Source organism: Zooshikella sp. RANM57 (assembly GCF_050749885.1).
GTDB lineage: Bacteria > Pseudomonadota > Gammaproteobacteria > Pseudomonadales > Zooshikellaceae > Zooshikella.
This window is the reverse complement of the sequence record NZ_JBOIUB010000001.1, coordinates 921,950-979,620: the sequence shown is the minus strand read 5'-3', so window position 1 is coordinate 979,620 and position 57,671 is coordinate 921,950. Positions and strand designations below refer to the sequence as shown.

Sequence of the window (57,671 nt, the reverse complement as noted above, 5' to 3'; positions counted from 1 at the left end):
CCACTCAGCCGCTTCATCAAAGTCAAAATTATCAATAAACCCTTCCAGTTGACTTAGCTCATTAGGCGCAAGCACTGTTGCAAAGTCGTGTTGATTGCGCTGAAACATAGACATTACCTCAATATCACCGGATGCCAGCTGTAACTGCAACTCCTTCAAACAATGCAGAATTTCACTAAAAGATAATAATGACGTTACTGGTTTTTCATCCTGAGGCGATTCTGGCTCCGGTAATGCTGGCAAATCAATGAGTCCCGATTTTAGTCGTTTTACACTCTCTAAAAAATTATCCCAATGAGTATCGGTCAAACTCTCGGGCGCCTCACGCAATGCTTTTTCCAACTCATGAGCAGTTTGCTGTAATTGAATAGCACCAATATTTCCCGCAACACCTTTTAAGGTATGCACCTGATACAGAATTGTTTCCCAATCTCCGTTTTCATACGCACGCTGGACTTCACTTTCTGCTTCACTTAATTGCCGTATAAAATCATGTAATAACTTAAGGTATAAGCGACGATTATTAACCAACCGAGATAGGCCTATTTTAATATCAATTCCTGGTAGTGATTCAGGCAGAATAATTTCTTCAGCCTCTTTACTATCTTCCACTTTACTAGTGCTATGATGACTACCAAGCCAGTAACTCACGACTTGAGCTAATGCATCAGGATCTAGTGGTTTAGGCAGATGGTCATCCATGCCCGCAGTAATACAACGTTCTTTATCACCAGCCATGGCATGGGCTGTCATCGCCACAATGGGTAATTGCTGATATTCTGGGTCATTACGTAAATAGGTTGTAGCCTGGTAGCCATCCATTTCAGGCATTTGAATATCCATAAATACCAAGTCAAAGTCTTGCCGTTTCACTGCATTAATTGCTTCTAAACCATTACCGGCAATGGTTACTGTTAGTCCCATTCCTTCTAATAATTCCTTGGCAACCTGCTGATTAATATCATTATCTTCAACTAATAACACATTGCCCGAACGCTGCAAGGAGACGCTCTCTGGTGTTAATGTTCGCTGCCGAGAGGGAGCCTGTAACTTTCCTTTGCCAAAGGTTCGCAAAATGGTTTCCAGCAAAACAGAAGGGCTAACAGGTTTAATCAAAAATGCATCTACAGTTTCTTGTGCCTGGCGCATCACCTCTTCACGCCCATAGGCCGTCACCATAATAATCGCAGGAGTATGCACTAACTGTTGCATTTGCTTAATATGATGTGATGCATCAATACCATCGGTATCAGGCATCCGCCAATCCATTAATACCAGTTCAAAACAGTCTCCTGATTGACTATTAGCCTCAGCAAGACGTTCGTAGGCTTCTTCAGCATTAGACACGACCTCAGCTCGCATCGAAATGGAGTGAAGCAAATCAGTTAATACCGTCTGTGAGGCTTTATTATCATCAACCACGAGGACGCGCATGTCCTTTAACTCATCACTCATCAACGCTAACTTATTATTAAACTGCTGCTGCCCCAGGCGAACAGTAAAATAAAATTCACTGCCTTTACCCAACTCACTTTTCACCCACACAGAACCCTGCATCATACTGACCAGTTTTTTACAGATTGCCAGTCCCAACCCGGTTCCCCCAAACTTGCGTGTAGTTGAACTATCTACTTGTGAAAAAGAGTCAAATAGGTGAGCAAGATGATCACTGCTTATACCAATTCCTGTATCTTTAACCAAAAATTCTAGCTGAACATGATCCTGTTCCCAATCTACTAATTTGACATAAACGGATACAGATCCTTTATTGGTAAATTTAATGGCATTATGGGTAAGGTTAATCAGAATTTGTCCTAAACGTAACGGATCACCCTCCAAGTGTCGTGGAACGTTATCCGCGATATGATAGTTAACCTCAATATTTTTTTCTTCTGCTTTTACCAGCATGATATTGCTAAGATTTTCAAATACTTCGTCTAAATCAAAGCTGATGGTCTCCATTTCCATTCTTCCAGCTTCAATTTTAGAAAAGTCGAGAATGTCATTGATGATACCTAGCAATGCATGGGAAGCTGACTTAATTTTACTGATATAATCAAACTGTTTTTCTGACAAATCTGTTTGTAATGCCAAGTGACTCATACCAATAATTGCATTCATGGGTGTGCGTATTTCATGGCTCATATTGGCCAGAAAATCACTTTTTGCTCGATTTGCCTGATCGGCTATTTCTTTCGCTTTATGCAAGTCATCTTCAGCCTGTTTGCGATCAGTAATATTACGACCAGACATAAATACATAACCTTCCCCTTCATACTCCATCAAGTTAGCTGTCACTTCGACGGGATAATCAGAGCCATCTTTTCGCTTGCGTAAAGTTTCAAAGGTAATCGCTTTTTCTCGTTTCAATAATTTCCACAACCGCCCCCAGGATTTTTGATCAACATTAGGATCAATTTCAGACAGCGGTTTATTAATAAGCTCTGATAGTGAATACCCTAATGAACGACATATTTCACTGTTTGCATAACTTAAATGCCCCTGTTGATTCACCCACTGAATTTCATCCGCAGAATTATCCAACGAAAAATGAGCAAGAGATAATTCTCGTTGCCGACTTAATTCTTCAGTAATATCGACATGCGTACCCACGGCACGTAACGGATTACCTTCCTCATCCCTAAATACGACCTTACCTTTGGTTCTGACATAACACACACTACCATCTTTACGATAACAGCGATAAACCCGCTCAAATGACTCATTACAGGTCGCCAGCATATTATGCAGGAAGTCAATCATATCGCCTTTATCGTCTGGATGTATAAGGGCTTCCCATGCAGCAGGTGTCCCGGCAATCTCACCTGGCTCATAGCCTAACATGCGTGCGTAACGGGGGCCTAAATAAATGGTTTCTTCTGGAATATTCCAGTCCCATAAACCATCTGTCGCGGCATCCATGGCTAATTGATAACGTTCTTCACTCACCCGTAACGCTTCTTCAGCATCTTTTTTGGCTCGTCCAATAGCAATTAACTCACCCACTCGGCGTAATAAAGCAACCTCATCATGGTTCCAATGTTTATTACTCATGACGGTGGCCTGAGCTAAACAACCAACCACTCGTCCTGAGAGAAGCATAGGCACATGAATGACAGACCGGAGCTTTAGCTCACTTAGAAGCGACTTCATTTCATGATCTTCAGCCCCAAGTGTACGCAAACTGCTTTGTAAGGTACTGCCCTGTTTAGCGCGATCAGCCAGTAAAGGATATTGATCAACTAAGTACCGCCGTTGAGATGCTACAAAACCAGACAAATCAGTAGCATACCACTCATGGGTCATTAATGACTGTTGTCCACGAATAATTAATACATAGCCTCGATCAGCGCCCATAAATTCGCCAACGACACGTAATGTATAATTTACAGCTTCATCTAAATCACGATCCATAAACTGACGGGTAATATTGCTCAACAAGCGGTCCATCTGTGCTCGCATACGTAATGCTTTTTCCGCTTTTTGCCGTTCAGCAATTTCTCGGGACAGCCGCCAGTTCCAATAAATAATTAATAAAATTATAGCCAGCGTTATTACGACACCAATAATAAACTCTTTATTTGGCCGCCAAGGTTGCGTTTGAATGGAAATCCAGTTCCGTTTAATTTCGTCTTTTTCCCGAGAAGTCACACCACTTAGCACTTTATTCAAAATGGTATTAAATTTATCCCAGTGCTTATGAGTCGCCATGCGGAAACGGTAGTTATATCCTGCTTCTGCAGCAATCCGCAAGTTGGTGATTTTAGTACGTTCTATTTCATGACTTGCTGTTGCCATATTAACAATCATGGCATCCAGTGGCCCTAGAGATACCTGCTTAAAACCATCAGCAAAATCTTTGACATTAACAAAGTTGATATCTGGATACTGTTTTTTTATAAAATCTGTAGCAGCAAATTCAGGTAATGTAGCCACTTTTTTTGCTGATAAATCTTTAATACTGTTTATACTGTCATCTGTATTCCGGGCAATAATAACCGTTTGCACTTCCCAATAAGGTTGGGTAAATGCAAAACGCTTCGCACGATCTTCATTCCAAGCAATAACCGGAAGTAAATCCACTTCTCGATTTCGCAGCTTATCTATCGCCTCACTCCAGTTTTTTGAGGGAATATAATTAAATGTAATACCCAAGCGTTTTTCGAGCATTTTGATATAGTCAGCGGCTACGCCTTGGTACTCACCGTTTTCATCTACCGTTTCAAAGGGTGGATACCCAGGGTCCCCCGTAAATGTAATTACTGGATGGTTGTGTAACCATTCTTTTTCGTCCTCCGATAATTCAAGGGGAGATGCCTCATCAGAAAAATACCGTAACTTAGGATCTACTAACCAACGCGCTTCCAACTCAACGCGTTCCTGATGATTAATTAAGCTAAGTCCATTATTAATTAATTTCAGTAAGTCTTTTCGCCCTGTCAGTACTCCCGCATGAAATTTTTCTTTATATAAATTTTTCCCCCACTGCTTAACTTCACCTAATAACCCCAATCGGTTCAATAAAATATTGATGGATATTGGTTCCGCTATAAACGCACGAATTTCTCCATCTAACAGCGCGCGTATCAACTCTTCATTATTGTCATATTCCGTTAAATATGCTTCTTTGATATTTTCCAACACATACAAATATTGAGATGTTCCCTTTACAACGCCAATACGAGACCCTGTCAGATCATCAAAACTTTGTACTGGAATAGAATCTGTTGCATAAAATAATGCCGAACTCATTTCATAGAAAGGTTGCGAAAAGTCCATCCACTCTTTACGCATGGGTGTTTCGGATACACCTGAGTGAATGTCTGCTTCACCATCCTTAATTACTTCCAACGTATCGTGCCACTCACTGGCTCTAAAACGAACTTGCTTCTTTGTTTTTTCTGACCAGAGCCGCCAAAAGTCGACAAAAAATCCCGCAGGTCGACCTTTTGAATTAATAAATGACAGTGGTGGGAAATCAGAATCAATCGCAATAATTAATGCATCACTGGAGTAAGCTCGGGTCTGTTCTAACCATTTTCCTTCTAATAGCTTACGGTCAACCAGACTTATTTTTTGCATACCACTGCGAATAACTTCATCCAGCATTGACTGTCTATCATTAACGGCAGCATAAAGTGTACGTTGAAATAGTGGCTGCTCAGACTGATAATTAAATTCCTGCAACGCACCACGTGCAGCCATTAAGTATCGAAGTAGAGGGCCCTCGCCTACAAATACCCGAATATCTCCACGAGTAGCGGCATCTAATAATTGTCGATAACTGTTATAAGTGACAAGTGATGCATTTGGAACATGCTTCTCAATATATTGTTCAGCTTCTTCCCCACGAATCACACCTATTTTAAACCCTGCTAAATCTTCTAACTTTTTTATATCCAATAAACTTTTATGATAAAAAAAGTAAACACCACTTTTAGCCAATGGGGTACTGTATTTAAGTCCTTTATATTCATCCCGACGATACACCCCCGCTAACACATCCGCATGTCCACGGTTGACCATAGTTACAGCAACTTGCTCTGGCGCTCCTAGAAACTTGACCTTAATGCCTGTTTGTTTACTCCACTCACGCCAAATATCAATTAAAAAACCAGCGGCTTTCCCTTCATCATCACTAAACTGAAAAGGCTCCTGTCCTGTGGCATAGGCAACGACCACTTGCTTGACAGGAGGAGGTAACGTCGAAGAAGTATTCGATTCTTCAGACCAGGCATAGGAGATCCACAGCGAGATAAAACAAAACCAAATTGCAAATAGGCGCTTCATGGCGTAACCGTTGTTGGCAACTAATATTTTTATAATTGAATTTTACGGAAAAAGCACAAGACATTTTACCCCAAGAAAATGGGTATGTACGCCATTATACTGACAGAATAGGCTAAGCCAATGTTAAAGTAGTAACATTGCCTAATTGTTGAAAAGAAAAATTTTACTCAAGCAGTGCCCGAGGGCCTTTTCCCTCGGACTCTTCGTGTCTTAACGCCAGCTAAGCTACTCATCCATATGGCGTTGATACAACTGCATAATGCTAGAAAAGTCACGGGCATGACTGCCTTGAGCTGCGTGAATACTGTAAAGGTTCCTTGCCAACGCACCCATGGGTGTCCGGCTTGCCTGTGATAGTGCCATATGCTCCGCTAATCCAAGATCTTTGAGCATTAACTCAACCCGAAATCCCCCTTGATAGTCATGGCTGGCAGGTGCCTCAGGCATTACTCCAGGATATGGGTTATAACGCTGCAATACCCAATTTCCCCCAGAGCTGTTATTCATAATATCCGCTAACACTTGTGGATCTAACCCCTGCTCAACACCCAGTTGCAATGCCTCTGAGGTTCCTGCCATGGTTATCGCAAGCAACATGTTATTGCATATTTTCGCGACTTGACCCGCACCACTGGCGCCTGCATGAAAAATATTTTTCCCCATAGCCTGTAATACTGGTTTGGCTATGGTTACCGCTTCTGCATCACCGCCCACAATAAAGGTGAGTGTACCCGCTTGTGCACCTGCCGTACCGCCCGAAACAGGTGCATCCAGCATTTTGATACCTTTCTTTTTTGCTTCTGCTGCGACAAGCCGAGCACTATCGGGATCAATCGTACTGGAATCGATTACTAAGGTTGAAGTATTAATACTATCTAATAGTTTATTTTCTAAATACAATTGTTTTACGTGCTCGCCAGCCGGTAGCATACTGATCACAACGTCAGCATTCTCTACCGCCAGATGTGCACTGTGTGCTGCCACCGCCCCTTCTTTAACCAAAGTATCTACCGCATTTGGAATTAAATCATAGACACGAAGCCGGTGGCCTGCTTTTAGAAGGTTTTTGGCCATTGGGCAGCCCATCTGCCCCAGTCCAATAAAACCAATATCCATTTTTTATATCCCTCTTATTTTTATTAGTGAGTTAATGTAGTGCTTCATATCCATTAACCAGTCTGCTTTTATTTTTAAAGTTGAGCGCTGAGTCCCGAAAGCAAATTTATAGTAATAGGCTGAATTAATTATCTGCTTTTTTATACATACAATTTAAACCAGCGATGAAAGGGGATGTTGATCTGCTGGCCACAATGACTCAAAATGTGTTTCTACCCATTCTTTTGGTACATCTAACACCGTAGCATAACGCCACTTAGGATTATTATCTTTATCCACTAGCCTTGATCTAACACCTTCCACTAAATCACCATGTAAACAACACTGAACTGATAATGTGAGTTCCATCTGAAAAACTTCTGATAAAGACAAGTGTCGTCCACGTTTAATTTGTTCCCACACTAAATAGGCTGTTGTTGGGCAACCTTGCAAAAAGCCTTTTATTGCTTTCTCCAACCAGTGATCTGTTGTGTCGTAATACAGCCAATCCTGATAAACCTCAGCTAACGTATCATGATCCATTAGCCGTTGAATCTGCTGCTTATGTTGTTGCAAATTGCTCTCTGGTATTAAAGGCTCTGCTGCTTTGGCAAAACGCCGTAGTATCTTACTGACAATAGCATGATTAGCTTCAGGCTCTTTTTTCCAGGCTGACAGTCGCAGTGCATCCAATACTTCCTGTAGCATATTGTGCTGTAAAAAACGATCTGCTAATCCAGCATAAAGCGCATCATTTGCATTCAAAGCACAGCCCGTTAAACCACAGAATAAACCTGTTTTTTCAGGCATTCTATTGAGGAACCAGGAACCCCCAACATCGGGATAAAGTCCTATCGCCATCTCTGGCATAGCCATCCGGGTAGTTTCTGTCACCACACGATGACTCCCACCCACCATGAGACCAAGCCCTCCCCCCATTACAATACCGTGCCCCCATACCACAATCGGTTTTGGATACGTATGAATTAAGTAGTCTAAGCGGTACTCATGAGAAAAAAATTGTTCGGCTTCTTTCTGCCCGGCCTTAATCTCTTTATTTAATGCTGTAAATAACTGTCGTACATCTCCCCCCGCACAAAATGCTTTTTCTCCCTCTCCTTTTAGCACAATGCAGGCCACACGCTCATCTTGCTTCCACGCCAGGAGCTGCTCATAAAGACAGTCAATCATCGACTGATTAATCGCATTTAAACTTGTTGGCCGGTTAAGTGTTAATAATCCAATTTGTTGCCCTCCTTCACAAGGAAGGCAATTCACTACAATGGCATCACTCATATCATTCTCGTCTTCACAAACTTACTTAATTCTCCACAGCAACATCATAGAGGGAAGCACAGATATTTTTCATAGCACTCCCTCCTCGGCTGAAGATAGCCAGTTATTTATTTTGCCAAACTGCTGGGCGCTTTTCTAAAAAGGCATTAACCCCTTCTTTTTGATCCACCGTAGCAAATAATTCTAAAAAGGCTTCACGCTCCATGGGCAATACGCTATGAATGGGCTGATGTTGTGCTGCAGAAATCAGTTCCTTACAGGCTTTAACACTGCAAGGACTTTGCTGTGCAACTTGGGTGGCAAGTTTTAGCGCCGTTGCAACCACTTCTCCGCGTTTAACCACTTGTTCGACTAAGCCAATTTTTAACGCTTGTTCTGCAGAAAGACGCTCACCACATAAAATCATGCGCTTAGCCCAACCTTCACCCACTAGCCAAGGCAAACGTTGAGTACCACCGGCACAAGGGAGTAAACCAACACTCGCCTCAGGCAACGCAAGCTCCGCATGCTCCTCTGCAATACGAATATCACAGGCTAGAGCACACTCAAGTCCACCCCCCATGGCATAACCATTGATAGCCGCAATCGTTACTCCACGATAGGCTGCAAGTGTTTCAAATGCTCGCCCAAACAAACTAGCCATTTCCTGAGCTCTTGCCGTATTGCCATCAGCAAATAATTTTAAATCAGCACCTGCAGAAAAAAATTTCTCTCCCTCTCCAGTAATCACAACCGCATAAATAGAATCAACTTTGTTTAAAGCATGCATGAGTCGTTGCAATGCTGACAGATTTTCCTGATCCCAAATATGTGCGGGAGGATTACTCAATCTGACAAGCAAGGTATGTTCATGCTGTTCCAGTTTAAGCTTGTCAGAATCCACCAAGCTCAATAGTTTTGCTAACTTCATAGCTGATCTCGACCTCTTGTACTCAAAATAAAGGCTACTAAAAACTTTTGCTAAACATCAGAAATCACTAGTCAAATAAACTATGCACCTCATCCTGCAACAAGCGACGTGAAATAATGACGCGCATAATTTCATTGGTGCCTTCTAAAATTTGATGAACCCGGGCATCCCTAACATAGCGTTCCAAAGGATATTCTCGAATATAACCATAACCACCATGTAGCTGTAAGGCATCATTACAAATAACAAAGCACTCATCAGTAGCAAACTGCTTGGCCATTGCACAGTAAAGCGTGGCATCTTTCGCTTTTTTATCTAAACGACTGGCCGCTAAACGAACCATTTGTTGTGACGCCACAAGCCGTGTCGCCATATCCGCTAATTTGAACTGTAATGCTTGGAACTGAGCCAGAGATTTACCAAATTGGCTGCGCTCATGCATATAACGCTGTGCATCTCTTAATGCGGCTTGTGCAACTCCGACTGAGCAGGTGGCAATGTTAACGCGTCCACCATCCAAGCCCTGCATCGCAATTTTAAAGCCTTGGCCTTCTTCACCAAGCAGGTATCGAGCTGGGACATTAACATCACTAAAAGTAATACTGCGGGTTGGTTGGCTGTTCCAACCCATCTTGCTTTCTTTACGGCCATAGGTAATGCCCTCGCTGTCAGCAGGCACTAAAAAACTGGAAATACCTTTTGCACCTTCTCCCCCTGTCCGGGCCATCACCACCAGAACATCCGTCGCTCCAGCACCAGAAATAAACACTTTACTGCCATTGATGACATACTGATCACCCTTTTTAACGGCTGTGGTTTTCAGGGATGCGGCATCAGAGCCAGCATTGGGTTCAGTTAAACAATAGGAGCCAAGCTTTTCACCCGTCACCAGAAAAGGGCACCACTCTTTACGAACCGCTTCCTGGGCATAAAGACTTATCATCCATGTCACCATATTATGTATGGTGAGATAGGCTGTTGTAGATGTGCAACCTTGGGCTAATTGCTCAAAAATAATTGAAGCATCCAGTCGCGACAGGCCTAATCCGCCCTCTTCCTCTGTACAATAAATACCGCAAAAACCAAGCTCACCTGCTCGCTTAATGACATCTACAGGAAAATGCTGCTTCTCATCCCACATTGCAGCATGTGGGGCAAGCTCCCCTTCAGCAAAAGCTTGTGCGGTTCGCTGGAATGCCTGTTGTTCTTCGTTCAACTCAAAATCCATTGGGTATCTCCTTCATTGATAACACTTAAGGGCACCTCTAAAAATAGTGATTTTAGAGGTACTCATAACAATGGATGTATTACAGCGAGTAATTAACTAACGCATCTGAATCGTCATATTAGGTGTCGCTGGCATTCCTGGATCAAACCAGCGTGCAGTAATGGTTTTTGTCTCAGTATAAAAGCGCACAGCTTGTTTACCATAAGCATGCTGATCACCATAAAATGACTGTTTCCAGCCTGTAAAAGAAAAGAACGGCAGTGGCACAGGAATAGGCACATTAATACCCACCTGTCCTACTTCAATATAATGCTGGAAGTGTCTTGCAGATAAACCTGAAGAGGTAAAAATGGATGTACCATTTCCATACGGGTTTTCGTTAATAAGCTGGATAGCATCATCCAAAGAATTAACCTGCATACAAAGCAAAACAGGGCCAAATATTTCTTCCCGGTAAATGGTCATATCGGATTTCACCCCACTAAATAGAGTAGGTCCAACCCAATTACCATCGGGATAGTCTGTCATACGACACTCACTACCATCCAAAAGACACTCCGCACCCTCATTTTTTCCTTGTGCAATCAACCCTAATACACGCTCTTTTGCTTGGGGTGAAATGAGTGGACCAAATCCTGCAGAGTGATCATTCCAGATCCCAGGCTTCACCTTTGCCATTTCCTTTTGCAGGTCCTCAACCCAGCTTGCACTCTCACCAACAAACACAGCCACGCTGATTGCCATACAACGCTGGCCTGCCGCTCCTACTGAAGAGCCTACTAAGTTACTGATAACCTGTGCTTTATCCGCATCAGGCATCACCACCATATGATTTTTGGCACCTGCGAAGGCCTGCACGCGTTTTAAGTGCGAGGTTCCTGTCCGGTAAATATACTGGGCAACAGGTACTGACCCGACAAAAGAAAGCGCTTTTATTAATGGATGCCGTAATAAATGATCGACCTGTGCTTTCCGACCATGAACAACTTGTAACAACCCAGGCGGAAATCCAGCTTCAGCAAACAATTCAGCTATCCGCATTGGGGTCATAGGGTCTTGCTCAGAGGGCTTGAGCACAAACGCATTACCACAGGCAATTGCCATTGGGAACATCCACAAAGGAATCATTGCGGGAAAGTTAAAAGGGGTAATACCCGCACACACTCCAAGCGGTTGGGTATAACTGTAGGTATCTATGCCATTTGCAACATTTTCAGCCGTCTCACCCATTAATAAAGAAGGAATATTGCAAGCCTGTTCAACAACCTCAATACCACGCCAAACATCACCTTTCGCATCCGCAAATGTTTTTCCTGTTTCCTGGCTCAGTATTTCTGCAAGCTCATTGTGATGACTTTTTAAAAGTTGCTGAAAAACCATCATCAAACGAGCACGCTCAGGTGGAGGAACATCACGCCATTGATAAAAGGCACTTTGTGCAGCATTAATCGCCTGCTCCATTTCAGCTTCAGTGGCTTCAGGAGCCTGAGTTAAAACTTCTTGAGTAGCAGGATTGGTGACAGGAATAAACTGATCTGACTGGCTGGCAATCAGTTCATTATTAATAAAAAGCGGCAGGTTAGCTGAAGGCATGACAACACCTTTTTACATTCATTATTGTTAGTGTTGATACTCAGAGACTACAGAGTACCCTGAAAAAGCGCTGATAAAGATGGTCAGTTGTATCATGCAATTGTTACAGTAAGGATGGATGATTTTATTATGTGAATGGACTTTTTAACTGCCGTGTCTATAACAAGCTATGCCTTAACTTCAAACTGGCCACTCAACCAAACCAGTATTCGATGGATTATTCCTGATGCCATCATTAAACAACTCAGCACTCACCCCCTGAGTGAAGACTGTTTTCCACTAGGTTATGGTTACTATCCATCAGCCAGCTGCCATCGAATGGAAAGAACTTCACCAGTTGATCATCTTCTCATCTACTGTTATCAAGGCTGTGGTTGGTTAAGTGTTCAGCAACACGTTATCCCAGTGAATACTGGTGATATTTTACTATTACCTCGTAGTATTCCTCATGCATATGGCGCAGATAGAAATAACCCTTGGAGTATCTTCTGGGTTCACTTTGAAGGGAAAAAAAGCGACATTTTTATGGACCACCTCCAATCCACTCTGGTATCCACCCACTCTAACCCTCACCCATATTGTAAATCTTGTGGCCTGTCCAGTTATTTACTGGCACAGTTTGATCAGCTTTTAAGCATCCAGGATAGTGGCCAACAATGGCAACGATATATCTATGGCACTAAACTTTTACAACAGTTACTCACTTATCTTCCTACGCTACAAGCAAAACCGAGCAATCCTACAGGGTTCAACCTCGCCACACTTCAGCTGTACATGGAAAGTAACATTCACCAGGGCCTCACCCTAAGTGATCTAGCACAGCACGCTAATTTATCAGCCTCTCACTTTAGCCGACAGTTCAAAGCCTTGACAGGGTACGCCCCCTTACACTATTTCAATCAGTTAAAAATTCAGCGAGCATGCTACCTTTTGGATGTAAGTGACAAGCCCATTGCCGCTGTAGCACAACATGTTGGCTTTAACGATGTATATTACTTTTCCCGACTGTTTAAAAAGCTCACAGGAATAGCCCCCAGCCAATACCGTCAATTACAGCGGCAATCTCTTCAACAAGCGCAAACTAAGCCTGAGCGTAAACCATCTGTTCCATATGAATAGGCAACTGCCAGTCAATTGGCGTCTTACCTTGTTGTTGCAAATACTGATTGGCTTGAGAAAAATGTCTACATCCCAAAAAACCTCTATGTGCCGATAAAGGGGATGGATGAACAGACTTCAACACTAAATGTTTAGAAGTATCAATAAAACTTCCTTTCTTCTGAGCATAAGCTCCCCAGAGCATAAACACGATACCTTCTCTAGACTGGTTAAGCGCACTAATCGCATGATCAGTAAACTGTTCCCAACCACGCCCCTGATGAGCAGCAGCCCGTCCTTGCTCCACTGTTAACACACTGTTCAGCAACAATACACCTTGCTTTGCCCATCCTTCCAGACAGCCATGTTGAGGTGGGGTAATACCCAAATCGGCTTGTAGCTCTTTATAAATATTAATCAGTGAAGGTGGGGTCTTTACCTTGGGCCTGACAGAAAAGCATAATCCATGTGCTTGCCCTGGGCCATGATAAGGATCTTGCCCTAAAATAACGACTTTGACATCATCAAAAGGGGTCAACGTAAACGCTTGAAAATATTCACTGCCTTTTGGAAAAAGAACTTTACCCGCTTGCTTTTCCGCCACTAAAAAGGCTTTAAGCTGTTGCATATACGCTTTGTTAAACTCTCCACCTAGTACTTTCTTCCAGGACGGTTCCAGTTTTACTTCCGTCATCAATCACCTCTACCGAATCAACAAAGCTGCTATTATACGTTTATAATCAAAAAGTAATGAAGTTATGGACTCAACAGGATGAGAGTTCGTTAAAACCTCATTACTCATACTCATTATTTGAAAACTCAATAATAAATTTCAAGGATGAAGTACACAAGAAAGCCAGCGTAAGTTGTCGTCTTTTTCTATGACTTCCTTCGCTGAAAAACAAATAAGGCAGTAAACGTTTGTATGGCTTCACTGGATATTATTGAACAAGCTTTAACCGAAAAGTTAATTGATTCACCTTTTGACTTTCCACAACTACCCCCACATACCCTGACGGTTAGGCAATTAGCCGCCAAAAGCAGTGTACATTTAAATGAAATTGTTTTACTGATTGAGCAAGATAAAGGGCTTAGCAAGCACCTGGAAAAGCTGGCAGACTCACCGCTCTATCGACAGCCACTCCCTCCTTATGATTTAAAGGGAGCCATTGTCCGCATTGGCATTAAAGCCACCAGTAATGTCATTTTAACCTATGTACTCAAGAATTTATTTACTTGCCACTCTTATTTGGCTCGTAAATATCAAGGTGAGATATGGCAGCACAGTTTGGTTTTTGCTGCCCTTAGTTCCATATTGGCGAAACATGTAGGTACTATTGATACAGATAAAGCACTACTCAGCTCATTATTACAGGATGTAGGTAGTCTTTTTTTAGTCACTCAATTAGATGACTATCCTGACTTTGTGAGTGTTCCTCAAAATGTGCGTGCCCTTTGTAACCAACTAAACCAAGTGGTCGGCGCCAAGTTGATCGATGCTTGGCAACTAACCAACTCGTTCAAAAATGTCATTAAAACAAAGGATTTCTGGGCTTTTTCAGCCAGCAAAAAATATAACCTGATTGATCATACCCTGATTGCACGCTACATATTTCTCTATCAAAATCCAAGGACTAAACCTACGCCAGAGTTATCCTTTCTGACAAGCTTTCAAAAATCCCCTTTTCAATACTGGCGCCATGCTGACCCTATGCGCATTTATGCAACAATTTATGCAGAGACTATTCAACTGGTTGATATGCTGGGTGGAAATGCAAAAGGCATTCTGATTCCCCCACCCCGCAGTGCATTTGGAAAATATTGAGTCCTCTTCTTTCTCAATGGTGACTAGCAACGTACCGCTCGCTGTTTTTTATCAACCAACACACCCACATTATCCTTTTGTTTTTTATGGCGTAATAACAACACACCTTGTACACATTGCGCTGTATAATCTGCAGGAATATGAGATAGCTTGGTCTCAGATGCGCCTGGTAACTGCTTGATCAAGTTAAACTCAGATAAGTAAATAGAATCATCTTCAGATGAGTGTCTCAAATAACCATTTTTGTCTAACGCTATGATAGTAATAATAAGAGTTATTAGTGCAACACCTATTAACTGCCAAGAATGATTTATTTTCACAAACACCCACCTCACGATACTGCTTTTTTTTGTACGACATTTATTTATAATTATACTTACAGAGCACTTTTACATCATTGCTGTAAGTATTCCCTAAACCCAATAAAAACTAACTTATAACAAATTTAATAAATAATCTGTAGCATATTAACTCTCGCCCATATCACTACCACCACGAGCAGGTGCATGCGCCAGAATACGATCAGCCAACCGAGAAAAAGGTAAACTTTGTAACCACACACTACCTGTACCAGATAATGTAGCTAACACAATACCCTCTCCACCAAACAGCATACTTTTTAAACCACCACTTAACTGAATGTCATAATCAATACCTTCAGAAAAAGCGGCTAAACAGCCTGTATCAACGCGTAGTGTTTCATTATTAAGCTCCTTACGGATAACTGCCCCACCCGCGTGAATAAAAGCCATACCATCACCTTCCAAGCGCTGTAAAATAAACCCTTCGCCACCAAAAAAACCTGAACCTAACCGTTTATTAAATGCAACACTGAGCTTAGTGCCTAGAGCCGCAGCTAAGAAAGCATCTTTTTGACACAGTAAGCGCCCACCAATGGCACTCATATCCACAGGAATAATAGACCCAGGATATGGCGCAGCAAATGCCACACGTCGTTTACCAACACCTTGATTGGTAAAATGCGTCATAAACAATGACTCACCTGTCAGCATCCGTTTACCAGCGCCAAATAATTTACCAATCATTCCTTGGTTTGGGCTTGATCCATCCCCCATCTTGGCTTCAAACTCAATGCCTTGCTCCATATAATTCATGGCTCCGGCTTCTGCAATAACTGTTTCACCAGGATCTAATTCTATCTCTACCATTTGTAAATCATGGCCAATAATTTCGTAATCAACCTCGTGACAATGCATCTGGCTATCCTCTATATGTGAAATCATTACCCTGAAATGCTCATTATCATCTCTGATATTACTACAGTATGACGAACAGAAAAAAACATTTAACTTGAAGAATCCAAAGGAAAATTAAAGATAGGAGGAGATAAAACTATAATTGCTGCTTACTTAACATCTTTTTTTGATGTTTTATACAATACACAGGCTTTACTTAAGCATATCATTTACAGCAAAAAGTAAAATGGTATTCATCTCTAGGTAGAGTAAACAATTGAACCATTTATTTACGCTTTCTCTACTCAAAAAGAATGATTTTTAGGTGAGGCCATCAAAAATGTCTATACAAAATATAGAACACGAAGATGTGGTAAGTTATATAGAAACCCATAAACCGAAGTAGTTTTTATTATAATAAGCGAGAGAAACAAATATAAAAAAAGCGACACTACATTGCAGTATCGCTCGAGTAAAAAGAGGTTTAAAACAGCTTTTACAGCTAGCTTTCTGTTTTATCTGGTAGTTGTAAAATAAGCTGTAAATGACGAGTAAGTTTGTGCTTAATCTGTTCTTGTGTGATGATTTCAGGGTAACCCAATAAAGCATCATACTCTAAGCGTAAAATAACTGCTAAAGTCAGGTACGCGTCTGTTTCAGGATCAGATGTTTTTATTGCTTTAAAAAAGCGAGTTAAATCAATCAACATATTTTCCTGATGCAATCGAGCTAACTGACTCAAGCGCCCGTCTCTGAGCGATTCAAACTGAAAAGCCTGCTCCGCTAAAAGATAATCACGGTGTTGCTCAATTTGCTGCATCAAATACTGAACACCCAGGTCAACTAAACGCATCTGAATAACGCGTAAGTTCTCGCCTGAGCTTGGCTCATTGTTTAATTGGGCAAATAAAACTTCTTCCGCACCATTCCAAAAACGGCGCATCGATTCTGCTCCAACGTCAACAAAATACGTAAAGGTATCTGCGATAAGGTCATTTATATCCTTAAAATAATAGGTGGTTGCAGAAAGCGGTACATCAGCTTCTTTAGCAACCGCACGATGTCGTACTCCTCTGACACCTTCTCGAATAACCAGTCGTAATGATGCTTCAAGAATTAAGCGGCGGCGTTGTTCGCTGCCATTTCTCCGTGTTTTCCGTCCTTGATAGACGATAGTGCTAGGGGCTTCCCTAGAAGATAAACTCATTGTTTTCATCTCAACCACTGCAGTTTTGTTGGTATCGGTTTTTTCTGTTTTAAGTTATTAACAGCTACATATTACCTAAAAGTGACTCAACGTTCCTCAAAAAAATAGTCACTATTGCATTAAGTCATGCTTTTTCACACAGGTAAGAAGTATATGAATAATTTTTAATCAATCATTAACAAGATGGGAACAAGGACAGATTTTAACGTGATAAAAAAACTCTTAGGAGGGGGAGGCACCCCAAAAAAGGGTGCACAGTTCACATTTTATTTGTGACATTCTGGACGCATGTGCGGAAAAAGTAGTACATCGCGAATAGATGGCGAATCTGTAAACAGCATGACAAGACGGTCAATACCAATTCCTTCTCCAGCGGTAGGTGGTAATCCATATTCTAGCGCACGAATATAATCTTCGTCATAGAACATCGCTTCATCATCACCCGCTTCTTTTTCAGCAACTTGTGCCAAGAACCTTTCAGCTTGATCTTCAGGGTCATTTAACTCCGAAAATCCATTAGCAATTTCACGACCGCCGACAAAAAACTCAAAACGATCCGTCACAAAAGGATTATTATCATTTCGTCTCGCCAATGGTGAAACTTCTGTAGGATACTCAGTAATAAATGTGGGTTGTTGCAAACGGTGTTCAGCTGTTTTTTCAAAAATTTCCAGCTGAATTTTACCCAAGCCGTAATTATCTTTAACCTCAATACCCAGTTTTTCTGCAACTTTTTTTGCCGATTCTCGTTCAGCTAAATCAGCCTCAGAAATATTGTTATTAAAGTGAAGTATTGCTTCTACTACAGTCATGCGTTGAAACGGTTTGCTGAAATCGTATTCTTCACCTTGATAATTCACTGTAGAATTACCCAGCACTTGCTGTGTAACTTCACGCAACATGTCTTCGGTTAAATCCATTAAATCATTATAGTCCGCATAGGCTTGGTAAAATTCAAGCATTGTGAACTCAGGATTATGACGCGTTGATAAACCTTCATTACGGAAATTACGATTAATTTCAAAAACACGCTCAATGCCACCCACAACTAAACGCTTTAAATAAAGCTCTGGTGCAATACGTAAATACATATCAATATCAAGTGCATTGTGGTGCGTAATAAATGGCCTTGCAGTGGCACCACCTGGAATCACTTGTAACATAGGCGTTTCTACTTCCAGATAATGTCTTTCCTGTAAGTAGTTACGAATGCTATCAATGACCTGAGATCTTACCTTAAATACACCACGAGACTCTTGATTAACAATCAAATCAACATAACGCTGGCGATAACGAATCTCTTTATCTTCCAAACCTTTATGCTTATCTGGTAATGGGCGCAATGCTTTGGTTAGCAACAAGGCGTGTTGCATATCAACATACAAGTCACCTTTACCTGAACGTTGTAGTGTTCCCTCAACACCAACAATATCGCCTAAATCCCAGCCTTTTATCTCATCAAGCTGATCTTTAGCCAGCGCTTTACGGTTTACATACAGCTGGATTCTGTCACTAACATCTTGAATAACAATGAACGCACCACGGTTAAGCACAACCCGGCCCGCTACTTTAACCGTAATACTCTGTTCTGCTAAGGTCTGTTTATCTAGGTCCTTATACTTTTTCTGTAAATCACCAGCAAAACTGTCACGACGAAAAGTGTTGGGAAACGCATTGCGCTGTTTTCGTATTTCAGCCAATTTTTCTCGACGCTGAGCAATGAGCTTATTTTCATCTGATACTGTTACATCGGATTGCGTATCATCAGCCATGAGTGATTCCTGTATGTACTATAGGGGGAAATACCCCCTCAAAAAGTTAACGACCTAAACAAAATAAGCGAGATCCATTTTAATCTCGCCTATTACAGCTTACCTCAAACAAGATAAATACCAAGCAACTATCTATATCCTATATCTATAGCCAATACCCACCCAGTCAATCTTACTTGTGGTAAGTAACTAGCATATTTGCCCTTCCCAACTCAACTATACAGCATTCCCTCTCGCCTTAACGTGAGAGAATTTTTTTGAGTACAAGGACAAAATATACGTTATAACCCCTGCTTTAAACTTGCTTCAATAAATCTATCAATATCACCATCTAACACCGTATTACAGTTAGAGGTTTCAACGCTCGTTCGTAAATCTTTAATACGTGATGAGTCCAGTACATAAGAGCGTATCTGGCTTCCCCAACCAATATCAGATTTACTATCTTCCAATGCTTGTTGCTCAGCTGTTCGCTTCTGCATCTCTAGCTCATAAAGTTTGGCTTTAAGCTGCTGCATAGCTTTATCTTTGTTCTGGTGCTGTGAGCGCTGGTTTTGACACTGAACAACAATTCCAGAGGGCATATGCGTAATACGAATAGCAGAATCAGTCGTGTTAACATGCTGACCACCTGCTCCGCTTGAACGGTAGGTATCTATTCGCAAGTCTGCAGGATTAACTTCTATTTCAATATCATCATCAATTTCGGGTGATACAAACACGGAAGCAAATGAAGTATGTCTTCTGTTACCAGAGTCAAAAGGTGATTTTCGCACTAATCGGTGAACTCCCGTCTCGGTTCTTAGCCAACCAAAGGCATATTCACCTGAAAATTGAATCGTTGCACTCTTAATACCCGCCACATCACCAGCAGATACCTCAACAAGTTCGGTTTTAAAGCCTTTACGCTCACCCCAGCGTAAATACATTCTTAGTAACATATTGGCCCAATCCTGAGCCTCAGTGCCCCCGGATCCTGCTTGAATATCCAAGAACGCATTATTAGCATCCATACGGCCAGCAAACATGCGACGAAATTCTAATTGCTCAAGTTGAGTGGCCAACCCTTCAAGTTCTTTTTCAACCTCAGCAACCGTATCTGCATCGTCTTCATCTACTGCCATCATCAATAAGTCAGATGCATCCGTTAAGCCTTGAGTAAGTGTGTCTAAAGTACTCACAACAGACTCTAACTGTGCGCGTTCTTTCCCTAATTGTTGGGCACGCTCAGGCTCATTCCATACTTCTGGCTCTTCCAGCTCTCGCTCAACTTCAACTAAGCGCTCTTGTTTGTGAGCATAGTCAAAGATACCCCCTAAGCACTTCAGTTCGTGCTTGTAAGTCCTTAATAGATTGTGTCAACGGATTAATTTCGATCATGCCGAACTCATATATTCCAATGTTACTCTGACAAAGCGCGCTATTTTAACGTAAGCCTGATAGTGAAGGAAATGCGCAAACTACGAAAGATCACAGATCTGTATCACTACACTTTTTATGTGTTTACCACAGGCTCAAGATAGTTAATCAACAGTTGTATGTTCTGCTGTCCTTTATACTCATTTAGATCAAGCTGATAAACCACCCGTACCTGTTGTACATTCAAATTAGGCCAACAGGACAAGTCAACATTAAACGCAATACCATCTATATAACGTTCAGTACCAGGGAGCATCAAAACCAGCTTTAGGTGTTTTTGACCCACTAATCGCTGCTGAATAATCAAAAACTCACCATAAAAACTTGGCTCAGGAAAGTGTTGTCCCCAAGGCCCTGCTTCTCGAAGCATGGTTGCTGTCTGTAATGAAAACTCTTCAGGCTGGAGAACGCCATCGGTATGTAACTCTGCTTCTAGATCTTCATCAGATAGCCACTGTCGAGCAATATCATCGAACGCTTTCTTAAAATCAGGTAAATGTGCTGCAGGTAAACTCAACCCAGCCGCCATTGCATGCCCACCAAACTTACTGAGCAACCCTGAATGCTGGCTGGCAATAGCATCTAGAGCATCACGGATATGAAAGCCAGGAATCGACCGAGCAGATCCCTTGACTTCATTCCCATCGGCAGCCGCAAAAGCAATGACTGGCCGGTGTAAACGATCTTTGATCCGTGATGCTAAAATCCCAATAACACCCTGATGCCAATTCTCATCATATAAACAAATACCCACAGGAAGATTTTGGCTGTCATCCAGCTTGATTGCATCCAATGCAGCCAAAGCCTGCTGCTGCATGTCGGCCTCAATTTGTTTACGATCCCGGTTTAAATCATCTAACTGCAGTGCAATCTCCCGAGCCAGGTAAGGGTCATCAGTTAATAAACATTCAATACCCAAAGACATATCATCTAATCGCCCAGCCGCATTCAAACGAGGGCCAAGGGCAAAACCCAGATCAGCAGCCGTTAAACGATGCGTCTTTCGCCCTGCAACTTCAAGTAGGGCATTAATGCCTGGGCGTGCCTTTCCAGCACGCATTCGACGCAAACCTTGGTACACCAACAGTCGGTTATTCGTATCCAAAGGTACTACATCAGCCACTGTCCCCAACGCCACAATATCCAAATAGTGCGCAAGGTTAGGCTCTGGCCGATTATCATTAAACCAGCCTCGAGCTCTTAATGCTGAACGTAGGGCCATTAATACATAGTAAATAACACCAACACCGGCAGTATTTTTCCCAGCAAAATGACAGCCTGGCTGATTAGGATTTACAATCGCATCAGCCATTGGTAGTTCTGCACCTGCTAAGTGATGGTCAGTCACAAGCACCTGAATTCCTGCGGCTTTTGCAGCAGCAACACCACTAATACTGGAAATGCCATTATCAACAGTAATAATAAGGTCAGGCTCATACTGCTTGGCTTCTTCAACAATTTCAGGAGACAAACCATAACCATAAGCAAAGCGATTAGGTACCAAATAGTTAACATTTAATACCCCCATCGCCCGCAACAACAATACAGCTAATGCAGTACTTGTTGCACCATCAGCATCAAAGTCACCAACAATCAGCACCCGACTTTGTTTTTCCAAAGCCTCACACAGAATATTTACCGCCTGGTCTAGTCCCTTTAATGAAGTAAAACTCATCAGCCCTTGTAAAGATCGAGATAAATCTGCATTTGAGTAAACACCTCTTGCTGCATAGATTCGTTGCAACAACGGGGGAATCTCATGACCAAATTTTAACTGTTGAGCATCGTAGTGACGGGTATTTATTTTTTTTTGCATGCTAATAAATTAAGGCCAGTACAACCTTGAGATAGCCCTAAATAGCTATCTCAAGGTAGGGTGAGATAACGCAGTTAATTAAGCGGTCGAGCGTGTTTTGCTACATAAGATTGAACGTCACTTAACGCATTTTCAATAACAGTATAACGCTCTTCTCGCTCGTAAAGATCCGTCATTGAAGATGGTAGCTCGGGTGACGATAACCCTGCTTGTACCACTGCATCAGGAAACTTAACTGGATGCGCAGTAGCCAAGGTAACCATTGGTAACTGCTTATCACGCTGACATGCCATAGCCGCCTGTACACCAATTGCAGAGTGTGGATCTAGTTTATATTGACAACGATGATAAATATCACCGATCGTTTGGCAAGTTGCTTCATCACTCACACTGTAACTATCGAATAACTGTCGTGTTAACTCCCAGCGCCAGGAATCAACACTTAAGGTGCCCTGTTGCTGAAAATTCGACATAAGCTGGTTAATGGCAGCACCATCACGACCATACATATCAAACAACAAGCGCTCAAAATTACTGGAAACCATAATATCCATACTGGGTGAGAGTGTCGGTGACAGAGCCTCTTTACTATATTGGTTATTAGCCATAAAGCGATGCAGGATATCATTGCGATTGGTTGCCACTAATAACTGATTAATGGGTAACCCCATGTTACGCGCAACATAACCCGCATAAATATCACCAAAATTGCCAGTGGGCACTGAAAACGCAACACTACGTTGTGGAGCACCTACGGCTAGCGCTGCATAAAAATAATAGACGACTTGCGCCATAATCCGTGCCCAGTTAATTGAATTAACCGCCACTAAACGTGCTTTCCCTTGCAGAAAATCTTGTTGCTGAAAGCAGGCTTTTACCATTGCCTGACAATCATCAAAACTTCCTTTAACCGCTAAATTGTGTACGTTCTCAGCTAAAACTGTTGTCATTTGACGACGCTGAACTTCAGATACACGCTGATGAGGATGCAGAATAAATATGTCCACATTATCACCATGTCGACAACCTTCTATTGCTGCAGAGCCTGTATCTCCAGAAGTAGCGCCAACAATAACCGCTTTTTCACCACGCCTGACTAACAAATAATCCAGTAGGCGTCCTAATAATTGCAAAGCAAAATCTTTGAACGCCAATGTTGGGCCATGAAATAACTCCAATACCCACTGATTAGTATCTAACTGGGTCAGAGGCGCAACAGCTGGATGGTCAAATGCTTGATAAGTATCTTGTAAGATCTGGCGTAAATCATTTTGAGGAATAGCTTCGCCAACAAACGGAGTTATAATTTTCTCAGCTAATTGGGCATAAGATAATCCCCGCCAAGAAGTGATTTCTTCAAGTGTAAACTGGGGCCAATATTCAGGGACATACAATCCCCCATCACTCGCCAGCCCAGTTAACAACACATCTTCAAACGCCAGGGCAGGAGCTTGCCCTCTTGTGCTAATATACTTCACCTTATTTATAACTCGCTGTTGTTAAGTTAAATTCCTAATTAGTTATTACAATGGTCTAAGTGATCCATTCGTATCTTAACCACCTGCCCATTCACATCATTTAAAGCCTCAATTGCTTTAATCGCACTATTTACTGCACGCTCTTTTACTTTGTGCGTTAGCATAATGATGGCTGCAAATTGTTCGCCTTCAAGTACTTCTTTCTGAAGAAGCGCTTCAATATTAATACCCTCTTCACTAAGGATACGCGTAATTTGCGTCATTACCCCAGGATGATCAGCAGCACTCATCCTTAAATAAAAGGCTGTTTCCGTTTCACCCATTGGTAAAACAGTAAGCTCATCTGACAATGGATGCTGGTAACCTAAGGCAGGCATATGGCTGGGTGACTCAATTGCACGCGCAATATCAATAATATCGGCAATAACTGCAGAAGCCGTTGGTTCTGCACCTGCTCCAGCCCCATAAAACAAGGTGGGACCAACTGCATCAGTATCAATCAGTACTGCATTCATGACTCCATCCACATTAGCAAGTAGTCGCTTTTCTGGAATTAATGTGGGATGTACTCTCAGCTCAATGCCTTCTTTTCGGGCACGTGCAATACCTAAGTGTTTTATGCGATAGCCCAGTTCATGAGCATACTGAATATCTTCCGAGGTGATACCACTGATACCTTCTGTGTAGGTTTGCTCAAACTGCAAAGGGATACCAAAAGCAATTGATGCAAGGATAGTAAGTTTGTGAGCAGCATCGATTCCTTCAACATCAAATGTAGGGTCTGCTTCAGCATAGCCAAGCGCTTGTGCTTCACCTAACACATCAGTAAAACTACTGCCTTTTTTCTCCATAGCGGTCAGAATGAAGTTCCCTGTACCATTGATAATACCAGCTACAGTATGAACTTTATTGGCTGCCAGACCTTCTCGAAGTGCCTTGATGACAGGAATACCGCCTGCAACAGCCGCTTCAAATGCTACCTGAACCTTATGTTTTGACGCTTCAGCTAATAACTCATTACCATGGACAGCAATCAACGCTTTGTTCGCTGTCACGACATGTTTACCTGACGCAATCGCACGTGAAACTAATGATTTTGCAGTATCACAGCCACCAATTAATTCAACTAAAATATCGATCTCTGGATTATCTGCTACTGCAAATACATCTTCGGTCACCGAGACATCCGAAGTATCACAGTTGGGATTAGGACGACGCATTGCAATTTGTGCTACCTCAATGGGTCTCCCCACTCGCTGAGCAATCAAATCCTGGTTACGCTTCAAAACATTAAATGTACCGCCACCTACAGTGCCCAGGCCACAGATACCTATCTTTATGGGTTTCAAACTCCACCCCCATTCACCCAATCAATTTATTAAGCATAGAGTCTTCATACTTGATAAAACCAAGTTCATGGCTTCAAGCATGCCTTGCCTTGGTAAATTCCAGCACGAACTCATCTAGCAGAAAAAGTAAAGTTGCTGCCATTACCAGCAAAAGGGAAATTATTTTACGCTGACCAGCGCTCAGTTCCTAGAGCTTAGCTGAAGTCAAAGAGGAAAACGAGAGCTCCCTGGTGAATAGTCACAGAACTAACACCAGGTAATCTAAGAGAAGAGACCAAAAATGGATTAATTTTAGTCTTGAATGCACTCATTTTAGGTGCGTAATTGCACATCTAAAGCTACTTAGCAACACCTAACATCTTAGCTAGCTGATCTGCAGGGCGATAACCAGGAATCATACTACCATCAGCCAAGAACAGCGCGGGAGTTCCATTAACACCAAGTTGAACCCCAAGTTTAAATTCTTCCAAAACAGGGTTGTCACATTTATCCGCCGTTATTTTCTCGCCATTCTTCGCTTGGGTCATAGCCTGCTGACGATCCTTCGAACACCATACAGACTCCATTGTGGCAAATGCTGGAGATTGCTCACCACCCCGAGGAAATGCCATATAGCGAACCTCAATGCCCATTTCATTTAGCTGAGGTACTTCTTTATGGAGCTTACGGCAGAATCCACAGTCAACATCAGTGAAGACTGTAATATGTGCTTTTTTCTTACCTTTAGGTGAAAAAACAACCATTTTCTCTTCAGGGAAGTTTTTTAATAATTTGGCTACTTCTTTATTACGCTCTTTAGCCGTTAAATTAGTAACTTTCTTGCCTTCTAGCTTTAGTAAGTCACCACGAAATACATAGTTACCATCAGCATTACTATAAATAATCTGATTTCCTGCAAGGGTCACCGCATAAACGCCTTTTACAGGACTTTCTTCTACTTTTTCTACTTTGACATTCTTATCAAGGGCTTGAAGATTAGCTGTTATTTTTGCCTTTACGTCCTGTCCTGCAGCAGCCATGCTGCTACCCAGTACTAGCGTTAAGCCAATCAGAGACTTACGAAACAACGTCATAGGGTTCCCCATATGATTTACTTGTGTTTATTTCATACTGAGAGAGGGAAATACACCTTTTGGTTCCCTCCATAGGCCCGCAGTATATCACCCTCTTGGATGATATGCTTGATGTAGCTTTTGCAATCGTAATTTAGCGACATGAGTGTAAATTTGGGTTGTAGATAAATCACTATGACCAAGGAGTAACTGAACTGCTCTCAAGTCAGCGCCATGATTTAATAAATGTGTCGCAAATGCATGTCGAAGCGTATGAGGTGATATATCACCTGTAATATTGGCTTCTATGGCATACTTTTTCACCCTGTGCCAAAAAGTCTGTCGTGTCATACGCTGACCTCGAGCACTCGGGAAAACGATGCTTGTCTGCCCTGCTTTACATAGTTGCTCCCGAACTTCATTAAGATAACGAACCAACCAATAGTGTGCTTCTTCACCCCAAGGTATCAGCCGTTCTTTGCCACCTTTGCCCACAACACGCACAGCACCAAGCGACATAAACAACATTGGGATTTCCAGCGCCACCAACTCTGAAACTCGAAGTCCTGAAGCATACAGTAATTCCAGCATAACCTTATCACGAAAGCCGATAGGCTCATCTAAATCGGGGGCTTGTAATAATGCTTCAACCTCCTCCTCACTTAATACCCCAGGTAATTTCCTGCCCAGTTTTGGCATTTTTAGCGCCTGAACGGGATCATCCTGTATTCTTTCATTTAATAGCAGAAACTTAAAAAAAGCTCTCAATGAAGATAACAACCGAGCAGAAGAACGTGCACTCATACCTCCTGCGGTTCGTAACGCCAGATAATCCTGAATGATTACACGACTGACAGTAGTAAGTGACTGACTTTGCTGTTCAAGCCAATAAGTAAAATGAACAAGATCACTTTGATAAGCAGCCCTACTATTGTCCGATAGACCTCGTTCTAGCCATAAAAACTGAATAAACTCATTAATGAGCATTTGATGTGCTGAGCCAAGAGGTTTCATCAAGCCTGCCCGTGGTTAAAAATATGTTCACTCATAATATTCCCTCAAAAAAAGTCGCAGCAAAATTAAACAGTATGTACAGCATATCAGAGTGTATTCTTAACCCAATGTTTCCATCACTAGGTTCAGTTTACAAAAAAATGAACAACGCTTATGATGTCGTTTATTAACCTTTAGTCACAAGAAAAAAGTCATAGTTTGAGGGTAATAGGAAGTACCTCAACAAAATAAAAGCTAAATCATTTAAACAGAAAGCCGCACAATATACCTATACAAGAAACGGTATAAACGGTTATACCTGTGCTCACGTCATTGGAGCCCAAAGCATCATGGAGCGACAACGCTTACGTTATCATCTGCCCAAACGATTCTCAGCCAATAAACTTCAACAGTTACTCAATGCTAAATATCAGATTAACCAGCAAGCATTACCCTCTCAAACGCTGATTTTTTATGATACCTTTGAGTGGCTTCTTTGGAAAAAAGGCTTGGTTTGCTGGTATTTTCAAAATCAACTTAACTTACAACAGCGAGATCTCTTCAGTTCACCTTACGATCTTTATACATTTGACCGTCTTGAATTACCTTCTCCACCTGAAATACTCAATATACCGCCATCAACTTTTGCCCAAAAAGTGCAAAAAATTATTAAAGCGCGGGCATTAACACCAACAGTAGAAGTCCAATTTGCTTCAACACTTTTGGACTGTAAGGATAGTGAAGGAAAAACAAGATTAAGGCTTCAACTCGACACACTTCAGTCTCAATCACAGCCTAGACATAAAGTAAAGTCCTTAATTGTACAGCCATTAAAAGGCTATACAACAGATGCCCACTTTTGCCAGCAATTGCTCACTCAAAACCAGTGTGAGCAAACAAGTAAAACCCTTCTTGGCGAAATGGAAACGCATGGGCTCATTCAACCTAGTCACTACTCCATTAAGCCTACATTCAACCTAACGCCAGAGCTATCCGTTCAAGAAGTCATTGCAAAAATCACCTCTCAATTACTGACGCTTGCCCGACTTAATGAAACAGGCATTGTTAATGATATTGATATCGAGTTTTTACATGACTACCGAGTTGCCCTCAGAAAAATCCGCTCACTTATTACCTTGTTAAAGCATGCATTTACCACTGATAAGTTTAATGAATTAAAAACCTCTTTTGGTGAACTGGGCAAACAAACTAATATACTTCGAGACCTTGATGTCTATTTAAATCATCAGGCTGACTTTACTCAGCTTTTACCCGATAGCTTACAACCAGGACTTAACGTCCTCTTTACTGACTTTGAACAAGCACGCGCTCAAGAGCAAAATAAAATTAAGAAACACCTCAAAAGTCGTAATTACCTAAAAAAAATCAAACAACTGGAAACACAGTTTCAATCTTCAACTTCTTTATGCCACGGTCCTTTGGCCAATGAACCTATTATTAATGTTGCCAAAGAGCGCATTTATCGCCAATACCATGTCATCCGAAAAAAAAGTAAACGTATAACACCAGAGACGCCAGATGAGTATGTCCATGACATTCGAATAGCATGCAAAAAACTACGTTACCTTCTGGAGTTTTTTTCAGACTTATTCCCAGAAAATGAAATTACAAAACTCGTAAATGCTTTAAAAAAATTACAGGATCACCTTGGTCTATTTAACGATTTATGCGTTCAACAGGCTTTTCTTCAAGACTATTACTATAAACAACTCAAAAAAGCGCATCATCCTACAGAAGAAAATTATCAACTTTGTTTGTCTGTAGGAGGCTTAATAGCCGTACTTTATCAAAAACAATTACAAGCACGAATCAAGGTGACTGACCACCTTTCATCATTCATAGACAAGGATGTCAGGCTACAAATAAGCCATCTTTTTAGTACCGCTGAAGGAGAAAAACATGAAAATACTTGCGAGCTACAGCATTAAAGGTGGTGTAGGTAAAACAGCTACATCTGTTAACCTTGCTCATTTAGCGGCAACTCATGGTTATAGAACATTGCTATTTGATTTAGATCCTCAGGGCGCATCTTCTTTCTATTTTAGAGTACGACCATCTGAAAAATGCAAAACAAAATTTTTCTTCAGCAAAGAAAGAAAATTGCAAAAAAATATCAAGGCCTCCGACTTCCCATACTTAGATATTCTACCCGCAAAGTTGTCTTTCCGTAATTTTGACATCATGTTAAATTACATGAAAAAATCAACTACTCGCTTACATAAAACACTTTTGACACTAAAAAAAGAATATGATCTTATATTAATTGACTGCCCACCAAGCATCAGTTTATTGTCTGAAAATGTGTTTAATGCCGCCGATAAAATTCTCATTCCATTAATACCCACCACCTTATCAGAAAGAACACTTCAACAGCTAACCACTTTCTTTTCAACACATGGCTATCGAAACAAAAAGCTCATTCCTTTCTTCTCAATGGTTCAGTCTCAAAAAAAACTACATAAAGATGCAATGACCAGGCTACGCAAACAGTATCCTCGCTTATTAGAAGCAAGCATTCCTTTTTCAGCTGATATTGAAAAGATGGGAGTTCATCGCGAGCCTGTTACTGCCTTTGCAAAGGAAACAACAGGTGCACAAGCTTTTATGGCATTGTGGGAAGAAGTTGAAAGTAAACTAGCGTGCTCAAAAGAAAAAAGAGCCCTAAACGTTTAGTCATTAGTATTAATGAGATCAATTAATAGAGTAGAGATAACAAAAAGCAGCCTTATCGGCTGCTTTTTGTTGGCAAGTTGCACTAAGTGGAAACTTAGGACAGCTTTTCCTTGATACGTGCAGCTTTACCAGAGCGCTGACGTAGGTAGTACAGCTTCGCTTTACGTACATCACCACGGCGCTTAACAGACACGCTATCAATGATAGGGCTGTAGGTCTGAAAAACACGCTCAACACCAACGCCATTAGAAATTTTACGTACTGTAAAAGAAGAGTTTAAACCACGGTTACGCTTAGCAATAACCACGCCTTCAAACGCCTGTAGACGTTCACGGTTACCTTCTTTTACTTTAACCTGAACAATAACAGTGTCACCTTGCCCAAATGCAGGGACCTCTTTGTTCATTTGTTCAGCTTCGATCTGCTGAATAATTTTATTCTTGCTCATGATCTACTCCTAGATACAAACTTCCAACCCATTACTAGTTAATTGGATGTTTGTGGCTGTCTAGCATATTCGGTAAGAAAGCCATCCAATAACTGTTGTTCTTCTACAGTTAGTGTCCGCGCTTTCATAAGCTCAGGCCGCCGCAACCACGTACGTCCCAGAGCTTGTTTTAACCGCCACCGCTTTATTTCCTGATGATTACCACTTAATAGCACATCAGGTACGCTTAAACCGGCAATTTCTTCCGGACGCGTATAATGTGGACAGTCCAACAAACCATTGCTGAATGAGTCTTCAAGGGCGGAATCCTTGTGACCTAGGGTGCCCGGTACAAAGCGTGAAATGGTATCAATTAAGACCATAGCAGCTAACTCGCCACCACTCATTACATAATCACCAATCGACCATTCTTCATCGACTTCAGTGGCAATTATGCGCTCATCAATACCTTCATAGCGCCCAGCAACCAAAATCAACTTCTGACTATCCGCTAAATAGCGAACGCCATCTTGATCCAGCTTTCGCCCTTGAGGCGAAAGATAAATGACTTTAGCGCCAGGCCCTGCAGCACTTTTTGCTGCATGGATAGCATCACGCAGAGGTTGAACTTTCATCAACATGCCGGGACCACCGCCATATGGTCGGTCATCCACAGTTTGATGTTTATCATGGGTAAAATCTCTTGGGTTCCAGAAGTTAACTTCTATTCCACCATTTTTTACCGCTCTTCCTGTAACGCCATGTGCTGTAACAGCAGAAAACATTTCAGGAAAAAGACTAACAACACCAAACCACACCTTTAAAACTCCGGATCCCAATCGATCCGTAATACACCTTGTGTGAGGTCAATACCACACACAACCTGCTTTTCCAAATATGGAATTAAGCGTTCACGCTGATCAATACTGCCTTCGCAAGGCTTAACAACGAGTACATCGTTAGAACCTGTACTTAACAAATGATCAACTTTCCCTAACAACAGTGGCTCAACACTGTTATCACTGATACCAGTGACTACATTTAAGCCTTCAAGCTGATGCCAGTAAAATTCACCTTCATCGAGCTCTGGTAATACTGTCTTAGGTACCAGGATTTCTGCACCACAATACTTATGCGCTTGCTCCCGGTCATCACAGCCTACAAAGTGGGCAATTAGGCCTTTGCCTTGACGCTGGCCACGGTCAACTCGAACAGATAACTGCTGACCTTTGAGCTTCAGTGTCCATTCCGGATAATTCAAAATATTAGTGATCGGATCAGTATGAGAATAAATCTTTAACCAACCTTTAACACCAAATACTGAAGTCACCTTACCTATTTCAATAAAGGATGACGATGTATTGGACTGACTCACTGACAACTCCGCCTAAACCTCACTAAATGGCCAGATTACGCCTTTGCAGCCTCTTTCAGCAACTGAGCTACACGGTCAGAAGTTTGTGCACCTTGGCCTAACCAGTAACTAGCACGTTCCTGGTCAACCCTTAGACGCTCAGCTTGACCACGAGCAATTGGGTTAAAAATACCAATACGTTCAATAAACCGACCTTCGCGAGACTTACGAGAGTCAGTCACTGTTAAATGGTAAAAAGGGCGCTTCTTAGAACCGCCACGGGCTAAACGAATCGTTACCATTGGACTTCGCTTCCTAGATCAATGGCGTAGAACACCACTGGTTGATTCAACAATCCAATTCGAGCACAGTGCCCGAAAGGGCGCATATTCTACGGAATATCAAGAGGGATGGGAAGAGCTATTCTACTAATTTCTTCCTATCCCATTCACTGCTGATGAATCAGCAGTTTTTTCATCAACTAAACCAAAGGTATAGAATCAGAAACTTTTTTAAACTAGCCACTTACTCATACAGGTTAGACCACATGTATATGTACGATTAAAGTAGCTGCTCACTGAGTTGTTACATGTTTTGGAAGTTACATGTATTAGAAATAGTTACATACCTGGGAATCGCCCACCACCAGGAGGCATACCACCGCCGCCCATTCCACCTTTCATGGCAGATAAGCCTCGCATAAGCTTCGTCATGCCACCTTTCCCTGACACTTTTTTCATCATCTTTTGCATTTGCTTATGCTGCTTGAGTAACCGATTAACATCTTGAATCTGTGTGCCGGAGCCTGAAGCAATACGGCGCTTACGTGAGCCATTAATAAGGTCAGGATTTCTTCGCTCTGCAGGCGTCATAGAATTAATGATCGCTTCCATCTGGATCAGCGGCTTTTCATTAATATTTTGATTAGCCATCTGCGGCATTTGCCCCATACCAGGCAGCTTATCCAGCATACTGGTAATACCACCCATATTCTTCATTTGCTGAAGCTGATCACGAAAATCTTCTAGGTCAAACCCTTTACCTTTTTTCAGTTTTTTCGCAAGACGATCTGCTTTCTGTTTATCAAGCTTTTGTTCCGCCTCTTCAATCAGCGAGAGAACATCCCCCATCCCCAAAATGCGGGAAGCAACTCGGTCAGGGTGGAAAGGTTCCAACGCTTCAGTTTTTTCACCAACCCCCAAAAACTTAATAGGTTTACCTGTAATATGTCGAACAGAAAGTGCAGCACCACCTCGAGCATCACCATCAGCTTTGGTCAATACAACCCCAGTGAGTGGCAATGCATCATTAAATGCTTTTGCTGTGTTTGCTGCATCCTGACCTGTCATGGCATCTACCACAAACAAGGTCTCAATAGGATTAATCGCTGTATGCAATTCACGAATCTCATCCATCATATTTTCATCAATATGAAGACGACCCGCAGTATCCACAATGACTACATCAAACTGTTTCTGCTTGGCAAACTGAATTGCGCCTTCTGCAATCGCAACGGGCTTTTGTTCAGCGTTTGAAGGAAAGAATTCAACAGCTACCTGCTCTGCAAGTGTTTCTAGCTGTTTGATTGCGGCAGGACGGTAAACATCAGCACTGGTTACCAAAACCTTTTTCTTCTTACGTTCTCTTAAGTGCTTAGCTAGTTTTGCGACAGTAGTGGTTTTACCTGCCCCTTGCAGACCCGCCATCAGTACTACTGCAGGAGGCTGAACAGAAAGATTGAGTTCATCACAGGCTGAACCCATAATTTCGATAAGCTCAGACTGCACAATTTTGACAAACATCTGCCCAGGACTGAGGCTCTTCTGAACCTCTTGTCCAACCGCCCGCTGCTTGATTTTTTCAACAAAATCCTTAACGACAGGTAAGGCAACGTCAGCTTCGAGCAAAGCCATGCGTACTTCACGCAAGGTATCTTTAATATTATCTTCTGTTAACTTGGCTTTGCCAGTAACATTCCTTAGTGTCTGTGATAAGCGGTCGGTCAGATTTTCAAACATGAAGGCTACCTTAAACGATAATCCTCCCTGCCATGTCACAGACAAATCAGCCTGATATGTAACAATAGTGACTCTGGCGGGAGTTTTTGAATGCTTTCTGCTGAGTATAGGCTTAAGTTTAAGCGATTATACCGTATTATCTGTAGCGGCTGTCCAGTTCCATGGCAACTTCATTTATCAATGTTGTCCAATTAAGTCACTAAACAATACTTTCATCTGCTGTCTCAACATAATATGCTGAGGCACCTTGCTTACGATATGTACTGATCTTTTACGTTTAATCTAAGTACCGTAAGCTGTTTCAGATAGGATAAACCACGTTAGCACAGGATTATATGAACATCATTTTGCCAAGTCTTATTGCAGTATTGCTCTATGCGGCAGGATCTGTCTATCAGGGACGGGCCTTAGTTCAGGGCCACACTATACATAAGCCACTTATTCAAGGCATCGCTTTAACTGCATCAATACTGCAGATGTTAAGTATTTATTTTGTACTTCATACTCAACAAGGTATTGATTTAAGTTATGTCAACGTTGGTTCTTTAATTTCATGGCTAATCATCAATGTTGTACTACTCAGCAGTTTACGAAAGCCCGTTGAAAACCTATTTGTCATCTTATTTCCCATTGCTGCAACGACTATTCTACTGTCTGCTTTTCATCTTTCGCCTACAGATATCAAAACCAACTTATCAGCAGGCATGATATTACATGTGCTATTTTCAGTTTTAGCGTATAGCATTCTAACCATTGCTTTTTGTCAGGCTTTACTTTTAGCTTATCAGGATTATCGGCTAAAACATCGCCACCCTACTGGAATGATCAGGCTATTTCCCCCATTACAAACAATGGAAAGCCTGTTATTTGAATTTCTATGGGCAGGATTGCTCCTGTTAAGCTGTTCACTCTTAAGTGGATTTATAGCATTAGACAACAGCTTTGTTCAGTCACATAAAGCAAGCCTCTCTATTATTGCTTGGTTAGTATTTGCTATTTTACTGTGGGGAAGGCATGCACTTGGCTGGCGAGGTATCACGGCCATACGCTGGACTATTTGTGGTTTCACCTTACTTGTACTCGCTTATTTTGGTAGCAAACTCCTACTGGACCTAATCAAACAAGCTGGATAAACTTCACCACAGTCGTCGGCTAATCGGACGACAGGTGAAGCACGTTCTGTATTACATGAGGTTATTGTTTCTTGGACGACGTACCCCTTAGTTTTTTACTGAGTTGTTTGGTTATTCTTATCCTTCTTTCTGCTTTTTTCTCCAGTTCTGAAACGGGTATGATGGCACTTAATCGCTATCGACTCAGACACTTGGTAAAGCAAAAAAACCGCTCAGCCATACGCGCCCAAGAGCTACTTGAGCGACCAGACCGTTTAATTGGTGTTATTCTAATCGGCAATAACTTCGTCAATATTCTTGCCTCTGCAATTGCAACAGTAATCGCCATTCAACTCTGGGGTGAGGCAGGCATAGCCATTGCCACAGCCATTTTGACACTGGTCATTCTAATCTTTGCAGAAGTCACCCCCAAAACCCTTGCGGCTCTCAGTCCTGAGCGAATCGCGTTTCCTGCATCCTGGATTCTTAAGCCACTGTTATGGCTACTTTACCCTGCAGTGTGGTTAATCAATGGTATAAGTAACGGTCTACTGCGTCTGTTTGGTGTTGATACTTCAGATATCCCTGAAGATCACTTAACAACAGAAGAGCTTCGAACCATTGTTCATGAGTCAGCCGGCAGACTACCACGGCGACGTAAAGGTATGTTACTGGGTATTTTGGATCTAGAAAAAGTCACTGTTAATGACATCATGATTCCTCGTCAGGACATTATTGGTATTGATATAAACAATGACTTATTAACCATCCTGCAACAACTTAGAAACAGCCAACATACGCGTGTACCTATCTACAAAGGTGACATCAACAATGTAGTTGGTATGCTGCACATGCGTGATGCATTACGCTTTTTGAGTCTTGCTGAACCAAGCAAAGATGCATTACTTCAGGAGTCGAAGGAAGTCTTATTTATTCCAGAAAATACACCTCTGCATATTCAACTGTTTAATTTTCAGCAAGATAAAGAACGGATAGGCCTGGTCGTTGATGAGTATGGTGATATACAGGGATTAGCCACGTTAGAGGACATTTTAGAAGAAATTGTAGGTGAGTTTACCACTGGCCTACCGGATAGTAACCTTGACATTATTCCTCAAGACGATGGCTCATATATTGTTGGCGGCTTGACAACCATCCGTGATATTAATCGAACGCTGGCTTGGAAACTCCCAAGCCAAGGACCAAAAACACTTAATGGCCTTATCATTGAATTACTAGAAGTGATTCCTGAAACCAGTGTATGCCTTAAAATTGGCTCGCATAGAATCGAAATTCTAGAAATTCAAGACAATATTATAAAAAGGGCACGACTGACTAATGCCCGAAATCACTAATTAAGCTTTATTACCATTTAACTGAGAATCACCCCATGCATGCTCATCTCTTAACGAGATAGCATGAATGGCTTCTGAGGGATAGGCCCTAGTGATTAAAACTAAAACGTTTATAGTGTGGTAGGTTTAAATCAATGTTGGTCTCAAACACTGTATTCAGTAAATCAGCCAACACGATAGCTGTTAACCCCCATATTTTAAAATCCTGATATTGATAGCTGGGCAGTACAAAATCATGCCCCCCATAGTTAAGACGATCCCAGCCCAAGTTTTGCTTCTTCAAAAAAAATGCTAGCGGTACCCGAAAACAGCACTCCAACTCATCGGGACAAGGTATAAGATGCGTTTTAGGGGGAATCAATCCAACAAATGGTGTTACTGAAATCCCAAAGCGAGAGACAATAGATCGAAGTTGCCCTAGATACTCAACTGACTCTGGAATAATACGAACCTCTTCATGACTTTCACGAAGCGCTGTTTGCCAAAGGTTTTTATCCTGTGGCTCACGCTTCCCACCAGGAAAGGCTACTTCACCACTGTGTGACGATAAGTGATGTGCACGCTGAATTAAGATCAACTCTGGCAAATCAGCGCTCTTAGTAATAGCGATAAGGACACTTGCTTGAGGTAAGTTTACCTGGCTAGAAGGTGGGCTAAACTCTGCTAGTTGATACTTAAGCTGCTCAAGCATATCTGTCATCATAGTTGTTAATCCAGTTTACATTCTTTCTTGAGCCATAAGGCCCATTGTTTTCTTTGTACTCAACTTAAATTTCGTTGATTTTATACGTTAATCTTTATTAGTACTTAATATTAAGCTTCATCAGTCTTAGTATGGTTATCGTGTTTAGCTATTTAGTTGTCGTACTTATTAACAACTCTATAGTGCGCTGCTTTTTTGGTTAACTAAATCACATTTCTTATAAAACCCACCCTATTTTTATTATTTTCTAACCACCTGATTTACCAACTTTTTTATAATACCTAACCGTTTTATAGGCTCTTTAGTCAGAACTGGCACACATATTGAGTGAGAACTAAGCAATATCATGTTGGTTCCGCCGTCAGTAGTATAAATATTAACCAGCACGGATTATCTGACGGACTAGGGCAAAGCCTAGGGATAGATAACAGTATTTTTGGATGTTTCAGGTGAACACATGAAATTAACACTTCCAGATTTTGATCACTTAATGAACTTGGCAAGAAATAAACCAGAAGATCTGGAAAAGCTAAGAAACCAACTGATTGAGAACACCATCCAGTCTGCATCAGAAAATTCTCAACGCAGACTTAGAGGGGTCCAGTTCCAGATCGATATGCATATCCGTAAATCGAATAACCCTATGGCTGCTTGTATTGCAATTTCAGAACTCATGTACAAATCTTTACAAGAGCTTCAGTTATCACTAAACGACCCTGAAACAATCAACGAACGTCTTAAAACAGCTAAGCCAACTTGTGCACCTGCTGATGTAATCTGTATGAATGAAAAACGCAATCTAAAACAAATTAAGCTATAACGCTTGCGTTTCATATCTATCCCATTCCTTTCAGTTTACATTAATAGCAGTTTATACTCATAGCCTCACATTAGGAGCTGAGGCTATGAATTATTGCAGCCACTGCGGTGGTGAAATAACAACAACAATTCCTCAAGGCGACAATCGACCACGCCATGTTTGTACTCACTGTGGCATGGTGCATTATCAGAACCCTAAAATAGTTGCAGGTTGTTTGCCCATTTACCAAAACCAGATCTTACTTTGCCAACGAGCAATTCATCCTCGCGCTGGTTTCTGGACACTACCAGCCGGATTTATGGAACTGAATGAAACTACGCAGCAAGCCGCAGAGCGAGAAACCTGGGAAGAAGCTTGTGCAAAAGTAGAAATTGGTGAGCTTTATACCCTATTTAACTTACCCCATATCAATCAGGTTTATCTGATATTTCTTGCTCAATTAACCCAACCGACATTTTCACCTGGAGAAGAAAGCCTATCCACAGAGTTATTCACTGAAGATACCATTCCTTGGAATAATTTAGCCTTTCCAACGATTACTAAAACACTAGAGTACTACTTCAGAGATTTAAAGCAGGAAAGTTTTACCTTTCGTTCTATTGATATAGCCCCTCATGCCTCATACAAAGAGGTTAAGTAACTGCTTAACGCTTGAATGCAATATCACACAGCTGCCAAACATCAAATGCTGGCTCCTCATAAGGGTGGCTAGCACGTAAAGCCTCAATGGCAGCATAAATATATTCATCATCACACACTAGTTCGACACGGTATTCTTCAACCTGCTCAACCATACCTTGCTGCCCAAGGTAAGGGGCACTACCATCAAGTGGTCGAAACTGACCCATACCTTTTACCTGCCAACAACAACTGTCATAACAACCAATACGACCTGCTCCCACTGCAAATAATGCAGATTTTACTTGCTCAAGCGCTTCTTCAGGGACATAGACACAAAGCTTGTACATACCCACTCCATTTTAAATACGTTTATTATTAACGTTTAGATCAATAATGATTCTTATCACTACAAATGTTTGCTACATAACACATTTGTTGCCTATTAAAAAAGTGTCTAACGGATAAAAAGAAAACTGTAGCCTTAACAGGCTCTCAAGACAGGAAAACAACTCAGGAGAAAATGGCTTAATCAGAAAGGTTTATAAACAAAAAACTTAGCGCTGGGCTACATAATGTCTTCTCACTACCAGGTTAAAAGCATCAACTACTGTAGGGTTAAACTTTGAATTACTGTTACTGTTTATTTCAGTCACAGCTCGCAACAACGTTTTACGAAAGCTCACATCACTGTGTTGATGTAACACTTTCTGATAAGTATCAATAACCGCTAGAATCATTCCCCCAATATTAATTTGATCCTCCTTTAACCCACCGGGAAAGCCCGTACCATCAAAATGTTCATGATGGTGTTCAATCATATCAGCAGCCCCCTGCCAGCCCGCCATTCTTCGTACCAGTCCAGCACCTATGCGAACATGATCCTGATACAAAAGCTGCTCTTCTGGAGTAAGTGTCGTATGCTTGTTCAGCACCTGCCAAGGCACAAAAGCCATACCAATATCATGTAAATAAACAGCTGCACTTAGCTCTTCATGCGATACAACATCACCTAACTCTTTATTAATTTCAGCCGCCATTTTAAGTTGTTCATTAAAAGCAGTCCCCTGTTTAAATAAAAATAACCTATCCAGCTTCACAGCTAATGAATGAAAAAAATCTAAATCAGAGGTTTTAGCATCTTCAACTTCTTCAGGTGGTTCAACCACCACTCGCTGTTTTTTAGGTGCTAACTCAGACTCTTCTCCTCCTACAAGTTGATCTAATAGCTGATTAACAATATCGACTCGACCGCTATCATCAGCTTCTCTAACCTGTAAAATATAGTTTTCTAGGATATCCAGTAAATCTTGGTCAGCTTCACCGGTCTGTAATAATTGTGAAATAAGTTCATCAATACGGCTAATGACCGCCAACATGAACTCCCCATACACTGGCTCATAAGGGTATTTGCCATCCCGAATATCAGAAACAATTTCCTCCAGTTTATGGCTAACATCCACTAAAGGGTCCAAAAACACCATCCGACAATTCCCCTTCAAAGAGTGCATAGAGCGGAACAAGTCATGGACGTCTTCTGGACTGGGAGACTTTTCTAAACGATGACAGCACAACTCAATTTCTTCTTGCGCTTCCTGAAAACAGGTATAAAAGTCAGTCAGGATATCTTGATCTAAATCGGTAAACGTCTCGCAAGTAAACGTAGTCATTGAATAGTCCTGCAACTTGAAGGGATTTGCCTATCATACGACTTTAGAGTTTAAATCTAGCAATGACTGGATTATGTGCCAAATGCTAAAAGTAACCATTAGGCATTAAGGCTTATCGTTATATTGCTATCTTTTATTAGCTTTTTGGGGGAAATGATCCTTTTATGAATATTTTTATATTCCCCAAAATAACTATTCCTTTTTCGATATTCATTATCGAGGCATTATTTTGAGCAGTTTTCCACTCGACTCATCCGTTAACGCATAAATTGCGCCATCAACCCCTACTTCAACATCACGAATACGTGCAGTCATTGCAAACCGCTGCTCTTGTTGAATACGATGATTGGCAACAGGTAAACGGACCAGTAGTTTTGCTTTTAATGCCCCAACCAATAATTGGCCTTGCCAATCTTTGAATAATGTTCCGTAATAAATACTCATTCCTGATGGAGCAATGGAAGGAACCCAATACCATTCAGGAGAAGTCATACCCGGTAGCGACGTAAACTCAGAAATGAGTAAGCCACTATACTCTCGACCATAAGTCACCATCGGCCAACCATAATTCTCTCCAGCCTTCAGTAAATTGACTTCATCACCACCTAAAGGGCCATGTTCATGCAGCCACATCGTATTCGTTTTACGATCATAAACGAGTCCCTGTGGATTTCGATGGCCATAACTGAATATTTCACGGCGTTTATCTGATGACGCACTAAATGGATTGCCCATGGCCGGTTGACCTTTATCCGTTAACCGCAAGACCTTGCCAAAATCATTTGTTAGATGCTGAGCATTACTCCGTTCACCACGATCCCCCACCGTCACATACAATCGATGCTTCACATCAAAAGCAAGCCGAGAGCCAAAGTGATGTGTATTATCTGACACAGCTTTTGCACTAAAAATTGTTTCAAGCTGTGTTAATTTCGGTGGATTAACCGTAATTTTGGCTCGTGCTACAGCCGTTGTATAACCACTCGATAACTCGCGGCTATAGGAGAAATAAACCCAATGATTTTCTGAATAATCAGGGTGCAAAACGATATCGAGTAGCCCCCCTTGCCCCACATAAGCAATGGGTAAATCTAAATTAAACTGGAATATTTTCTTCCCTTGTTTATCCAGAATGACTATTTGTCCACGCTTAAGTGTTATTAATACATGGCTCCCTTTATTCACCCAAGCCATTGACCAAGGGTATTCCAATTGGTCATTAAGGGTAATGATGTGTAATCTATCGTCAGCGTAGAGACCATTCTTAACAAACAACAATATGAAGAATAATATGATAACTCTGAGTGACACTGACATAGTAATCACCTGGCAAAATAGTTATTAAAGCAAGACACTGAAATACTTATACCCTCAGCGAAGGGTACACTTTCAGTCATTATCAAAACCAATAATAAAGGACTATAAGGTAATAATATGACAAGCATGGAAAACAAAACGATTGTCATAACAGGAGCAAGTCGAGGTATTGGTCGCGCTATCGCTCTTAAATGTGCAGCAGCAGGTGCCAATATTGTTGTTACAGGAAAAACCAGCGAACCACATAAAAAATTACCTGGCACTATTCATAGTGTAGCAGCAGAAGTAGAGGCTGCGGGAGGCAAGGCACTTGCTGTACAAATGGATGTCCGCAATGAACAACAAGTCCAGCAGATGGTGGAACACACTGTTGAACTGTTTGGTGGTATTGATGCACTCATCAACAATGCAGGCGCTATTAAACTGCTTCCTGTTGAAACACTCCCCATCAAACGCTACGACCTTATGCAACAAGTGAACAGCCGTGCACTATTTATTTGTGCTCAAGCCATGCTGCCTTACTTAAAAAAATCATCCACCCCCCATATTTTAAGCCTTTCTCCGCCTATCAGCTTACAGCCAAAGTGGTTAAAAAGCTTTGCACCCTATACGCTTTCTAAATATGGTATGACCATTTTAGCATTAGGTATGGCAGAAGAATTTAAAAAATACCATATTGCTGTAAACACCTTATGGCCTAAAACAGTGATTGCAACGGCGGCAGTTGCTTTTGAAGTAGGTAGTGAAGAAACATTCCAGTACTGTCGTACACCTGATATCATGGCGGATGCTGCGTTTAAAATACTGAGCCTATCCCATGAAGCGCTTAACGGACAAACACTGATAGATGAGCCTTTTCTAAAAAGCCAAGGTGTTAGTGATTTCGAACACTATCGATATGACCGCACCGCTGAAAAAACATTAATGAATGACTTATTTATTGATGAAGAGTAATCGTACTACTCTGAAGCTGAAATAGATTATACAGGTCTATTTCAGCTTCATTAAGCAATTCATCATTAAGGGAATATAAGCACTTTAATATCAACTCAATACTTTTCTTTGGTGTGTATGGCCATACCCAAATACTACTTTTGATAGTTATTTTGGTAAATTTCATTCCCCATTATTTGAATTTGCTGGTCAATCATTGCCTTAAATGCTGCCAGAGGGCTTTCCAGAATGGTTTGATCATTTACCAACTCACGTAATGCCATCACAGCAGCCTCAACAGTAGAAAGGTAGGTGCTATTGGGTATTTTTCTAATACGGTAGGCTGAAGGTTCACACTGACTCAAAACAATGGATGGCAACGTATGTAATTGAGGGTTTAAGTACCAAATTTTTTTGGCCTTTTTCCATGTCCCATCAATGACAATTAAGTTCCATGACTGAATATCAGTACCTTGCAAATAATCATGCTGAAATTCATGCACGGTTATTGCTCTATCATTTGGAAATAAGATCACACAAGGTTGTTTGAGCATTTGCTCAAAAGGCTTATGGTTGCTAAAACACTCCCCTATCATTCGTGTACAGTTGTTAATACATAAATCCAGGATTTTTGCAGTACCGATAGCTTTCTTTTGTTCTGAAGGGTGCTGAAGGACAACAAGATTCATAGGCGCCCGGGAACAGGCTATATATTTGCACAAACACACTTGAACGGGTCGGTGACAACGTGAACAAACATCTCTAGGCATATCAGGTTGATATCTTAATCATACTCAGCAACAGTTAACCACTATTATACCCACAGCAAGCTACAGCTTTATATAGCTTTCACCATTCATTACTGGATGTTGCTACTATCCACAGCGAAGGGTATGTATTGATGAATTATTTCATCGTAACGCCCACTCCTTTTTAACGCTTTCAAGCCTCTATTAAACTTATCTCGTGCTGCTTTACTTTTAAACGCGACGCTATAGTGACTAGGAGGAAAGATTTTATGAAGAGTAACGGGAAGAGAAGTATCAACGTATTTTTTTTCCACTGCCCGGTAATACTTGAAAATATTAATATCCATCACAATCGCATCAACCCGCTGACCAAATAACATTGTTACCTGGGTTACTTGCCTTGCCTTTTCAGAATACTGTTTATTGTTCATAGCCATTTTGGCAAAAGCATCACCTAAATAGAGTGTGGCATTTTGAAAGGCAACAACTGATTTATCTGCCAAGTCTTCAACCGATTCAATACGATAATGATGCTTAGCTAAGCTGATAGCAGCATTCTGATAAGTGATATGACTATCAGACAGAAATACATTATTTAAACCTGCCTTCTGATTAAGTGTCATCGCAGCATCAACAGTCCCATCCGCTATATGCCTTACCACTCTCACCAAGGGTAAGTAAACCAGATGGATGGTATACCCTTCTTTCTCTAATACTTCTCTAACAATATCTAATTCCATGCCTTTATCCCCGTCTTTGATAATATAAGGGGGGATTGCTAAGCCAACTGCCATAATAAGTGTCTCTGCAGGTAATGGACGAGCAAAGGCCATTAAAACATTAATGAACGCTAGCCAGTACCAAACAGACAATGAACATTTATTAAAACTCATTATAATTCCTTCTGAGGCTTACAGCTCATTTTAGGAAGTCGTATGACTAACCTAAAATAACGAATGCTCAATAGTCTCTGCAATAACCGATCAACAGCATTTAAACAATTAAGTAGTGTGATAACTATGCAGTTAATTTTGTCTTTACTGCAACAAATGAGTGTTTTTTTTGTGATTGCTTATTTATTTAGCAAAACACCCATTTTTAAACCATTAGTCAATATTTCCATTCAATTTCCTCACAAGGTTGTGATATATCTGGTTTTCTCCGGCTTTTGCATTATGGGCACCTATTTTGGCTTAGAGATCCATGACGCCATTGCCAACACCCGTGCGGTAGGTGCAGTGCTAGGTGGCCTGTTAGGCGGACCTTGGGTTGGCTTTCTGGTAGGGCTCACGGGTGGCTTACACCGATACTCTCTAGGTGGCTTTACCGATATTGCTTGTGCCATTTCAACAACATTTGAAGGCCTGCTTGCTGGCCTTGTGCATTTTTATTTACTCAATAAACACCGAAAGATCGATACGCTATTTACACCACACATTGCTTTTCTTACTACACTCGTGGCTGAAATAGCACAGATGTTGATTATCCTGATTGTTGCCAAACCCTTCAGCGAAGCCTGGACCCTCGTTAAATTAATCGCCCCACCTATGATATTAGCCAACTCAGCTGGAGCAGCTTTGTTCATGAATATTATTCGTGATCAAAAAACCATGTATGAAAAATTTAGCCAGGCCTTTTCTGCTAAGGCACTGACCATAGCTGAGCGAACAGTTGGTATACTAGCCACAGGTTTTAACGAAGAAAACAGTGCCCGCATCGCTCAAATTATTTATGAAGAAACTGGAGTAGGTGCTGTTGCGATTACCGATTGCGAAAAGATATTAGCTTTTATTGGACATGGTGATGATCACCATCTACCTGGCACACCTATCTCATCAGCAATGACCTTTAAAGCCATTCAACATAATCAAGTCATTTTTGCCGATGGTGTAGAGGTACCTTATCGCTGCTCCATCCAATCTCAGTGTGGGTTAGGCTCTGTCGTTGTCATACCATTGCAAGGTGATAATGAGCAAGTCATTGGCACTATTAAACTTTACGAGCCCAAACATAAATTATTCGTCAATATAAATAGAACCCTGGGTGAAGGTATTGCCCGCCTGATGTCTAACCAGATTTTAAGTGGCTTACATGAGCAGCAAAAACGCTTACTCATTCAAGCTGAACTTAAACTAATCCATGCACAAATTAACCCACATTTTTTATTTAATGCACTCAATACCATCAGCGCAATTATTCGTAAGCAGCCAGAAGAAGCCAGAGAATTACTGCTTCACCTCTCACGCTTTTTTAGAAAAAACCTAAAACGAGACTGTGAATCCGCTACTCTGGAAGACGAAATAGACCATGTTAACTCTTATCTAAAAATTGAACATGCCCGCTTTGCTGACCGTTTAACCGTGACAATAAATATCCCTGAACAGCTAAAAACAATTCAAGTACCCACGTTTACCCTGCAACCCATCGTCGAAAATGCCATCAAGCATGGTATCGCTCAATCACTTGATGAAGGCGAAATAATCATTAGTGCCTCTCAACAGAATTCGTTATTAGTACTCACGGTTGAAGATAATGCAGGACTTTATGAAGACAAACCAAGGAGTGATGGACTCGGAATGGGCATTGTTGATAAACGTATCAAAGCGCGTTACGGCAATCGCTATGGGCTTGAGGTACAATGCCAACCAAACCAATGGACACGTATAACAATAACATTACCCATTGAGGAGCCTGGTGATGATTAGCGCTTTACTGGTTGATGATGAGCCACTGGCTCGGGAAGCTTTGGCTGACCTGCTCAGTATTGACCCAGATATTTCTATCATAGGTCAAGCTGGCAATGCCATTGAAGCCCTACAAATGATTAACACCCTGCACCCAGATGTGGTCTTTTTGGACATTCAGATGCCCCGCATCAGCGGTCTGGAGTTAGTCAGTATGCTGAATATGGATGACGCACCCTATGTTGTATTTGTGACTGCCTATGATGAATATGCTATCCGTGCCTTTGAAGATAACGCCTTTGATTACCTGTTAAAACCCGTTGAGCCACCTCGCTTGCAAAAAACTTTAGCAAGACTCAAAAAAAACTATCAACAACCACCTTCCCTCAACCCTATTGCCAGTGCTGAACTACAACTTATTCCCTGTTATCTGCAGAATAGAATACGGTTAATTAAAATTGACGATGTCGAATTTGCCTTCTCTGACCTGTCGGGCGTTCACGTTATGAGCAAAGAAGGCACAAGCCATACCCAACTCACCTTAAAAACACTGGAGAGCAAAACGCCTTTATTGCACTGCCACCGCCAATATCTCATCAATATAAATGCTATACGGGAAATTCAATTATTAGAAAATGGTTTAGCAGAAATCATCACCCAAAATGGTCATAAAGTACCAGTAAGTCGTCGGTACTTAAAAATGCTTAAAGATCGCTTTGGGTTGCAGTAATTTATCGAGTGTCAAAAATCAGCCCTTAACAAGTCCCAACAGTTTCGGAATATTCTCAACAATGGTGTCAATCCAGTTCAACAGCTTGTCTACAAATCCACCCTGTTCGATATCAAATAATCCACGAATGATCTTCTTTATCTTGGGTTTTACGAAAATTCAATTTCAAAATAACTTCCTTTAAAAATGTTTACCTTTGGGGAATAATTACAAATAAATATTTTCCTGAATATGGTTATCAAGCATTAATTGCCTTCATAAGATCTTCATAATACTCTGCTCGACCAGTCTTGAATAAACAATACCAGGCTTCTAACACAGGTGGAGAATAAATTTCTAGACACTTGAAAATATGGTATGCAAAATCCACAGGAGCCATGGCAGGAGCAGTTACAAGATTTGGTTGTGGCTCAAACCTGTGTTTCATCAAATATTTCGCCCAAACTCATAGCGATTAATGAAAAGTCCTATAACAATGTCATGCATTTTATCTGACTTTGAAAAACAAATTGTTTTTCTGCCTAGACGTTTAATCCGTGTTCTTAAGGTTAAGTGTTTTCTTTCGATTTTTTGAGTATTTCTTTTCCCTACTACGTGATGTTCTGGTGGAATATGTCGGCTGTAAGTACCCCAGTCATCCGTACAAAATAACTTAATACCAAAAGGCTTCAGTAATGATTTTAGCTTTATAAAGGCTCCATCCTTGCGAGAGTCAAGTACATACGCCAGTACATCGCCAGATACAGCATCGATAGCATGCCATAGCCAGCGTTGATTAGCTTTCTTCTTGACAAAACTCCACATCTCATCAACTTCAGCCACCAATACTTTTTCCAGTTTAACCTTGATATTACTGGAATTTTCTAATTGGTCTAACCGCTCATTATTGACAGAGTGTAGCTCAGACTCTTTTTTTTATTGTTTCAATGACCGTATTTCGGCTAATAACCAAAACTCTGGCTATATCCCTTATTCCACTTCCATTTACCGTCATATCAATGACCTTTTCTTTTACCCCTGGCTGGTAAGCTTTATTGCTATAGTCCAATATAAATGACTTTTTACAGGATAGGCTTTTACACAGATAGCGTTGCTTTCTTTCTGACGTATAACCTATTTTTTTTCACTTGATCACTATTGCACTGAGTACACAATACTTTAACTGTAGCCAAAACTTACCCATCGAAAACTATTATTATAAGTGTCAGCTATTGTACAACACTTGTAGTTATTATTTTGCTCAGCCTCTCTGTATAGTATTTAGCCAAACACAGGTTTGGGTCACTACCGAAAATGGAAGCAGATTTAGTATCTTCTCTCGAAAATGAAGGAAGCGTTGTATACACTTCGTTTGATATTGTTCAGGATAAAAGAATTTCATTTTTTTACTTTAAGGTATATCGATAATCCATTAGCGCAATTGCATATAGCTTTGCCCAAGGGCTGGATAACGCCTTTCGATACACTATTATACTGCTTCTACCGTATGAGCTGGCACCCAACCTACAACGTTCTGTGAGTTCTTCACCCTAAACCATTTATTCAGCTCATAAATTACGTCCAGTTTTTCACCTAAATGAGTATTTAATTCATTCGCATCATAATCCGCTGTAGAAACACCTGATCCTGGCTGTGAGCTGACTGAAATATACTGTAAGGGAGCCCAGCCAGTATTACCTTCTGTTGTCGTCACTTTAATCCAATTAGGATATTCAGTATCAATTTCTCCCAATAAGAGACTTTCACCACACTTGAATTTAATCGGATTGGGATAGTTAGATATATGTGTTTTAATCACTTGTACTTTCATCAGTTCCCATATATACCCTTCAGCTATTCATATCAAAAAAGTCCTTTAGCAATGGCTTCATCAATCTTATCTTCCCACCAGTCATAAACCCCATTCCATTGACAACATTCATCACTAAAGTCAGGTAGAGGAATTAAGTACCTATTATCTTCATTAGTTATGAGTTCATAAAAAACGCCATATTCAACCTTGCTATCATAAGCAATATGTCGGCCTACATATTCAGGTACAACCGTTATCCATTTTCCTGAGTCTAATATTCTATCAAAAAACGCTTGCTGACCACTTCTTAACTCTATAATACTTCCATTCTCTATGTACTGAGCAAACGAAGTAAGATTTATTGAAAAATCCTTATCATCAAATGGTTTACCATTCCCATTAGACTTTATCCCGGTAATATCTCCATTTTCAATATTGCACCAGTAACCCCAAATATCAAATATTTCAATTAATGACTTTGCCGCTTGTAAATCATCTCGATTTTCTGAATTAATATAATTTGCATTTTCTTTTTTAGACTCAAATGCTTTATAACGTTGAAATGCAAGATCAAGATTTTCTTTTTTGATGACAAACTTTGTAGGCTTTACCCCAAAATATACACCCATAGTACGACCATCACTTCAAACATTGCAATAAGTACTGTATATATTAACAGTATTGTTAATGATATGAAACACCTGTCTTCTAGATAGCACTTTAAAAGAAACAAAGCTCACCCATCAGATATACTTACTGAAGTAACAAGTAAGTAAGCATTAACAAAGCAAGCGCAGAAGTAAGGCCGTCATTGACTTATTGATAGAATTAAAATAGGACGCAACAATAGTTTGAGATGTTCGTTATGGAGGGAAGATCACCTGTACATTTATTGACTCAAAGACCGCACCAACCTGATTGATGACCTAAGAATGATTAAACCTAAGCCGCAATAAAACACTAAAGCCAAATAAACAATATAGGGTAATTTATGCTCAACTTGATTATTTGAATCCAAGGGATATAACGATTGCCTCGTCATCGTAAAAAGCAAGGCAGATTCACCTATATATGGTGCATCAGCCAAATTTGAAAGTAATCTCGGCAGTAACAAAGTACCATCAGGGAGTGGCCAAGATGCAACTAATGCCTCAGTTGCCAATGAGTAAAATTGTTGCTGTTGGTTGTTTACCTTTGCAGCCCCAATACCAAATGCACTAGCAGCCACACCATACTGGCTAATCACTGGTCCAGCATCTACATCAAAGAAGAACGAATCAATACCACTATTTCGTGAAAATTCAAAAAAACCTGAAACAATACTGCCTTCATTCCAAAAGTGCTCCTCATATTTGCCATACCATGTACGAGCCACATCGGGCCACAGCTCTGGCGCCCATATAAGCATGTACGATATTCCTACACCTCTCGCAGGGCCATAACCATGTCCAGTTTTTGAGTTAGCAATATAGGCAGGCAAACCAGTCCCTTTATCCAAAAGCTCATCTTCAAATGCACGGAGAGAACGATCAACGAAATCAGATTTATCCATACCAAGCAGTACCCCTGCTCGATTTAACACTGCGATAGCAGGCAAAATATCAACGGGATAACACTCCCCTGGATAATCATCCAATAAACCATAGGGGGATTCGTCTAACTCTTTTGACAAAGATGTTACTTGACCTATCAATACTTCCTCATATTGATTATTACCCGACAATTTTTGATAACTTGTCAGCCCTGCAATAAGCAACATTCTATAAAACAGATTTTCCTTATGCAGATAACCACTACCCCAATGCGCTTTTACCCATGAAGCATTATTTGGGTCAATTATTAATTTCGCTGCAGCGTCAATGGCTTCCTTAGCATAATCATTTGGTGCTTTTTTCGAAAATTGAGAATTAGCTTTCCAGTTTTCTTGCAGAGCCTCAGTTGACCATAAATACAACACGGCACTAAACATGGGCCACTCAGTACCTGATACATTATCCGTCGTTAGTTTTGATGCTTTTTGAGAATCGATACGATCATTTGCCCACGGCGTAAAATCTTTGGTTATTGCGGTGTGCCAACGATATGTAAATCTCGGAACTTGGTCTGCTTGCAAACCTGGATCACCAAGATCGTACACTAATATTCCAGCCGGAATTAAAAAGAAATACAAGGCAACGAATGCCAGCAGTATAGCTCGCAACCATATAATTATACTGACTTTTTTAAACTTCATTAATAAACATTTCCACATTTTTGGGCTAGAAGACCAAAAATTTACATTGATATATGACTTATAACAAGTTAAATCGTATGTCTTAGTTAAGAATTAAAAAAGAATACTCATAATTTTTCTTCACTCAAAATTGCAATAATGGTACAACAAACATGGTTAGTTTTCTTATTAGAGTAATATTTTTATCTTGCATTTTTCCACTGGCGTTTTTATTACCATTTAGTCAACTCAAACGTGGAACGAGGGAAAGTCTGATGTTAATAGTAATCACTTCTCTCATGAGCTGGATTTAGATCAATCTAGCTCACATATCAATGACAAACACCTTAAATAAATCAGCAACTAAATCAGCCTAATAAAACTACTATACTAACATACCAATAAATACAGCAATAATAAAGAAATCCGATTAATTATCCAATTACCTTCGTTGCTGCGCATTCTAAAAACCTCTTCACAGCTAACTTTTTGAACTCATAAAATATCAACCATCTTCTTATTCTGCCATTAAAAATACTAGCGCTATATTTTTCAGGGATTTTTTTGTAACAACTTCGTTTGCCTATCAAACTGTATCATTATTTGAGGTTTGATAGGTATTCCAAGAACTTTATTTATCCAGTCGATATCCTTATAATCAACATAATACAGGTATAAATACTGAACAACCATTTCGTTTAATATTCTTGTGGCAATACAGTTTTTTGAAAACTCCATCTTAAGGGATTTAATATACTTTTTTGGAAGCTGATGGGTAAACTCTAACTTAGTCATTAAATTGATTAACCTAATAGCTGCAGAATCAGATGATTCATCAGATATTTCATCTAATATACTTACAATCTCCGAATGACCTGTTGAAAATGATATTTTAGTAAGTAATGATTTTGTCAATCCATAACAAAGGTAAAGGTAGAATTCTTTTGCCTTTTGCGAAATTTTATCTTTATCTACATCAGCATCATTTAAAATAATGCCCTTAATAAATGATTTTATTTCATTTTCGAACACATCCACCGCCTTTAAATAAAACGATAGAAATCGCAATCCAACACTATAAGCTGATTCAGCCAGATCCTTAAGCTGATTAATTTTTAGTGACCCATGCCTTGACTTTAAAATCTGACCAATTAACTCAACAGCTTTCATTGCCTTATTAATTTCTGACAAAAATTTGTTTTCATCAATATCTGAATAACCTATACGTTCATACTCTTCTTCAACTTGATCATCAACTATATTATTAATTGCATCTTTAACTTCTAAACGCACTCCTCTCTCTTTATCAATATCTATTTGCTCTATTACCAGATCAGGAATATGATTTAAAATATCTTTCATAAACTCTGTTTCGTTAGCACAGAGCTTAGCCTCGCAAACAGAGTCAAAAATACATTCCACATAAAGTAATATTTCATCAATAACACTTTGCTTTTTAGTATGGTGCACCAAAAAAATCAGTATATTCGAAGCCTTATCTGTATGTAAATTCTCGCACAACTCTTGCAAAATATCAGACAACCCCTTATCAGACATATCTTCCGAAACAATATATTTCGCAACATAAAAATAAAACACATATTTATGAGAAAAATACACATTCTCCCCATTATCCATTAATATTTTTGACCTAAGCAATATATCCAACTCATTTTTTGGAATAAGATATTTCTCTTCGTATCCATCTTTAAAAACATAGTAATCCTCAACAGATATAGACCTATTACCACTTTTATAAATATGAAACGACAAATGAGTTATAAAATTTATAAGCGAGTCTATCAATCCTCGCTTTAGCTTCATTCTTTCAAATATATTTGAAATTAAAAAATTATAGCAATAACCATACGATGAAATTGCATGATTATTAGCCTGAGATATTTCTAAAGACTGAAGAATTGACAAAATAAATATTGGCTTTGAAGGTACAATATTTTTTCTTACAATTGAATTTACATGATTTGTTAATGTGGACACCTCATCAACTAAATTCTTCTCACTAATTATTTCCTCCACCCCTAATTTACACCAGTTACGAATAAGTTCATCTCTTTTAACATAGCCAAGATCCAAGATCTCATATTTCTTAAAACCTACAAACATTGCATGTATTTTATCATCAAATTTCAATAAAGAATCTGAAAACAAAATCACAAAATCGAATTGATTCAACAATTCTTTTACAAACCTATTTTTATATTCATAATTTAATTTACATAAATGAAAGTCGTCCAAGAGACAAATTCTTTTCCCAGTCATTGTTTCATACTTAGTTTGTGTAGACAGCTCGTATTGTTGACCTAAAGCATCCTTTAACTTTTGTTTACTTTTAACTGTAGATATACTTTCACCATTCAACAATAGAGGGATATAATTTTTCTTTTCAAACCTTACCATCAACATTTTCAAAAGCGATGTTTTCCCTGAAAGCTCTTCACCAAAAATCAAAGTCAATCGGTGGTTCAGCTCAAGCAAAATTTCAGCACTTATATTTTTTTGCAATGTTTTTACTTTATTACCAGCTGCTGGCTCTGCTTCAATTATATGCGGATAAACAAATACATCCTTCAAAAAAACAGAATCTTTATTGCGATGCTGAAACTCTATATCCGTTGACTCTAAATAGACAAAAAACTTTTTTTTAAACGATATTACATCACTTAAACTAAGTTTTTTTTTACATCCTCTGCAACTTTTTTTATCTCTTCAACCACGTTTACGTAACCTTCATCTTTATCCCCCCAAGAGGCAATTGCTTTTCCATCTTTAGGGAGGCACAAATAATTCACAATAAATGTTTCTTTCCAACTGCATGGTTTAATAATAACAGGTATAATTCGAGCATTTGTTTCTGACATTCTTGAAAATGATTCAACAAGCTCCTTTTCAAAACAAGAATAAGATGATATGTATTGTGCGCTAATTAAACATACAACTAAGTCAGCACTTTCAAGCTGGGTAAGAATTTTACTATCAAGGTGATCACCTGCAACTAAATCTTTGTCATGCCAAATTTCAATAAGTTCTTTTTTAGTCAAAGGATGTAGATGCTCTCTCAATTCATTTAAAAACTCTTCATCTTTATGACAATAACTAATAAACATCTTAAGTGGTTGCATTTTCATTTAGTTCATCTCCCCCCACATCAGATAATTTAAAGCACGCAACAAACCACATACTCCAACCATTTACCAAACAGACAAAATATTCACAAAGCACAACACCATAATCAATCATGGCCATTAAAATTAAAACCGACTAAAAATAGCTCATTTTTTGAAAAACTTAACCAGTTAAATATTATTTTAGACAATCACTCTTCAACAACAGAAAGCAAAATCGATTTTTTTAACTATATTTTAAAATAAAGTACTTAGTGTATATTTCTCACAGTTCTTTGATAATTTTTACTTAAAGGTAGTGTCATATTTTTTCGCTCACCTTAGTTTAGCAATTTTCATTTCAGATATTTAATCTGAAATTCATTTTAGAATAACTTAAACAAATAAAACACTTACTATTCTTAATACTGCAACCAACCTGTTTGCGAAATCACCATACCCAACACTTAAACATTCCCCATATATATTGCGAATCAATTTTTGAGCTTGTTGTCTGCGCTCTAAAGCAATATGGATGTTGGGAATGCAGTTAATGCAGGCGCTTTTAGCTGCCACCCCAGTCACTGATTAATATTTCGGTGTTCACCAGTTTCAAACAAAGGCTGGATAACGCACATCGAACTGTTTGCCGCAAGGATGCGGCAATCAAGCCTCCAAGGAAGGATTCACGGCGTGTTCGAAGGGTGTTATCCAACCTTTGTGGGCATAGGGCTTTAAAATAATAGCTTTTATAAAAAGTACAGTTAATAGGCTACTGCTCTGTACTGTGCCCCAAGGGCTGTCCATTATTGAAGTCGATAGGCTAACCTTGAGCTTTAATACTTTCATGTGAGCGTCACACCACTGCAACCACTCCCACATGTTTTCCAGCCACTCCCATCGTTATTCAGCCACTCACCTATTTGTAAGTCCTTCTCTATATATCAGTTGGAATACACTGGCATGGCAGGATAAAGACAGTACTATAATTGGGAGGGCCATCAACATGATGTGGTTTTTACTTTGCGTCGGCGCACTGATTGCCGGCTACTTCGTCTACGGAGGACTGGTTGAGAAAATTTTCAGTCCCCGCCCCGAACAGAAAACACCCGCACTGACTATGAACGATGGGGTTGATTATGTCCCCATGTCCGATAAAAAAGTCTATCTTATTCAATTACTTAATATAGCCGGATTAGGACCCATCTTTGGCCCTATTTTAGGAGCACTTTATGGCCCCGTCGCCATGCTCTGGATCGTATTTGGCTGCATCTTTGCCGGTGCCGTTCACGATTATTTTTCTGGCATGCTTTCTGTAAGAGCTAAAGGTGCCAGCGTCCCTAGTGTCGTAGGCCAGCACTTAGGCGTTGCTGCTAAGCATTTTATGAATATCTTCGCCGTTTTATTGCTGTTATTAGTAGGCGTAGTATTTGTACTTGGCCCAGCAAAACTGCTTGGCAATTTGTCTGAAATGAATGTTGCCTGGTGGGTAGCCATCATTTTCGGCTATTACATTATCGCGACGATTGTTCCTGTCGACAAAATTATTGGCCGTTTTTACCCCTTCTTTGGTGCCCTGTTATTATTCATGTCCATTGGCTTGCTTGTCGGTTTAGGACTCAGTGATAAAGGGTTTTATGCCGCAGGATTAGACTTCAGCAATCTGCATCCGAAAGAACTTCCTCTTTGGCCATTACTGTTTATTACTATTGCTTGTGGTGCTGTATCTGGCTTCCATGCCACTCAGTCTCCGCTAATGGCACGCTGCATGCAAAATGAAAAATCGGGCCGTTTTATCTTCTACGGCGCCATGATTGGTGAAGGTGTTATTGCCCTGATCTGGTGTACCTTAGGCTTGTCTTTCTATGAAAGCCCAGAAGCACTCAATGCAACCCTAGCGTCTGGTGGCCCTGCTGCGGTTGTTCATGAAGTTTCAACTTCTCTGCTTGGTGCTGTAGGCGGTGTGTTAGCAATATTAGGTGTCATTGTTTTACCAATCACCTCTGGTGATACTGCATTCCGTAGTGCACGCTTGATTGTTGCTGACTTCTTTAAAATGCCACAAAAAGCGCTGGTAAAACGTTTGTTAATCGCGGTGCCCATGTTTGTCATTGGCTATCTGATTACAAAAGCCGAGTTTGGTGTTATCTGGCGTTACTTTGGCTGGGCCAACCAAACAACAGCGATGATTATGCTATGGGCTGCTGCTGCATACTTAATTAAAGAAGGTAAACTGCACTGGATCTGCACCATACCCGCAATATTTATGACCGCAGTAACTATCACTTACCTGGCTAATGCCGAGATTGGTTTTAACCTGCCCATGAATATTGCCACTATTATTGGCGCAATTACCACCGTCGTGTTTACTGCTGGCTTTTTCTGGAAATACAAAAAACCTGCTTTACTGCCACAAGAGCAAAATGGTTAACGATTAGAAGACCTAATACTGGAGAAACCATTGTTCCATTGCAGTACTAAACTTAGGCGGCTTATGTCGCCTTTTTTTATTCATAAAACCATCATAACTATTATTCATTACAAATCATCGTAATGATTCTGAAACATCTTTAACATCTCCTCAAATCCCACCAATACTGAGAGTAAATGATGAAATGAGCTTTCAATCAGTTACTTATACTGTTCGCTAACAGCCAATCCTGACCCAAGCGACAGCACATCGATTGCATAATGGGGAGGGTTTACCATGCCCCAGACTATTAACACTAACCTGTTATCACTGATTGCTCAGCGTAACTTGAACCAAACCCAACAAGCGCAAGCAACAGCGCTTGAGCGGCTTTCCTCTGGGTTACGTATTAACCATGCCAGCGACGATGCTGCAGGACTGGCAATTTCCATTCGGTTTGGTACACAAATAAGCTCAACCGCTACTGCAATACGAAATGCCAATGATGGTATTTCACTCTCGCAAACCGCTGAAGGTGCACTTTCCTCAATCACAACCAACTTACAACGAATTCGAGAACTTGCATTACAGTCATCAAATGGCAGCAATACCGAACTGGATAGAGATTCACTGGATGAAGAGGTACAACAGCTCATTGATGAAATTCAAGACGTTGCGAATAACACGACCTTTAATGGAAAACCTCTGTTAAATGGCTCACTATCCAAAACAAACTTTCAGGTGGGCACAAATATTGGTGAAACCATTCCCGTATCTATCAGTGCCATTACCACGGACCGACTGGGTAGTGCACTCACAGATGGTATTTCGTCCACTAGGCCAGCCTTACTCACCTCCTTGCAGGCGGGAGATATTGTTATTAATGGCATTGCCGTTCCCGCCCCCTCTTCAACCAATGACAGTTTATCCAGTGCTGATAATGAAAAAAGTGGAATTGCCATTGCTGCCGCAATCAACAGTGTAAGTGACCAAACAGGTGTCACTGCCCGAGCGAATACCAATGTTGTCGGCTATGCTGATTTTGCTGCAGCAACTAATGCAACGGTTAGCGGTAATATTATTATCAATGGCACCACTATCGCAGTTGCCACCAATGATGCGCTCAGCGCAGATGCTAATCGTGAATCAGTGGTAACTGCGATTAATACTTTTCAAGGACAAACGGGTGTGCGGGCAGAAAACACTGGCAGTATTAATACGGGAATAACCCTTATTGCCGATGATGGACGAAACATTGTCTATGATGACAATGCCTCAGGTTTATCTGCTGCTGTTGCTGTAGGTATAAGCGGTGCAGCTCAAACCTTTGTCGGAAGCTATACCCTTGTCTCACGAAGCGGTGCCGATATTGATATTGATTTTGGCCGATCTGACATTGACCGTTTTACTGGCTTACTTAAAGGTACATATAGTGGTGGCAACAGTGGCGTTGTTGGACGTCGAGTCGGTGTTACGCAAGCGTTAGAATCTGGAGATTTAGTCATTAATGGTGTAGCCGTTGGCCCCTCACTCAGTAGTGATGATACGGCCTCGTTTAATAATAAAGAAGGTAGTGCTATCGCTAAAGCAGCCGCAATTAATAAAGTCTCAGATCAAACAGGTGTTACCGCCACAGTTTTATCAACGGCCGTCTACGGTACAGGTATCACAACGGGCAATACACGAAATGAAAGTATCGATATTAATGGCGAAACCATCAACATCAGCTTTGATGCGGGCGATTCTGAAAGTACTATCATTAACAACGTCATTACTGCCGTTAATGACAAACAAGGAATAACAGGGGTTACGGCTGAAGCTTTTGGTACTTCAT

The 57,671-nt window shown here is 40.6% G+C and carries 47 protein-coding genes and 1 pseudogene (2 of these 48 running past the window's edge); 13 read left to right on the top strand and 35 right to left on the bottom strand.

What is annotated here, in order from left to right:
* The 6 genes from ACQ96U_RS03765 to ACQ96U_RS03740 form a co-directional block, all read right to left on the bottom strand.
* Positions 1 to 5,790, bottom strand: partial view of a transporter substrate-binding domain-containing protein gene (locus ACQ96U_RS03765; protein WP_431719896.1) — the 5' portion only. Its footprint begins 42 nt before the window's first position; only the first 5,790 of its 5,832 coding nucleotides appear in the window; it begins with the start codon at positions 5,788 to 5,790; the stop codon falls past the left edge of the window.
* A 225-nt stretch (positions 5,791 to 6,015) separates the two neighbouring features.
* The gene (gene mmsB, locus ACQ96U_RS03760; protein ID WP_431719895.1) at positions 6,016 to 6,906 is read right to left on the bottom strand and encodes a 3-hydroxyisobutyrate dehydrogenase; all 891 of its coding nucleotides are present in this window, start codon (positions 6,904 to 6,906) and stop codon (positions 6,016 to 6,018) included.
* A 153-nt stretch (positions 6,907 to 7,059) separates the two neighbouring features.
* Complete coding sequence (locus tag ACQ96U_RS03755) at positions 7,060 to 8,181, bottom strand: enoyl-CoA hydratase/isomerase family protein (protein WP_431719894.1); 1,122 nt, start codon at positions 8,179 to 8,181, stop codon at positions 7,060 to 7,062.
* A gap of 103 nt (positions 8,182 to 8,284) precedes the next feature.
* On the bottom strand, positions 8,285 to 9,091 hold the full coding sequence (locus ACQ96U_RS03750) for an enoyl-CoA hydratase (protein ID WP_431719893.1): 807 nt from the start codon (positions 9,089 to 9,091) through the stop codon (positions 8,285 to 8,287).
* A gap of 67 nt (positions 9,092 to 9,158) precedes the next feature.
* Complete coding sequence (locus tag ACQ96U_RS03745; RefSeq protein ID WP_431719892.1) at positions 9,159 to 10,319, bottom strand: acyl-CoA dehydrogenase family protein; 1,161 nt, start codon at positions 10,317 to 10,319, stop codon at positions 9,159 to 9,161.
* A gap of 96 nt (positions 10,320 to 10,415) precedes the next feature.
* Positions 10,416 to 11,912 carry a CoA-acylating methylmalonate-semialdehyde dehydrogenase gene (locus tag ACQ96U_RS03740; protein ID WP_431719891.1) on the bottom strand — a complete coding sequence of 499 codons (1,497 nt, stop codon included), beginning with the start codon at positions 11,910 to 11,912 and terminating at the stop codon, positions 10,416 to 10,418.
* 135 nt (positions 11,913 to 12,047) lie between these two features.
* On the opposite strand from ACQ96U_RS03740, the gene ACQ96U_RS03735 reads away from it, so the two are divergent.
* The gene (locus ACQ96U_RS03735; protein ID WP_431719890.1) at positions 12,048 to 13,031 is read left to right on the top strand and encodes an AraC family transcriptional regulator; all 984 of its coding nucleotides are present in this window, start codon (positions 12,048 to 12,050) and stop codon (positions 13,029 to 13,031) included.
* Here the strand turns inward: ACQ96U_RS03735 and ung are convergent.
* Positions 12,994 to 13,704, bottom strand: a complete 711-nt coding sequence (gene ung / locus ACQ96U_RS03730; RefSeq protein WP_431719889.1) for a uracil-DNA glycosylase — start codon at positions 13,702 to 13,704, stop codon at positions 12,994 to 12,996. The two genes, ACQ96U_RS03735 and ung, sit on opposite strands and share 38 nt — an antisense overlap.
* A gap of 231 nt (positions 13,705 to 13,935) precedes the next feature.
* Here ung and ACQ96U_RS03725 point away from each other — a divergent pair, with 231 nt between their 5' ends.
* Positions 13,936 to 14,835, top strand: coding sequence for an HDOD domain-containing protein (locus tag ACQ96U_RS03725; RefSeq protein ID WP_431719888.1), 900 nt, complete (start codon positions 13,936 to 13,938; stop codon positions 14,833 to 14,835).
* Positions 14,836 to 14,858: 23 nt separating this feature from the next.
* Here the strand turns inward: ACQ96U_RS03725 and ACQ96U_RS03720 are convergent, their stop codons facing one another.
* The 10 genes from ACQ96U_RS03720 to xerD form a co-directional block, all read right to left on the bottom strand.
* The gene (locus ACQ96U_RS03720; protein WP_431719887.1) at positions 14,859 to 15,155 is read right to left on the bottom strand and encodes a hypothetical protein; all 297 of its coding nucleotides are present in this window, start codon (positions 15,153 to 15,155) and stop codon (positions 14,859 to 14,861) included.
* A 147-nt stretch (positions 15,156 to 15,302) separates the two neighbouring features.
* The gene (locus ACQ96U_RS03715) at positions 15,303 to 16,052 is read right to left on the bottom strand and encodes a TIGR00266 family protein (RefSeq protein WP_431719886.1); all 750 of its coding nucleotides are present in this window, start codon (positions 16,050 to 16,052) and stop codon (positions 15,303 to 15,305) included.
* A gap of 481 nt (positions 16,053 to 16,533) precedes the next feature.
* Complete coding sequence (locus ACQ96U_RS03710) at positions 16,534 to 17,238, bottom strand: TetR/AcrR family transcriptional regulator (protein ID WP_431719885.1); 705 nt, start codon at positions 17,236 to 17,238, stop codon at positions 16,534 to 16,536.
* Between the two features lie 266 nt (positions 17,239 to 17,504).
* Positions 17,505 to 19,010, bottom strand: coding sequence for a lysine--tRNA ligase (lysS, locus tag ACQ96U_RS03705; protein WP_431719884.1), 1,506 nt, complete (start codon positions 19,008 to 19,010; stop codon positions 17,505 to 17,507).
* A 281-nt stretch (positions 19,011 to 19,291) separates the two neighbouring features.
* Positions 19,292 to 20,390 (bottom strand): peptide chain release factor 2 gene (gene prfB, locus ACQ96U_RS03700; RefSeq protein WP_431719883.1). Its coding sequence is split into 2 segments (ribosomal slippage): positions 19,292 to 20,314 and positions 20,316 to 20,390, totalling 1,098 coding nucleotides; the frame shifts between segments, so codons are not numbered across the junction.
* Positions 20,391 to 20,505: 115 nt separating this feature from the next.
* Positions 20,506 to 22,245, bottom strand: a complete 1,740-nt coding sequence (gene recJ / locus ACQ96U_RS03695) for a single-stranded-DNA-specific exonuclease RecJ (RefSeq protein WP_431719882.1) — start codon at positions 22,243 to 22,245, stop codon at positions 20,506 to 20,508.
* Between the two features lie 74 nt (positions 22,246 to 22,319).
* Positions 22,320 to 23,723 (bottom strand): threonine synthase, encoded by a 1,404-nt coding sequence (thrC, locus tag ACQ96U_RS03690; RefSeq protein WP_431719881.1) that lies wholly within the window; start codon positions 23,721 to 23,723, stop codon positions 22,320 to 22,322.
* A gap of 38 nt (positions 23,724 to 23,761) precedes the next feature.
* Positions 23,762 to 25,072, bottom strand: a complete 1,311-nt coding sequence (locus tag ACQ96U_RS03685) for a homoserine dehydrogenase (protein ID WP_431719880.1) — start codon at positions 25,070 to 25,072, stop codon at positions 23,762 to 23,764.
* A 338-nt stretch (positions 25,073 to 25,410) separates the two neighbouring features.
* Positions 25,411 to 26,145 (bottom strand): DsbC family protein, encoded by a 735-nt coding sequence (locus ACQ96U_RS03680; RefSeq protein ID WP_431719879.1) that lies wholly within the window; start codon positions 26,143 to 26,145, stop codon positions 25,411 to 25,413.
* A gap of 87 nt (positions 26,146 to 26,232) precedes the next feature.
* Positions 26,233 to 27,138, bottom strand: coding sequence for a site-specific tyrosine recombinase XerD (gene xerD / locus ACQ96U_RS03675; RefSeq protein ID WP_431719878.1), 906 nt, complete (start codon positions 27,136 to 27,138; stop codon positions 26,233 to 26,235).
* 329 nt (positions 27,139 to 27,467) lie between these two features.
* On the opposite strand from xerD, the gene ACQ96U_RS03670 reads away from it, so the two are divergent.
* Together ACQ96U_RS03670 and ACQ96U_RS03665 are read left to right on the top strand one after the other, a co-directional pair.
* Positions 27,468 to 29,066, top strand: a complete 1,599-nt coding sequence (locus ACQ96U_RS03670) for a CHAD domain-containing protein (protein WP_431719877.1) — start codon at positions 27,468 to 27,470, stop codon at positions 29,064 to 29,066.
* Positions 29,038 to 29,811 (top strand): ParA family protein, encoded by a 774-nt coding sequence (locus ACQ96U_RS03665; RefSeq protein WP_431719876.1) that lies wholly within the window; start codon positions 29,038 to 29,040, stop codon positions 29,809 to 29,811. The genes ACQ96U_RS03670 and ACQ96U_RS03665 overlap by 29 nt, the downstream gene beginning before the upstream one ends.
* A 94-nt stretch (positions 29,812 to 29,905) precedes the next feature.
* Here ACQ96U_RS03665 and rplS read toward each other — a convergent pair whose 3' ends face one another.
* From rplS to ffh, 5 genes are all read right to left on the bottom strand, one after another.
* Positions 29,906 to 30,262 (bottom strand): 50S ribosomal protein L19, encoded by a 357-nt coding sequence (gene rplS, locus ACQ96U_RS03660; RefSeq protein WP_431720130.1) that lies wholly within the window; start codon positions 30,260 to 30,262, stop codon positions 29,906 to 29,908.
* 35 nt (positions 30,263 to 30,297) lie between these two features.
* Positions 30,298 to 31,056, bottom strand: coding sequence for a tRNA (guanosine(37)-N1)-methyltransferase TrmD (gene trmD, locus ACQ96U_RS03655; protein WP_431720129.1), 759 nt, complete (start codon positions 31,054 to 31,056; stop codon positions 30,298 to 30,300).
* Between the two features lie 2 nt (positions 31,057 to 31,058).
* The gene (gene rimM / locus ACQ96U_RS03650; RefSeq protein WP_431719875.1) at positions 31,059 to 31,613 is read right to left on the bottom strand and encodes a ribosome maturation factor RimM; all 555 of its coding nucleotides are present in this window, start codon (positions 31,611 to 31,613) and stop codon (positions 31,059 to 31,061) included.
* 35 nt (positions 31,614 to 31,648) lie between these two features.
* Positions 31,649 to 31,894 (bottom strand): 30S ribosomal protein S16, encoded by a 246-nt coding sequence (rpsP, locus tag ACQ96U_RS03645; protein ID WP_431719874.1) that lies wholly within the window; start codon positions 31,892 to 31,894, stop codon positions 31,649 to 31,651.
* A 318-nt stretch (positions 31,895 to 32,212) separates the two neighbouring features.
* A complete protein-coding gene (gene ffh / locus ACQ96U_RS03640; protein WP_431719873.1) occupies positions 32,213 to 33,610 on the bottom strand; it encodes a signal recognition particle protein in 1,398 nt (465 codons plus the stop codon).
* 335 nt (positions 33,611 to 33,945) lie between these two features.
* Here ffh and ACQ96U_RS03635 point away from each other — a divergent pair, with 335 nt between their 5' ends.
* On the top strand, positions 33,946 to 34,743 hold the full coding sequence (locus ACQ96U_RS03635; RefSeq protein WP_431719872.1) for a cytochrome C assembly family protein: 798 nt from the start codon (positions 33,946 to 33,948) through the stop codon (positions 34,741 to 34,743).
* A 71-nt stretch (positions 34,744 to 34,814) separates the two neighbouring features.
* Positions 34,815 to 36,077, top strand: coding sequence for an HlyC/CorC family transporter (locus tag ACQ96U_RS03630; protein WP_431719871.1), 1,263 nt, complete (start codon positions 34,815 to 34,817; stop codon positions 36,075 to 36,077).
* 88 nt (positions 36,078 to 36,165) lie between these two features.
* Here the strand turns inward: ACQ96U_RS03630 and ACQ96U_RS03625 are convergent, their stop codons facing one another.
* On the bottom strand, positions 36,166 to 36,780 hold the full coding sequence (locus ACQ96U_RS03625) for an NUDIX hydrolase (protein WP_431719870.1): 615 nt from the start codon (positions 36,778 to 36,780) through the stop codon (positions 36,166 to 36,168).
* Positions 36,781 to 37,237: 457 nt separating this feature from the next.
* Between ACQ96U_RS03625 and ACQ96U_RS03620 the strand changes: the two genes are divergently transcribed.
* Complete coding sequence (locus tag ACQ96U_RS03620) at positions 37,238 to 37,600, top strand: DUF3135 domain-containing protein (protein WP_431719869.1); 363 nt, start codon at positions 37,238 to 37,240, stop codon at positions 37,598 to 37,600.
* Between the two features lie 85 nt (positions 37,601 to 37,685).
* The gene (locus tag ACQ96U_RS03615) at positions 37,686 to 38,240 is read left to right on the top strand and encodes an NUDIX hydrolase (RefSeq protein WP_431719868.1); all 555 of its coding nucleotides are present in this window, start codon (positions 37,686 to 37,688) and stop codon (positions 38,238 to 38,240) included.
* Between the two features lie 4 nt (positions 38,241 to 38,244).
* Here ACQ96U_RS03615 and ACQ96U_RS03610 read toward each other — a convergent pair whose 3' ends face one another.
* The 3 genes from ACQ96U_RS03610 to ACQ96U_RS03600 all read right to left on the bottom strand — a co-directional run bounded on the left by ACQ96U_RS03610 (position 38,245) and on the right by ACQ96U_RS03600 (position 41,205).
* Positions 38,245 to 38,568, bottom strand: a complete 324-nt coding sequence (locus ACQ96U_RS03610; protein WP_431719867.1) for an NGG1p interacting factor NIF3 — start codon at positions 38,566 to 38,568, stop codon at positions 38,245 to 38,247.
* 207 nt (positions 38,569 to 38,775) lie between these two features.
* Positions 38,776 to 39,888, bottom strand: coding sequence for an HD domain-containing phosphohydrolase (locus ACQ96U_RS03605; RefSeq protein ID WP_431719866.1), 1,113 nt, complete (start codon positions 39,886 to 39,888; stop codon positions 38,776 to 38,778).
* A gap of 213 nt (positions 39,889 to 40,101) precedes the next feature.
* Positions 40,102 to 41,205, bottom strand: a complete 1,104-nt coding sequence (locus ACQ96U_RS03600) for a PQQ-dependent sugar dehydrogenase (protein ID WP_431719865.1) — start codon at positions 41,203 to 41,205, stop codon at positions 40,102 to 40,104.
* Between the two features lie 117 nt (positions 41,206 to 41,322).
* On the opposite strand from ACQ96U_RS03600, the gene ACQ96U_RS03595 reads away from it, so the two are divergent.
* Positions 41,323 to 42,159, top strand: a complete 837-nt coding sequence (locus tag ACQ96U_RS03595; protein WP_431719864.1) for an SDR family oxidoreductase — start codon at positions 41,323 to 41,325, stop codon at positions 42,157 to 42,159.
* 134 nt (positions 42,160 to 42,293) lie between these two features.
* Here ACQ96U_RS03595 and ACQ96U_RS03590 read toward each other — a convergent pair whose 3' ends face one another.
* The gene (locus ACQ96U_RS03590) at positions 42,294 to 42,908 is read right to left on the bottom strand and encodes a tRNA-uridine aminocarboxypropyltransferase (RefSeq protein ID WP_431719863.1); all 615 of its coding nucleotides are present in this window, start codon (positions 42,906 to 42,908) and stop codon (positions 42,294 to 42,296) included.
* Between the two features lie 89 nt (positions 42,909 to 42,997).
* Positions 42,998 to 43,780, bottom strand: a complete 783-nt coding sequence (locus ACQ96U_RS03585; RefSeq protein ID WP_431719862.1) for a substrate-binding periplasmic protein — start codon at positions 43,778 to 43,780, stop codon at positions 42,998 to 43,000.
* Positions 43,781 to 43,906: 126 nt separating this feature from the next.
* On the opposite strand from ACQ96U_RS03585, the gene ACQ96U_RS03580 reads away from it, so the two are divergent.
* Together ACQ96U_RS03580 and btsR are read left to right on the top strand one after the other, a co-directional pair.
* The gene (locus ACQ96U_RS03580) at positions 43,907 to 45,592 is read left to right on the top strand and encodes a LytS/YhcK type 5TM receptor domain-containing protein (RefSeq protein ID WP_431719861.1); all 1,686 of its coding nucleotides are present in this window, start codon (positions 43,907 to 43,909) and stop codon (positions 45,590 to 45,592) included.
* On the top strand, positions 45,585 to 46,301 hold the full coding sequence (btsR, locus tag ACQ96U_RS03575; protein ID WP_431719860.1) for a two-component system response regulator BtsR: 717 nt from the start codon (positions 45,585 to 45,587) through the stop codon (positions 46,299 to 46,301). Before ACQ96U_RS03580 ends, btsR begins: the two co-directional genes overlap by 8 nt.
* A 238-nt stretch (positions 46,302 to 46,539) precedes the next feature.
* Here the strand turns inward: btsR and ACQ96U_RS03570 are convergent, their stop codons facing one another.
* The 7 genes and pseudogenes from ACQ96U_RS03570 to ACQ96U_RS03540 all read right to left on the bottom strand — a co-directional run bounded on the left by ACQ96U_RS03570 (position 46,540) and on the right by ACQ96U_RS03540 (position 53,451).
* Positions 46,540 to 46,728, bottom strand: coding sequence for a hypothetical protein (locus ACQ96U_RS03570; protein ID WP_431719859.1), 189 nt, complete (start codon positions 46,726 to 46,728; stop codon positions 46,540 to 46,542).
* Positions 46,728 to 47,473: pseudogene (locus ACQ96U_RS03565) on the bottom strand (IS1 family transposase). The gene ACQ96U_RS03570 and the pseudogene ACQ96U_RS03565 overlap by 1 nt, the downstream one beginning before the upstream one ends.
* Positions 47,474 to 47,769: 296 nt before the next feature.
* The gene (locus ACQ96U_RS03560; RefSeq protein ID WP_431719858.1) at positions 47,770 to 48,111 is read right to left on the bottom strand and encodes an SH3 domain-containing protein; all 342 of its coding nucleotides are present in this window, start codon (positions 48,109 to 48,111) and stop codon (positions 47,770 to 47,772) included.
* A gap of 32 nt (positions 48,112 to 48,143) precedes the next feature.
* Entirely contained in the window at positions 48,144 to 48,722 is a 579-nt protein-coding gene (locus tag ACQ96U_RS03555) for a hypothetical protein (protein WP_431719857.1), read from the bottom strand.
* A gap of 260 nt (positions 48,723 to 48,982) precedes the next feature.
* Positions 48,983 to 50,326: a hypothetical protein gene (locus ACQ96U_RS03550; protein WP_431719856.1), complete on the bottom strand. Its 1,344-nt coding sequence runs from the start codon at positions 50,324 to 50,326 to the stop codon at positions 48,983 to 48,985.
* Positions 50,327 to 50,857: 531 nt separating this feature from the next.
* Positions 50,858 to 52,897 carry a hypothetical protein gene (locus ACQ96U_RS03545; RefSeq protein WP_431719855.1) on the bottom strand — a complete coding sequence of 680 codons (2,040 nt, stop codon included), beginning with the start codon at positions 52,895 to 52,897 and terminating at the stop codon, positions 50,858 to 50,860.
* Between the two features lie 89 nt (positions 52,898 to 52,986).
* The gene (locus ACQ96U_RS03540) at positions 52,987 to 53,451 is read right to left on the bottom strand and encodes a toll/interleukin-1 receptor domain-containing protein (RefSeq protein WP_431719854.1); all 465 of its coding nucleotides are present in this window, start codon (positions 53,449 to 53,451) and stop codon (positions 52,987 to 52,989) included.
* A gap of 856 nt (positions 53,452 to 54,307) precedes the next feature.
* Between ACQ96U_RS03540 and ACQ96U_RS03535 the strand changes: the two genes are divergently transcribed.
* Both ACQ96U_RS03535 and ACQ96U_RS03530 read left to right on the top strand, forming a co-directional pair.
* Complete coding sequence (locus tag ACQ96U_RS03535; RefSeq protein ID WP_431719853.1) at positions 54,308 to 55,858, top strand: carbon starvation CstA family protein; 1,551 nt, start codon at positions 54,308 to 54,310, stop codon at positions 55,856 to 55,858.
* A 276-nt stretch (positions 55,859 to 56,134) separates the two neighbouring features.
* On the top strand, positions 56,135 to 57,671 hold the 5' portion of the coding sequence (locus ACQ96U_RS03530) for a flagellin (RefSeq protein ID WP_431719852.1). Its footprint extends 536 nt past the window's final position; the window shows 1,537 of its 2,073 coding nt (coding positions 1–1,537); the start codon lies at positions 56,135 to 56,137; its stop codon lies beyond the right edge, outside the window.

Excerpts from the sequence above, each read along its gene's own strand:
- xerD (WP_431719878.1), bottom strand. The coding sequence starts at position 27,138 with ATGAAACCTCTTGGCTCAGCACATCAAATGCTCATTAATGAGTTTATT.
- ACQ96U_RS03555 (WP_431719857.1), bottom strand. The coding sequence starts at position 48,722 with ATGGGTGTATATTTTGGGGTAAAGCCTACAAAGTTTGTCATCAAAAAA.
- ACQ96U_RS03615 (WP_431719868.1), top strand. The coding sequence starts at position 37,686 with ATGAATTATTGCAGCCACTGCGGTGGTGAAATAACAACAACAATTCCT.
- ffh (WP_431719873.1), bottom strand. The coding sequence starts at position 33,610 with ATGTTTGAAAATCTGACCGACCGCTTATCACAGACACTAAGGAATGTT.
- ACQ96U_RS03580 (WP_431719861.1), top strand. The coding sequence starts at position 43,907 with ATGCAGTTAATTTTGTCTTTACTGCAACAAATGAGTGTTTTTTTTGTG.
- ACQ96U_RS03625 (WP_431719870.1), bottom strand. The coding sequence starts at position 36,780 with ATGATGACAGATATGCTTGAGCAGCTTAAGTATCAACTAGCAGAGTTT.
- ACQ96U_RS03550 (WP_431719856.1), bottom strand. The coding sequence starts at position 50,326 with ATGAAGTTTAAAAAAGTCAGTATAATTATATGGTTGCGAGCTATACTG.
- ACQ96U_RS03735 (WP_431719890.1), top strand. The coding sequence starts at position 12,048 with ATGGACTTTTTAACTGCCGTGTCTATAACAAGCTATGCCTTAACTTCA.
- ACQ96U_RS03745 (WP_431719892.1), bottom strand. The coding sequence starts at position 10,319 with ATGGATTTTGAGTTGAACGAAGAACAACAGGCATTCCAGCGAACCGCA.
- ACQ96U_RS03670 (WP_431719877.1), top strand. The coding sequence starts at position 27,468 with ATGGAGCGACAACGCTTACGTTATCATCTGCCCAAACGATTCTCAGCC.
- rpsP (WP_431719874.1), bottom strand. The coding sequence starts at position 31,894 with ATGGTAACGATTCGTTTAGCCCGTGGCGGTTCTAAGAAGCGCCCTTTT.
- ACQ96U_RS03535 (WP_431719853.1), top strand. The coding sequence starts at position 54,308 with ATGTTTTCCAGCCACTCCCATCGTTATTCAGCCACTCACCTATTTGTA.
- ACQ96U_RS03740 (WP_431719891.1), bottom strand. The coding sequence starts at position 11,912 with ATGCCTTCAGCTAACCTGCCGCTTTTTATTAATAATGAACTGATTGCC.
- ACQ96U_RS03680 (WP_431719879.1), bottom strand. The coding sequence starts at position 26,145 with ATGACGTTGTTTCGTAAGTCTCTGATTGGCTTAACGCTAGTACTGGGT.
- lysS (WP_431719884.1), bottom strand. The coding sequence starts at position 19,010 with ATGGCTGATGATACGCAATCCGATGTAACAGTATCAGATGAAAATAAG.
- ung (WP_431719889.1), bottom strand. The coding sequence starts at position 13,704 with ATGACGGAAGTAAAACTGGAACCGTCCTGGAAGAAAGTACTAGGTGGA.
- ACQ96U_RS03600 (WP_431719865.1), bottom strand. The coding sequence starts at position 41,205 with ATGTCAGTGTCACTCAGAGTTATCATATTATTCTTCATATTGTTGTTT.
- ACQ96U_RS03540 (WP_431719854.1), bottom strand. The coding sequence starts at position 53,451 with ATGAAAATGCAACCACTTAAGATGTTTATTAGTTATTGTCATAAAGAT.
- ACQ96U_RS03590 (WP_431719863.1), bottom strand. The coding sequence starts at position 42,908 with ATGCCTAGAGATGTTTGTTCACGTTGTCACCGACCCGTTCAAGTGTGT.
- ACQ96U_RS03635 (WP_431719872.1), top strand. The coding sequence starts at position 33,946 with ATGAACATCATTTTGCCAAGTCTTATTGCAGTATTGCTCTATGCGGCA.
- ACQ96U_RS03715 (WP_431719886.1), bottom strand. The coding sequence starts at position 16,052 with ATGCATTGTCACGAGGTTGATTACGAAATTATTGGCCATGATTTACAA.
- ACQ96U_RS03585 (WP_431719862.1), bottom strand. The coding sequence starts at position 43,780 with ATGAGTTTTAATAAATGTTCATTGTCTGTTTGGTACTGGCTAGCGTTC.
- ACQ96U_RS03595 (WP_431719864.1), top strand. The coding sequence starts at position 41,323 with ATGACAAGCATGGAAAACAAAACGATTGTCATAACAGGAGCAAGTCGA.
- ACQ96U_RS03605 (WP_431719866.1), bottom strand. The coding sequence starts at position 39,888 with ATGACTACGTTTACTTGCGAGACGTTTACCGATTTAGATCAAGATATC.
- ACQ96U_RS03755 (WP_431719894.1), bottom strand. The coding sequence starts at position 8,181 with ATGAGTGATGCCATTGTAGTGAATTGCCTTCCTTGTGAAGGAGGGCAA.
- ACQ96U_RS03725 (WP_431719888.1), top strand. The coding sequence starts at position 13,936 with ATGGCTTCACTGGATATTATTGAACAAGCTTTAACCGAAAAGTTAATT.
- ACQ96U_RS03665 (WP_431719876.1), top strand. The coding sequence starts at position 29,038 with ATGAAAATACTTGCGAGCTACAGCATTAAAGGTGGTGTAGGTAAAACA.
- ACQ96U_RS03570 (WP_431719859.1), bottom strand. The coding sequence starts at position 46,728 with ATGAAACACAGGTTTGAGCCACAACCAAATCTTGTAACTGCTCCTGCC.
- ACQ96U_RS03620 (WP_431719869.1), top strand. The coding sequence starts at position 37,238 with ATGAAATTAACACTTCCAGATTTTGATCACTTAATGAACTTGGCAAGA.
- recJ (WP_431719882.1), bottom strand. The coding sequence starts at position 22,245 with ATGCAAAAAAAAATAAATACCCGTCACTACGATGCTCAACAGTTAAAA.
- btsR (WP_431719860.1), top strand. The coding sequence starts at position 45,585 with ATGATTAGCGCTTTACTGGTTGATGATGAGCCACTGGCTCGGGAAGCT.
- ACQ96U_RS03750 (WP_431719893.1), bottom strand. The coding sequence starts at position 9,091 with ATGAAGTTAGCAAAACTATTGAGCTTGGTGGATTCTGACAAGCTTAAA.
- ACQ96U_RS03710 (WP_431719885.1), bottom strand. The coding sequence starts at position 17,238 with ATGAGTTTATCTTCTAGGGAAGCCCCTAGCACTATCGTCTATCAAGGA.
- ACQ96U_RS03610 (WP_431719867.1), bottom strand. The coding sequence starts at position 38,568 with ATGTACAAGCTTTGTGTCTATGTCCCTGAAGAAGCGCTTGAGCAAGTA.
- mmsB (WP_431719895.1), bottom strand. The coding sequence starts at position 6,906 with ATGGATATTGGTTTTATTGGACTGGGGCAGATGGGCTGCCCAATGGCC.
- ACQ96U_RS03560 (WP_431719858.1), bottom strand. The coding sequence starts at position 48,111 with ATGAAAGTACAAGTGATTAAAACACATATATCTAACTATCCCAATCCG.